The organism is Enterobacter sp. ECC-175 (genome assembly GCF_043968675.1).
Taxonomy (GTDB): Bacteria; Pseudomonadota; Gammaproteobacteria; order Enterobacterales; family Enterobacteriaceae; genus Enterobacter.
On sequence record NZ_CP143776.1, the window covers coordinates 3783387 to 3841057 of the forward strand.

Consider the following 57671-nt stretch of genomic DNA (forward strand, 5'->3'; position numbering starts at 1 on the left):
AGGATGCCTTCTCTGCAGGGGTAACAACCGTCATGCGTAGCTCCGAATAAGCATAAAAAAGGGAGCCCTCAGGCTCCCTTCTACTATACATTCAAAAACTTATGCTTTCAGCTTGCGCATCACCAGCGTGGCGTTAGTGCCGCCGAAGCCGAAGCTGTTGGACATCACGGTGGTCAGCGTCGCTTCCGTTGGTTTAGTCACGATGTTCAGGCCAGCCGCCTGCTCGTCCATCTCGTCGATGTTGATGCTTGGGGCGATAAAGCCGTTTTCCAGCATCAGCAGGGAGTAGATCGCTTCCTGAACGCCAGCCGCGCCCAGAGAGTGGCCGGTCATCGCTTTGGTCGCGGAGATAGCCGGGCTGTTGTCGCCGAACACTTCGCGGATCGCACCCAGCTCTTTCACGTCGCCTACCGGAGTAGAAGTGCCGTGGGAGTTCAGGTAGTCGATTGGCGTGTCAACGCCGTGCATCGCCATCTTCATGCAGCGCACCGCGCCTTCGCCGGATGGTGCAACCATGTCTGCGCCGTCGGAAGTCGCGCCGTAGCCGACGATTTCAGCGTAGATGTGCGCACCGCGCGCCAGAGCATGCTCCAGCTCTTCAACCACAACCATACCGCCGCCGCCTGCGATGATGAAACCATCGCGGTGCGCGTCATAGGTACGGGAGGCTTTTTCAGGCGTTTCGTTGTACTTGGTGGACAACGCGCCCATTGCGTCGAACTCACAGGCCATTTCCCAGCCCAGCTCTTCGCCGCCGCCAGCAAATACGATGTCCTGTTTGCCCAGCTGGATCTGCTCTACCGCATTACCAATGCAGTGTGCGGACGTCGCGCAGGCAGAGCTGATGGAGTAGTTTACGCCGTGAATTTTGAACGGGGTTGCCAGGCAGGCAGACACCGCAGAACCCATCGCTTTGGTCACAACGTAAGGACCAACGGCTTTCAGGCCGCGCGGGCTGCGCATCGCGTCAGCACCGAATACCTGTGCTTTAGACGAACCGCCGGAACCGGCAATCAGGCCAACGCGCGGGTTGTTCTGATACGTCTCTTCGCTCAGGCCGGAATCTTTGATCGCTTCCTGCATTGAAAGATAGGCGTAGATAGAGGCATCGTTCATGAAACGAACCACTTTACGGTCAATCAAACCGGTGGTGTCCAGTTTGACGTTACCCCATACGTGGCTACGCATTCCAGAATCTTTAAACTCTTCAGAGAAAGTGATCCCGGAGCGTCCTTCACGCAGAGATGCCAGGACTTCCTGCTGGTTATTACCGATGCTGGAAACGATGCCCAGGCCAGTAATCACTGCACGTTTCATTCAATACCTCTGTCAGTCGCACTATAGTAAGTTTCGAGTCGCACAATAGCGTACACTTGTACGCCGAACAAGTCCGATCAGCCATTTTCTGCGGAAATTTGCACCAATGCGCCCACATCGTTAAGATCGTGCCACTGCCTGTCGGACGAGTAACTTACGTGAAACAAAACGCTATACAACCCGCCAACCTCGAATTTAACGCTGAGGGTACACCTGTTTCCCGAGATTTTGATGACGTCTATTTTTCTAATGATAACGGACTGGAAGAAACCCGTTATGTTTTCCTTGACGGAAATTATCTCAACGCGCGCTTTCCTGAACATCCCCGCAGCCTGTTTGTAGTAGCGGAAAGCGGGTTTGGTACCGGCCTCAATTTCCTGACCCTCTGGCAGGCGTTTGACCAGTTTCGAGCCCAACACCCTGAAGCTACGCTGCAAAGATTACATTTCGTCAGTTTCGAAAAATTTCCGCTTACGGCGCACGATCTGCGGCTTGCGCATCAGCGCTGGCCCGAGCTGGCACAGTGGGCGGAGCAGCTGCAGGCCCAGTGGCCGCAGGCCATCGGGGGCTGCCATCGCCTTATTCTGGACGGCGGGCGCGTCACGCTGGACCTGTGGCTCGGCGACATTAATGCGCTCACGGACGAGCTTGACGATTCGATGAACCAGAAAGTGGACGCCTGGTTCCTGGACGGCTTTGCGCCCGCCAAAAACCCGGACATGTGGAGCGATCATCTTTTTGCCGCCATGGCGCGCCTGGCTCGCCCCGGCGCCACGCTCGCCACCTTTACCTCGGCGGGATTCGTGCGGCGCGGGCTGCAGGCCGCGGGCTTCACGATGAAGAAGACCAAGGGCTTTGGCCGCAAGCGCGACATGCTGGTTGGCGTCATGGAGCAAACCCTGGCGATCCCCGCGCAGGCGCCGTGGTTTGCCCGTCGCGCCAGCGCGTCCCGCGAGGTGGCGATCGTTGGCGGCGGGATTGCCAGCTCCCTGCTCTCGCTCGCCCTTCTGCACCGCGGCTGGCAGGTTACGCTGTACTGCGCGGACGAGGCTCCGGCAAGCGGCGCGTCGGGCAACCGCCAGGGCGCGCTTTACCCGCTCCTGAGCGCGCACGATCCCGCACTGTTTCAGTTCTTCCCGGCGGCGTTTACCTTCGCCCGTCGCCTGTATGACGCCCTGCCGCTCACGTTTGCTCACGACTGGTGCGGCGTCACGCAGCTCGGCTGGGATGAGAAGAGCCAGCAAAAAATTAACCAGATGCTGTCGCTGGGACTGCCGGATGCCATCGCCCATGCGGTGAGCGCTGAGCAGGTTGCTGAAACCGCCGGGGTTAAGACCGGCTGCGGGGGGATTCAGTATCCGCTCGGCGGCTGGCTATGCCCGGCCGAACTGACCGCCGCTGCGATTGCCCTTGCGCAGTCCCGCGGGCTGACGGTGCACTATTGCCACAGGGTGGAAGCGCTTAACCACTCGGAGCGCTGGGTCCTCGATTTTGCCAATGGGAAACGGGCGCAGCACGCCGCCGTGGTGCTGGCAAACGGGCATCACATCAGCCGGTTCACGCAGACGGAAGCGCTGCCGGTTTATCCGGTCGGCGGCCAGGTCAGCCACATTCCGACCACGCCGGAACTGCGAAAACTGCGCCAGGTGCTGTGCTACGACGGCTACCTGACGCCGCAAAACCCGTCTAACGGCCACCACTGCATCGGTGCCAGCTATCATCGCGGCCAGGCTGACGTGGCCTACAGCGAGGACGATCAGCAGCAAAACCGCCAGCGCCTGATCGACTGCTTCCCGGACGCGGCATGGGCGAAAGAGGTTGACGTGAGTGAGGGAGAAGCGCGCTGCGGCGTGCGCTGCGCCACGCGTGACCATCTGCCGATGGCGGGCAGCGTGCCGGACTATGACGCCACGCTCGAGGTCTACCAGAACCTCGCAGAAACCAGGGATAGCGCGGTCAGCGCGCCGGCTTATCCGGAACTGTATATGCTGGGCGGGCTGGGCTCGCGCGGGCTATGCACCGCACCGCTGCTGGCGGAAGTGCTGGCCGCACAGATGAGCGACGAGCCGATACCGCTGGACAGAACGACGCTTGCGGGACTTAATCCGAACAGGCTGTGGGTGAGGAAGTTGCTGAAGGGGAAGAAGGTTAAGCAGGGTGCGGCCTGATGCCCTCACCCTACCCCTCTCCTGCTGGGAGAGGGAAAAATTATGATGTCAGGCTGGCTTTCTGGAACAAGGTTTCCCACATGCCGAGCACCAGGGACTGATCGCGCGGCGACAGTTCACCGGCCTGAATCGCCTTTTCCAGGCTGCGGGTCACTTCACCATGCACCGCTTCGGCAGAGTGATCGTCTCCTGCTTCCAGCTCGGCGACGGCCAGCGTAAGGTGGCCGCGCAGATAGCCGCTGGCGAACAGCTCGTCATCGCTGGCGTGTTCCACCATGTCATCAATTAGTGCCAGAATGCGTGATTCAAATTCTGCGATCATCTTCTTTCCTCAGTTAAATATCTTCCGGCCAGGGGAAGCATTCCGCCGTGATCTCCGGCGTGTGATAATAGTCTTGTAACGCCTTGATAAAGCGCGACGGACGTTCCGGAATGCCTTTCTCAAGATACTCCATCACCTGCGCGTGCACGCGGCGCTGGAAGACAATACGGTCTGGCTCAAAGTCGCCTTCGAGGTTGTCGCAGCTGACGTTGAACGGGTAACCCGCCGCCACGCAGAAAAGCCAGTCGAACGCCTGGGGCTTCACTTCCACATCTTCGAACTGGCCTTGCGTAGCCGCATCGCGGCCGTCCGGGCAGTACCAGTAGCCGAAGTCCACCAGCTCGCGGCGCGCTTTCCCCGCGATGCACCAGTGCGAAATCTCATGCAATCCGCTGGCGTAAAAGCCGTGCGCGAACACAATCCGGTTATACGGAACCTCTGCATCAGCAGGAAGATAGATCGGTTCATCGTCGCCTTTAATCAGACGGGTATTAAAATCGTCGGCAAAGCAGCCGTTAAAAATCTCAATAAGCTGTTCGTAGTTATGCGTACCGTTCATTAGTTCATCCCCAACCAGTGGAGGATCTCCTGTCCGTGGCTATCATAAAGAAGCTTGGCGCTCATCACCGCCGAGACCACGACGATCATCGGGCGGATCAGCTTCTGTCCCTTGCTTAACACCAGGCGCGAGCCCGCGCGCGCGCCTAAAAATTGTCCTGCCATCATTACGAATCCGGTTGCCCAGATAACCTTGCCGCCGATGATAAACAGCAGCAGGCCGCCAACGTTAGAGGTGGCGTTTAAAACCTTCGCGTGCGCCGTGGATTTCGCGAGGTTAAAACCGGCGAGCGTGACGAAGGCCAGCGCGTAAAACGAGCCCGCCCCCGGCCCGAAAAAGCCATCGTAAAAGCCGACGCAGCCCCCGGCAATCAGCGCAAACGGCAGGCCGTGCAGACGACGCTGTCGATCCTCTTCGCCAAGCTTTGGCATCAGCAGGAAGTACAGGCCAATGCAGATCACCAGAATCGGCAGGATCTGGCGCAGAATGTCTGACTGAACGTGCTGAACCAGCAGCGCACCGGAGGTGGAGCCGATAAAGGTCATCAGAATATTGAGCTTTTGGTCGGCGAGGTTAACCACCTTGCGGCGGATAAAGTAGAGCGACGCCGAGAGCGAACCGCCGCAGGCCTGCAGCTTATTGGTCGCCAGCGCCTGCGCCGGACTCATGCCTACCGCCAGCAGCGCCGGAACGGTCAGCAAACCGCCGCCGCCCGCCAGGGCATCGATAAAACCGGCTAACATCGCAACAAAAAACAGTGCCGCCAGCATCCACGGTGACACCATAAACAGGTCGACGAAATTATCCATTACAGTACGTGCTCATCCAGTAGCGCCTGGCAGGAAGGCGGCAGCGGAGGCGGTGTCTTCTTCTCAGGCTTAGTGGTCCCAGGCTTGGCCGGCTCAAACCAGCTTTGCAGCTCATAACCGCAGCCATCGCCAGGCGGTGGAAGCGGCTGATCTTCACATTCGAGGCTGTTCGCCGGGCAGCGCAGACGCACGTGCATATGCGCGCGATGCTGGAACCACGGGCGCACCTTGCGCAGCCAGTCACGGTCGTTTCCCGCATCCAGGCAAAGCTGCTGCTTGATGGCCGGGTTAACGAAAATCCGCGTCACGTCGTTATCTTTAGCCGCCAGCTTGATCATCGCCGACACATCCTGTGACCAGAGCGAAGGTACAACGCTTTTACCATCGCGCGTGACCAGGTCCAGCGCCTGCGGCTTCAGCAGCTGCGCCGAGCTCCAGCGCGCTTTGGGCAACTGAAGGAAGATATCGACATCGAGACCGGTCTGGTGACTGGCGTGCCCCCCGTTGAAGCGGCCGCCGGCAGGCATCCCCATATCGCCAATCAGCATTGTGCCCAGCCCGAGGTTATGCACCTGATTGCCCAGGCGCTGGATAAACAGCACCAGATCGGGGTGGCCGAAATAGCGGCGCTGATCGGTGCGCATCACTTGATAGGTATCGGACTGCAGCGGAAGTTCCTGCGCTCCAACGATACAACCGTTCGAGAACGCACCAATTGACTGCGCGCTGCCCGCCACCGGATGGGTGATTTTTTGCCACGGCGTGGCGGCCAGGCTGGCTCCGCTGGCCAGCAGCGCCAGCAGGGCAATTGCGGTTTTTTTCATATTTACCAGCGTGGAATGGTGGTCGTCACGTCCGCATTCTGCGCGCGCTGGCGCAGGAAGTGATCCATCAGCACGATCGCCAACATCGCTTCGGCGATCGGCACGGCGCGGATCCCCACGCAGGGATCGTGACGTCCTTTGGTGATCATCTCAACTTCTTCGCCATCGCGGTTAATGGTGTGGCCCGGTACGGTAATGCTGGACGTTGGCTTCAGCGCGATGTTCGCCATAATCTGCTGTCCGCTGCTGATGCCGCCCAGGATGCCGCCCGCGTGGTTGCTCTGGAAGCCCGCTTTCGTGATTTCGTCACGGTTCTGGCTGCCGCGAAGCTTAACCACGTCAAAACCGTCGCCGATTTCCACGCCCTTCACCGCGTTGATGCTCATCAGCGCGTGGGCAATATCCGCGTCGAGGCGGTCGAACACCGGCTCGCCCCAGCCAGCGGGCACACCGTCAGCGACCACGGTCACTTTCGCGCCGATGGAGTCGCCCTCTTTTTTCAGGCCGCGCATCAGTTCGTCCAGCGCGTCAATTTTGTCAGCATCCGCGCAGAAGAACGGATTTTGCTCAACCAGATCCCAGTCCCCGATCGCCAGCGGAATGTCGCCCATCTGGGTCAGACAGCCGCGAATGACGATGCCGAATTTTTGCTGCAGATATTTTTTGGCAATGGCCCCGGCCGCCACGCGCATCGCAGTTTCACGTGCCGAAGAGCGTCCGCCGCCGCGATAGTCGCGAAAACCGTACTTTTGCTCGTAGGTGTAGTCGGCGTGGCCCGGACGGAAGACGTCCTTGATGGCGCCGTAATCCTGGGAGCGCTGGTCGGTGTTTTCGATCAGCAGGCCGATGCTGGTGCCGGTGGTGCGGCCTTCGAACACACCGGAGAGAATTTTAACCTGGTCCGGCTCGCGACGCTGCGTGGTGTAGCGAGAGGTGCCCGGGCGACGACGGTCAAGGTCGTGCTGTAAATCGGCTTCGGTTAGCTCGATGCCCGGCGGCACGCCGTCCACGATGCAACCCAGTGCCAGACCGTGCGACTCACCAAAGGTGGTCACGCGGAATAGTTGTCCAATACTGTTTCCTGCCATCACGGCTCCGATGTCGTTATTTGTGTGTGAGCGTTGTGAAACGGGCCGAAGCCCGCTGGATTAGTCTTTATAAATGCTGAAGTGCTCGCGCGCGTCGAGAAGCTGTGCTTTGGTCAGCATAAAGACGCCGTCACCGCCGTTGTCAAACTCGAGCCAGGTGAACGGCACATCCGGATACTGCTCTATCAGATGTACCATGCTGTTACCCACTTCACAAATCAGAACGCCGTCGTCGGTCAGATAATCCGGCGCGCAGGCCAGAATGCGGCGGGTCAGCTTCAGGCCGTCAGATCCTGACGCCAGGCCCAGCTCCGGCTCGTGGCGATATTCGTTCGGCAGATCGGACATGTCTTCTGCATCGACGTACGGCGGGTTGGTCACGATCAGATCGTACTGCAGGGTCGGCAGGTCGCGGAAAAGATCGGAACGAATCGGCGTAACGTGATGGATCAGGCCGTGCTCTTCAATGTTGTGCTCGGTCACGGCCAGCGCGTCGGTGGAGATATCAACGGCGTCGACTTCGGCATCCGGGAAGGCGTAAGCGCAGGCAATCGCAATACAGCCGCTGCCGGTACACATATCCAGAATGTGCTGCGGCTGATGGTTAATCAGCCCGTCAAAATGGTTGTTAATCAGCTCGCCAATAGGTGAACGCGGAACCAGCACGCGCTCATCAACGTAAAACTCATGGCCGCAGAACCAGGCTTTGTTGGTCAGATAGGCGACCGGGATACGCTCGTTCACGCGGCGGATCACGCGCTCAACGATGCGGTGCTTTTCGCTAGAGGTCAGGCGCGCGGTGCGCATGTCTTCCGGAATATCCAGCGGCAGGTAAAGAGACGGCAGCACCAGCTGAACGGCCTCGTCCCACGGGTTATCGGTACCGTGACCGTACCAGATATTGGCGGCGCTGAAGCGGCTAACCGACCAGCGCAACATGTCCTGTATGGTATGCAGCTCGTTTACTGCTTCATCGACAAATATTTTATCCACTTTTCCCTCCAGGGCATGCTCGCATAATTTTCGGCGGCTAGTTTGCCATGAAGACGGCGATAAATCAGCACTGACGCGTCCCGCTTGAGGTTAAAAAATGCATTTAGTCAGGTACACTATCGGAAATAAGAGATGAGACAGGCCAATGAAAAAGAAAACATCGCTTAACGAGGAGGATCAGGCTCTCTTCCGACAGCTGATGACGGGAACGCGTCAGCTTAAGCAGGACACCATTGTCCATCGCCCGATACGCAAAAAAGTCACCGAAGTGCCGGTCAAACGTCTGCTTCAGGAACAGGCTGATAACAGCCACTATTTTTCGGATGAATTTCAGCCGCTGCTCAACACCCAGGGCGCCGTTAAGTACGTGCGCGAAGACGTCAGCCACTTTGAGCTGAAGAAACTGCGTCGTGGAGATTATTCGCCGGAGCTGTTTCTCGACCTGCACGGATTAACGCAGATGCAGGCGAAGCAGGAGCTGGGGGCGCTCATTGCCGCCTGCCGTCGCGAACACGTTTTCTGCGCGTGCGTCATGCACGGGCACGGAAAACATATTCTTAAGCAGCAGACGCCGCTGTGGCTGGCCCAGCACCCACACGTGATGGCTTTCCATCAGGCACCGAAAGAGTACGGCGGAGATGCCGCATTGCTGGTGTTGATTGAGGTTGAGGAGTGGCAGCCGCCGGAGCTGCCCTGACAGAATGGCGGGAAGCAGCTTTGCACCCCGCCCTGTCACGCGTCACATCAGATAGCCTTCGCCATCTTCAGATTGCACGGGCTCATCTGCCAGTTGAAGACCCCTTTGCCAGATTCGTCGAGCGTGACGTTGGCAATGGCAGACGTCGTGAACATCGGCGGCGTTTCACCCGGGCACAGCTCGGAGACCAGGTAGCCAACCAGCGGCAGGTGGGAGATCACCAGTGCGGAGGCGACTCCTTCATTGCACAGCGCCTGAAGATAGGCGCTGACAAGGCCGACATCACCGCATGGCGTCAGTTCTGGGAGCACATCTACGCTGCCGGGCAGGTTCATACATTCCCCTACCACATCCAGCGTCTGTTCTGCACGCAGGAACGGACTCACCAGAACGCGTTCGATATCCACTTTTTGGCCTTTGAGCCAGGTCGCCATCTGACGGGATTCGTCGCAGCCACAGACTGTCAAAGGACGTACTGAGTCACTGGCGGCATCGAGTGCCGCGTCGCCGTGACGCATGATAAAAACTTGCATATTGCACCGCTTTTGTTAACCAGAATCACCGGCGTTGACTACCCGCGATAACTGCTTCGAGGTAGAAAACCCGATGGCCGGGCATTGTGCCTGATCCATTCGGTGAATGAAACGCTGTTTTTTACCTCAATGGCGTAAGTATAGTCAATCTCTGTTTACAATTTCGCCAGAACAGGTTCATTCACCGAGGATTTACCCTTCTTTGACTTCAGTTTACGACGTCAGTTTCCTTTGCAGGCCAAAATGTCTGGCCCTGCTCCGCTCTCTGCAACAATTCGTCACACGGCGTAAATCGCGGACCATACTGCGCGGCCAGACGTTGCAGAATAGCAACCACTTCACTCGCCCCCAGCGTATCCATATACCGGAACGGGCCGCCAAGAAACGGCGGAAAACCAATACCAAATACGGCACCGATGTCGCCATCGCGCGCGCTTCTGACAACCTGCTCACCAAAGCAGCGCGCCGCCTCGTTCAGCATCATCATCACGCAGCGTTCGGCGCACTGGACCGCGGAAAGTTTCCCCTGCCCGGCAACCGAAATAAGCCCATAAACCGAAGGGTCGACCTGTTTCTTGCTTTTACGCCCTTTTGCCGCGTAAAGATAGAAACCGCGGCCATTTTTTCTGCCTTTGCGATCGTCCTTCAAGATCGCAGAAACAATGTTTGCAGGCGGGCTAAAACGTTCGCCATAGGCTGACTCCAGCACAGGTATAATTTTAGTGCCGGTATCGATTCCCACCTCATCCAAAAGTTGGATGGGTCCTACCGGAAAGCCAAACTTCACCAGCGCGTCATCAACATGCTCGATCTTTTCCCCCTCCGTCAGCAGGCGCATCGCCTCATTGATATACGGCGCAAGAATACGGTTGACGTAAAACCCCGCCTTATCGGCGACGACAATCGGCGTTTTTCCCTGCTTTTTGGCGAGCTTCACGACCGTTGAGACGGTTTGCGAGCTGGTCTCGGCGTGCGGAATGACCTCCACCAGCGGCATTTTCTCGACCGGGCTGAAGAAGTGCAGCCCAATGACATTCTGCGGACGCGCGGCGTTGGCGGCGATATCGCCAATCGGCAACGACGAGGTATTAGAGGCAAAAATAGTGTGCGGCGCGCAGCGTGCCTCCACGTCCGCCACCATCTGCTGCTTGAGCGGCAGATCTTCAAAGACCGCCTCAATCACCAGATCGCGATGCGCAAAGCCGCTGTAGTCCGTCGTACCGGTAATCATCCCCAGCGTTTTATCACGCTCGCTGGCCTTGATATGGCGGCGCTTAACCTTTTGATCAAGGTTCTGCCAGCTGTACTGTAGCGCGTGGTTAATCCCTTTCGGATTGATGTCTTTTATACGTACCGGCAGCTTGCCTTTGCTGGCGGTGACAAATGCAATGCCGCCGCCCATCAGCCCGCCTCCCAGCACGCCGACGGACCGCAGCGGCGCTGGCTCGGCGTCGCTACCCGGATCTTTTTTCACCTCCGTGCTGGCAAAGAAAATATTGCGCAGCGCCTGCGACGCTGGCGTCATCGCCAGTTCGCCAAAGGCTTTTGCTTCCGCCGCATAGCCGCTGCTGCTGCCCTGCGCCAGGCCGGTTTCGATCGTGTCCAAAATTCGCTTCGCTGCGGGATAGTTGCCCTTGGTTTGGCGTTCGGTTTTCTTTCTCACCGCGCTGAAGAGCAGCGCGCGGCCAAGCGGACCGGCAAGAATGCGTTCCCGCACCGGAAGATGACGCTTCGCCTGACGCCCCTGCGATGCCCGTTCGACCGCCGCTTCAAGCAGAATAGAATGCGGCACGACCTCATCAACCAGCCCAACCTTCAGCGCCTGGCGCGCGCGCAGCTGCTTGCCGGTTAACATCATCTCCAGCGCCGTGCTCACGCCCACCAGGCGCGGCAGGCGCTGCGTCCCGCCGGAGCCAGGCAGCAGGCCGAGCTGCACTTCCGGCAGGCCCAGTACGGTTTTCGCATCATCCGTGCAGATTCGACCGTGGCACGCCAGCGCCAGCTCAAGCCCTCCGCCAAGGCACGCGCCGTGGATCGCCGCAATGACCGGAATCGACAGGGCGTTAATTTCAGCCATTACCTGCTGACCCTGCCGGGCAAGATCTTCCGCCTCCTGAGCGCTTTGCGCACGGGCGATCATGTTGATATCCGCCCCGGCAATAAAGTTATCCGGCTTGGCGGAGATAAACACCAGCCCGCGAATCGCTTTATTCTCGCGGATCTGCTTTAGCATCGCGCGAACCTGAACGCCAAATTCGGCCTTCAGGGTATTCATTTTTTCATCCGGAACATCAATGGTAATAACCGCCACGTTATCGAGGCGAACCGTCAAATTAAATGCGGATTGCCGTTCCATTATTCAGCCTCCAGAACCATTGCTGCACCAAGCCCGCCCGCCGCACAGGCGGTGACAAGTCCAAATCCCCCGCCGCGGCGGCGTAATTCATGCAAAGTTTGCGTGATCATCCGCGCGCCCGTCGCGGCAAAAGGATGACCGTAGGCAATAGAGCCGCCGAGCACGTTGAATTTGCTCTGATCGACTTCGCCCGTGGCATGGGCGCGCCCCAGCACGTCTCTGGCAAAACGCTCGCTCGCCAGCAGCTGAAGGTTTGCCAGCGTTTGCGCGGCGAAGGCTTCGTGCATATCGATCAGGGTCAGATCGGCGAGCGTTAGCCCCGCGCGCTCCAGCGCCAGCGGGGTGGACCAGGCGGGACCGAGCAGCATGTCCTGCCAGACGTCGATCGCCGTGAAGGCATAGCTGCGCAGATAGCCCAGCGGCGTGATGCCCAGCTCTTTTGCACGCGATTCCGTCATCAGAATGACCGCCGCCGCGCCGTCCGTCAGCGGTGTGCTGTTGGCCGCCGTGACCGTCCCGTGCTTGCGGTCAAATGCCGGGCGCAGCTTCGCGTAATCTGCCAGCGTCGACGCGCCGCGAATGTTATTGTCTTCGACAAGCGGCTCGCGGTAGGGAGGTATGTAGGCAGTCATCACCTCGTCGGCAAGCCGACCTTCGGACCAGGCCTTTGCGGCAAGCTGGTGTGAACGATGCGCCAGCGCATCCTGCTGCTCGCGGGTAATGCCGTAGGTTTTTGCCATCTGCTCTGCGGTGTCACCCATGCGCAGGCCGGTGGAATACTCGGCCACGGCGGGCGGAACGGGCATCAGGTCGCGCAGGCGTAAGCGGGAGAAAAGCTTAAGCTTTTGACCCGCGGTGCGCGCTTTGTTGGCGTCGACCAGGATCCGCGCCAGCTTTTTGCTTACGCCAATCGGCAGTACGGAAGAGGAGTCCGCCCCGCCCGCGATCCCGGCGCGAATCGTGCCCGCCATCAGGCTTTCCGCGACGTTGGCGACCGCCTGAAAGCTGGTGGCGCAGGCTCGGCTGACGCTGTAGGCGTCGGTGTGGACGTTCATCCCGGTACCCAGCACGATTTCACGCGCGATATTTGGCGCTTCGGGCATCTGAACGACCTGGCCGAAAACCAGCTGTTCAATCGCCTCCGGCGGTATTTCGCTGCGAGCCAGCATCTCCCCCACGACCATTTTGCCCAGATCGACGGCGGGTATGCCGTGATAGGCCGTCGCCTGACGGGCGAACGGCGTACGCAATCCGCTGACAATGGCAATGCGGTCACCCTGCCGGGTGGTAAGCGGTAATGCCTGACTCATAACACTCCCCTGTAAAAAAAATTCGCGTTAGCGCCAAAGTGGTCTGACCTGATAAATAGTCTTAACCATTTTTTTACATTGAGCCAATCGGGGAGACGAAAAAGTGGGAGCTAAGGCACAGAGAAGAAAAAGAAAATGCCCCCAGGTAAAAGCAAAACGGTAACCCGTAGGTTACCGTTTTTAGAGTTTGCACCCTCTCCCTGTGGGAGAGGCCGGGGTGAGGGCACCAGTCAGCAGAAATTAACGCAGGCCCAGCTGGAAAATCAGGGTTTCGGCTTCGCAGGCAAACACGAAGTCGATATCCAGCTTCACGCCGCCTTCCACTTCCGTGAAGGTGGACTTGATTTCGCACGGATCGGATTCCACGTCGCGCGCGCGCTGGGTCAGCGCGGCCAGCGTTTCGTCTGCCTCTGCACGGTTTGGGAAGACACGGCTGTAAGACGCGGTGCAATCGGTGTTGTCCATAATGGTACCAACATCCATACAGCAGCAAACCGGGGTTTCATCAGCACTGCATTTACTCATAGCTCAATTTCCTCTGTATTCGCGCCCTGCGCGAGATAAACACGATGCTGATATTTTACGCCCCGACGATAGCTCTCTCCAGCCGTTAATGGCGCAAAATCGGATAAGTGACCAATATCACACTAAAAAATGATCTAAAACAAAATTCGCCCTTTTGGATGAAGCGGTCTGGTCACAATTTTGCCAACCAGATCTCGTTTCAAGAAACATGTTTGAAAATATTAATAAACAAACTTGCAACATTCACGCTGGTCGGACCTATACTCACGCCACTGGTCTGATTTGTATGTAATACCGCAGACCCTACACTTCGCGCTCCTGTTACGGTATGTAACAATTATTGAATAAAAATAACTCAATGAGGTTATGGTCATGAGCCAGAAAACCCTGTTCAAAAAGACTGCGCTGGCAGTCGCAGTGGCAATCGTCTCAACGTCCGCCTGGTCCGCGGGCTTCCAGTTAAACGAATTTTCTTCCTCTGGCCTTGGCCGTGCGTATTCCGGGGAAGGTGCTATCGCTGATGACGCAGGTAACGCCAGTCGTAACCCTGCGCTGATCATGATGTTCGATCGCCCAACTTTCTCTGCGGGTGCCGTTTATATCGATCCTGATGTCAACATTTCAGGTAACTCGCCGTTCACGGGCGCGAGCCTGAAAGCAGACAACATTGCGCCAACCGCGTGGGTGCCAAACCTGCACTTCGTTGCGCCTATTAATGAACAGTTCGGTTGGGGCGCATCCGTCACCTCTAACTACGGTCTGGCAACCGAGTTTTCGGACAGCTACCCGGCTGGCGAATACGGCGGTAAAACCGATCTGACCACGCTGAACCTGAACCTGAGCGGCGCCTATCGTCTGAACGACAGCTGGAGCTTTGGTCTGGGCTTTGATGCGGTCTATGCCGATGCAAAAATCGAGCGTTATTCCGGCGAGCAAACTGCGGCCCTGCCGAAAAACAGTAACAAAATTGCCAGCCTCAAGGGCGACGAGTGGGGCTACGGCTGGAACGCCGGTATCCTCTATGAGCTGGATAAAAACAACCGCTGGGGTCTGACCTACCGTTCAGAAGTTAAAATCGACTTCGACGGCGATTACAAAAGCGGCATCCTGAGCCCGGTTAACGGCCTGGTTCCGGGTGCGGGCACCACTATCCCTTGGGGTACGTCTAACCAAACCGTTCCTGGCTCACTGTCGCTGCATCTGCCAGAAATGTGGGAAATCTCCGGTTATAACCGCGTTGCGCCACAGTGGGCGATCCACTATAGCCTGGCATACACCAGCTGGAGCCAGTTCCAGGAGTTGAAAGCTACCGGCAGCAACGGCCAGACGCTGTTCTATAAGGACGAGAGTTTCCACGATGCTTACCGCATCGCGCTGGGTACCACCTACTACATGGATAAAAACTGGACGTTCCGTACCGGTATCGCGTTTGACGACAGCCCGGTTCCGGCTGACAAACGCTCCATTTCTATCCCGGATCAGGATCGCTTCTGGTTAAGTGCGGGTACAACCTATGCCTTCAATGACGACGCGTCCATCGACGTAGGCGTGTCTTACATGCACGGTCAGAAAGTAACGTTCCAGGAAGGCCCATACGAGTTCACATCTGAAGGTAAAGCCTGGCTGTTCGGCACCAACTTCAACTACGCGTTCTAATCGCGGCGGGATCAAAAAAGGTGAGCATTGCTCACCTTTTTTATTTATTCCGAGTCGATATCCTTTAATTCGTTCTCGATGGCTTTGGCGTTCGGGTTCTCTTCCGGCTTCAGCTTGCCGCCGTTGGCAATGAAATCGTGGTTCTGGAAGTAGGCTTCACGCACCATGATATAAGGGTCGGACGACTGACGCAGCAGGCCGTCAGAATCAAGCAGCTGCGCGCGGGTTTCAATCCCTTCGACGGTCCATTTACCAATCGACAGCGGCCAGGTCAGCCAGGACAGCACCGGATAGAGCGTATCCACCATATCACCGCCGTCTTCACGCACCGTGAAGCTGCCATAGAACGGCAGCTGAACGTAAGGGCCGTAACCTACGCCATAATGCCCGAGCGTGCTGCCGAAGCGGTGCGGCTGCTCGCGCTGCAGTTTCGGGTTCGCCATGCCGGCCACGTCTATAAAGCCGCCCATCCCTAACAGGGAGTTCAGGAAGAAGCGCGTGAAATGCACCATCCCCTGGTACGGATCGCCCTGAAGGAAATAGTTCACCATCACCGCAGGCTCTTCCAGGTTGCTGGTGAAATTGCTTAACCCGTTACGCGCGGGCTGTGGAACGTAATCACGCCATGCAACCGCAACCGGGCGGACCACATACGGGTCCAGTACATTATAGTTGAAGTTGTACATTGAGCGGTTGAACCCTTCCAGAGGATCGGAACGTCCGGTTTGCTCACCAGAGCTTGCGCAGCCCACAAGCATCGTTGTGCCAAGCGCAAGCGCCGACAGCCGAAGTTTCATAAAAATCTCCCTGTTCAGTATGGCCATCGTCGATTGCCACCCGTAACGGAGCGTTTGCCGCTCCGTCTGAAATATGCAAGTGATTGTAACAGCACGCTTCAGGATGTCTATGAGCACAATGACGCCCAGCAACTAACGCCACCTAATCTCAGCATAGCCTGTCTTTTGAAATTCGTTTCGCGCGTGATTTTACAATGGCTCTCCGCGCGATGTGTCGCCTTTCTTGTCATTGCCGCCAATTTAAGAGCAACCCCACGGGATTTTCGCCGAAAGCCGCTACGCTTAAAAGAAAGTCCCCTTAGTCCGGAGCGGTTATGAAGGAAATCAGTGAAGATAAAATTAACGAACAAAATGAAGATGTACAGGTTGATAGCGAGGAGAACAGCCGCGGCGAAAAAATAGAGATGGATGAAGACCGACTCCCCTCCCGCGCGATGGCGATTCATGAACACATCCGACAGGACGGCGAGAAGGAGATGGAGCGCGACGCAATGGCGCTGCTGTGGTCAGCCATCGCAGCCGGGCTGTCCATGGGCGCATCGCTGCTGGCAAAAGGGATATTTCACGTTCAGCTTGAGGGAATACCCGGCGGCTTTCTGCTGGAAAATCTCGGTTACACCTTCGGCTTTATTATTGTGATTATGGCGCGCCAGCAGCTCTTTACCGAAAACACGGTCACCGCGGTACTGCCCGTGATGCAAAACCCGACCCTCGGAAACTTTGGTTTGCTGATGCGCCTGTGGAGCGTGGTATTGCTGGGTAACCTTATCGGCACGGGGATCACGGCGTGGGCGTTTGAGTATATGCCGATATTTGACGAGCCCACCCGGGATGCGTTTGTGAAAATCGGCATGGACGTCATGAAAAATACGCCGTTAGAGATGTTCTCCAACGCCATTATCTCCGGCTGGATCATCGCAACGATGGTGTGGATGTTTCCGTCAGCCGGCAGCGCAAAAATCGTGGTGATTATTTTGATGACCTGGCTGATAGCCCTGGCAGACACCACGCATATCGTGGTCGGGACCGTGGAAATCCTTTATCTGGTCTTTAACGGTACGCTGCACTGGAGCGACTTCTTCTGGCCCTTTGCCCTGCCCACCCTAGCGGGCAACATCTGCGGCGGCACCTTTATCTTTGCCCTGCTGAGCCACGCGCAGATCCGCAACGACATGTCGAATAAACGCAAGGCTGAACTCAAGGCACAGGCTGAAAAGGAGAAATCCGCTGCTAAATCAGCGTAAATGGTGACTCTTTGAGCAGTCAGGCGGCGATACGCTTAACGCAAAGTGCAAATAGCGCTATACTCGTGCCGCCTCGTCCCCTTAGTTAAATGGATATAACGAGCCCCTCCTAAGGGCTAGTTGCAGGTTCGATTCCTGCAGGGGACGCCATATACAACTCTCCTGACGTCTTCCACAATTCAGCTTCACCAGTATCATCCGAATTACCGTGCATCAGATAGCGATACGCAAGCCGCTCTCTGGGGCCAAATCTGTCCCCATCGGCAGCCATTTTATTGAGCAGGTCAATGCGTTTTGCCGGAAAATCCAGGCGAGGATGAAGCTCAAGCAAATGGACCACGCCTGCGCTGTCACACTCCTGTGCTTCAGAATATTCAGAACCACCAAAAAGGGTCTGGTTAGTTTTATTAGCGATCAGTACGATTTCTTTTTCAAACAGTGCCTGCTGCAACAATGCACTTAAACCCATACCAAAGTTGGCGCTCCCGCCAAGTTTGAAGATCCTTCGCTTTTGTTTTAGTTCAAGCAAGTGACGGCGCGTCTCCAGGTAAGGTTTCCCTGTTGGCTGTGAAACCTTAAAGATCTTCAACGTATCAAACCGGCGGTACAATTCCTGTTGATCGGGAACTGAGAGTTTGTCGATAAAATTCTGCACCAGTTTTTCAAAGTCATCGCTGGCAGAAGCCTGCGCCTGCATCGCCTGTAGCAGGCTGCCAACCGTCTCCCAGTTCAAAGAAGCACTGGCGGGCTCTTTACTGTTATCGAGAAAAGCGGGCACCAGCAGCGTATCCATAGCAGTACGTCCAAGCGCTTCCCACAGGGCTTGCTCCTGACGATCAATGGCAATCCTGTAACGCCAGGTCGGGCGAATAAGCGCCATCAACTCACCGATCGCAGTCTGGTTACGTGAGAGCTCCACCAGCGGCACGTTAAAAAACGTTTTCCTGAGCAATGCAATTAGGTCAGGCACAAAGCTGTCTGATTGAATCGGCAACGTTTTCAGCAGTTGGTTGAGATAGTTCGTGAGCTTTGGTGCCGTAAACACCATTGACGGTATGGCCTGTAGCAACGCCTGAATCTCAGACAACTGCCACTTACTTTTAAATTCGTTGTAGATATTCTGCTGCGTTTCATCGATAAATTTGTGCGTTACACCCAGGCTTTCCAGAGCGGGCAGCACTTCCCAGGGGCGATGCGCTTCACCTGAAGGTGTGGCAGGCAATAGACGAACGGGAGTGTTCGCATCAACTAAACACCACTGACTTCCATCCCGCGTTAGTTCGCATACCCACAGATGGTACAACGTTACCCAATGGAGCCAGGCATTATTGTTGCGCAAAGCTCTACGCACACCATCCGAAATTGCCGCTTTTTCCGCATCTCCGGCGTGAATAAGCGACATAAGAGAGGCAAGCGCTTTCGGTAATAACGGCAACGTTCCCTGAGTAGCAAGACAGCGGTTCCATTCCTGAACCAGTTGTTCCTGAGCAGGAGAATCAGGGGCATTGAATAACGGCGTGGCGCTGGTGAGTGTAGCCAACCCCTGGATACCCACTCGCCCGGCATCAATGAAAAAGTAGCCGTGCAGAATAATTTGATACGAGTATTGACCAGAAAGAGAGAATTTTTGTTTCTGCGCATGCTGCGCGGTGTCCTGCTCACCTAAAGGTAAAAACACCGCCCATTCCACCGTCAGCGTTGCCTCTCCTTCAGGTACTTTCTCCGCCAGCATCACCACAGCGGCATGAGGCAGCGCTTTATCCGCGGTCTTCTTACCTTCTCGTGAATAACTGAATGGCCAGGTGCGTTGTGATTTCAGGGCAGAAAACTCAGGCGTATTCAGCAAAACCTCATGCCCTACGTAGTATTTTTGCTGAGGGTCCGGCAATCCAGCATGCTGAACGCTAATGTTGCCTTGCCATTCCCCAGCACCATTAAGATTGGTAAATTGTGGGCGAGTCGCCTTTTCAGGCAGCGAGATATGTATTTGACGCTGATACCCCTGCCCTGTTTTCACGACCAGCTCAATGTCCTGCAAGGTTTTCATCAGCGGTAAAAGGCTGGCGAGCTTATCCCCTAATCGCCGGTCAGTGATAAAATCAGGCACCTCATAACGATAGTCTTCGCCAACAATAATAAAGTTTTCATCATCTTGCCGGGCCTGATAGATACTCTCTGAACGCAGCGGAACCCAGACAACGAAATAACCATCACACTCATTTTGGGTAATTGCGCGGACTTCATCCTCAAGACGAACTTTATCTTGCACGCTCACCTCGGCCCAGGCAGATCTGTAACTGTCCCAGGGGTTAAAAACGTCTGATTTGGCCGAGGCGGTATACCAGTCAAATGACTGGTAAAAGAATACTTCACCGAGATGGAACAGGCTTTTCATACCGAGCCCAAATTTTCCCACCGCATTTTCGTCACCCGGTTTGGTGCCAATGCCAATGGAGAGGATCCCCTCTACATCTTCGAGTGTCAGCGGCGCATTATTGATAAAGAAAAGCGCAGGATCACCCAGTAATGGATGATCGGATCCAGCAATGCCGGGGCTCCAGCCAAAGATTAAGGATGATGCCTGCGCATCATCCGCGTTTTGCACAATTTCTTTCAAAACAGGGAAGCCGTTTTTATAACGGTCTTTTAAATTCGCAGCGATAATCGCAATATCGTTGAGCGGCGTGGAGTGCGCTTTAGCCATCATTAACCTCTGTGTGCAATTTACGCCCCTTGGTAGGGCGTTAAACACGGTCAGCTCACTCCCTGCGAGCTGGCTGTCACTAGCAGAGCGCTAGCGTAAAAACAGGCGGGCGCGACTCTCCCTTGCGCGTCTCGATAAGAGTCTATCCGGTGAAGAAATGACAAAAGGCCTTTTCAGGCCTCTCGTTAGTCTGGGATTTTACACTTGAATATCCCAGCTTTTAAAATAGAGTTTTAATTTTTCGACGGTGTGACGCCATTTCGGCGTGGTGGGCTTACACACTGTGTTTTGATTGCCGAAGAATCCGACCTCATTCACCGCGTCTTGTTCACTGCGGGTTTCCAGCCACTTCACGGGGACAAAATACTCGGACTTGTCGGGGTCATCTGAATTCCGGTGATAGAGATCACTGTACTTAAGCACATCCATCGCCCGCTTTTCACCGTCGTCAGTGTTGATGGTGAAGCAACTGGCAGGCTCAACGGCACTCTGCACAATCCCGACGCCGACGTAACCCGTTGCCGGAATTTTCACCCAGACGCGGTTGCCAGGCTGAAGCTGTTTTAACGTCTGACTATACCAGCTCCCGCCACCTGCGCTGATAAACCCGTAGCGGCGCGCCTCTCCCCAGACGCGACTGTTTGAATCGCCAAACGAGACATAAAACTCACCGTTCCATGGTTCCTTCGCATTGGCACTTGTAGCAGTGGCCTGTGCGGCATTGGTTTGCGTTTCGCTCGGGTCGATAAGCCAGGCGCGGCTTAAAAACTGTTCGTCTCCGTGCTGGAATACTTTAAAGAACAGAACGTTAATCGAGATGCCATTCTTACTCAGATAATCGACGATACGTTCAGTGGAGGGATCCAGCTCTGCCGCCACGATAATGATTTGATGCGACTGATTGAGCGACTCTTCTTCTAGTTCGGCATTAAAGCGTTGCTTAAATGCCTCCCCCAGATTTCCGCCGCCAGAGAATTTTTCATAAATCTGCGACAGACGCTCGGCACTTAAATCATCCACCCAGGAGGCGTAATCCAGCGCCTGAGCAACCACTTCACGCGGCGTACGGTCGCGTTTAAGCTCAATCAGGATCAGAGAGGCATCCGGCGCAATAGCCAGCAGATCGATACGCCCGCTGTCGAGCGTATTGACCTCCTCACCGATAATCATCCACTGGTCGGACAGTATGGACGAATCTTGAATAATCATCTTCTGCAGCAGTTTTTCAGTGGCGAGTTTGCTGATTGTCAGTGGCTGTGGATTCTCCCCCACCCACCAGATAGCATGATGAACCGGCATCGTCTGTTCCTTAGTTTAATGCTGCATCGGTGATCGCATCCGCCAAGTGGAGCTGGGTTTGCTGGGCGGAATGCAGGCGGGATTTTATTTGGTCACAAATTGATAAACACTCTTTAATTTTCTCAGCGATCCTATACTGTTCCTTCAAAGGAGGTAAAGGTAAATACATCTCCTCTACATCACTTAAGCGAAAGCTATTTTTTATACCTCTTTGCGGCGCATCAAATTGCACTTTTGCCACAGGGGAGCGCATGAACTCAGCAAAGTAATAATTCTGACAAGTTGGAATAAAACGGAGCAAACATGTATGTTGGTTAATATATGCTTCTCCAAACCCATCAGGAATTAACCCTAAATTCCCAACATCACCCGTAATTGAAATAATTAAGTCGAAAGCCTCTAATCTAGTTCGTAATCCCTCACCTTCTGTGGGAGGGGAAACATAGCGAATATTATCCATTCTTAAATCATAAGAACCTCTGGATAAATTTCCCATTGTTACAAACAAGGCTCCTTTTTCCGAATAATATTTTGCCCAATCGCGAGAACCTGAAGTAGTAAACATGGCAACATTCGATACACGGCACCACTCCCATCCCTCCGGCAATTCAAATGGTTTTTCCTCATCACTCACAGGCGGCAACAGTTTTTGTTTTTTAATTTTTCCTTCTTTTACCAGTTGCGCTTTTTCCTGCTCAATACGTTTAAGCAGTTCAGACGCAGGTTCGTCGTTAGGATCTTGCGGCACCAGTTTACCCATCACCGCCAGTTGCAGAATGGTTTGCTTAAGCGCCTCGATACTCGCTTCGGTGTTAAACAGCGTGTCGAAATGCTGGCTGATTCGCGCCCAGTTTTCGGCGAGTTCTTCGGCATTTTGGCTATCGGTCAGCGTTGACAGCAGGGTTTCAGCCAATTGCTGATTCGCGTCCAGACTGGTCAGAGATTGCTGTTCCAGTTGGTCACAGAGAGACATCAGTTTTTTAACATTGGTCACTATCCGAGCCTGTTCTGAAAGCGGTGCTATAGGAACTAACAACGACTCCCATTTCCCTTTATTCAGAATAGCTATAGTTGTACTTGATGAATAATCCCACGCTAGTGATTGAAAATAAGAGGATGAAACATCAAGATAGATAAAATCAGATATATCAGAGAAAGGAGTAATGGAATTTATTTGCTGGTTAAATGAACATGTTCGATTTATAATCTGACATTTCCCAATGGTACCAATACAAACCATTAAAATAGAGCCACTTGGAGCGACACGGCCTAAGGTTTCTGCCCCTTTAATTGAGAGCCCTTCATTATCGTATATGACTCCTTGTGCAGTAATATCCGCGGGTTTTATAAAGGGGATATCATTCCCATAATATTCAGCATTAGATTTTGAAGGTGTGCCTCCGGTTTGGGTATATCCTAAGGTTCCCAATCTGACCCACTCCCAACCCACCGGCAATTCAAACGGCTTCTCATCCTCACTAATCTCAGGAAGCGGCTTCTGTTTTTTAATTTTCCCCTGCTTCACCAGCTCCGCTTTCTCGGCAGCAATACGCTTCAGTAACTCAGATGCCGGTTCATCATTCGGATCCTGAGCTACCAGTTTGCCGCGCACCGCCAGTTCCAGAATCAGCTCGCGCAGTTTCTTAATGCCGTACAGGTCGATTTTGCCATTGCTACCGCGCCCGGCAGTGGAGCGGGTTTGCAGCGCAGAGGACCAGATATCAATATGGTCGGTGATCAGCTTTTCAACGGTCATCAGTTCGCCCCCTTGTTGCCCACCAATGCGGCACCGAGGATATCGCGCAACTGGTTGCGTAGCTCGCTGATTTCCGCCTGCTGCGTCTGGTACTGCGCTAACAACTCATCCGGATCGTGGCTGATGGTTTCCCCCTGATACGGGTTCTTGATATCAAGGTTGAAGTTGCGAGCGATGATGTCGTCGATGCTGACTTTCCACGCCTGATTATTCTCTTCGCGGCTGGCAAAACCATCAGCTTCAAAGCCCCACCAGTCGATTTCCGCCTGGAATTCTTCAAACTTCATCGGCTTGGTTTTGCTGTAGTTCTTCACGCCATCCGGGTACGGGTGCTCGTAGAACCACACTTCTTTGGTTGGCTTGCCTTTCGTGAAGAACAGAATATTAGTCTTGATACCGGTGTACGGGTTAAACACGCCGTTCGGCAACCGCACGATGGTGTGCAGGTTGCACTCTTCGGTGAGCAACTTTTTGATTTTGGTTTTGACACCCTCACCAAACAGCGTGCCGTCTGGTAACACCACCGCCGCGCGGCCTTTGTCTGCCAGCACTTCGACAATCAGTTGCAGGAACAGATCGGCGGTTTCGCGGGTCTGCATCTCTGCCGGGAAGTTTTTCTCAATGCCGTCTTCTTCGGTGCCGCCAAACGGTGGGTTGGTGATAATCACGTCCAACTGCTCGTCCCATGAGGAGAGCGGTTTGTTGAGCGTGTTGTCATGGCGAATTTGCACCGGCACTTCAATGCCGTGCAGCAGCATGTTGGTGGTACACAGCAGGTGCGGCAGCTGTTTTTTCTCTACGCCGTGGATCTGCTGTTGCAGAGTTTTGTGGTCTTCAGTCGTTTTGACGTAATGCTCTTTCACATGGTCAAACGCGCAGGCAAGGAAGCCGCCAGTACCGCACGCCGGATCCATAATCGACTCACACAGTTTCGGATCAATACGGTTGACCATAAAGCGCGTCACGGCACGCGGGGTATAGAATTCGCCCGCATTACCGGCGCTTTGCAGGTCGCGCAGGATCTGTTCGTAAATATCACCAAACAGATGGCGCTCCTGACTGCTGCTGAAGTCGATTTCATTGAGCTTGTTGATCACCTGGCGCAGCAGCGTACCGTTTTTCATGTAGTTGTAGGCATCGCTGAACGCCTGTTTGACCACAAAGCCACGAGGGTTCTTATCGATCGGTGCCGTGAGGTTTTTCAACGTCGGGAACAGATCGTCATTCACAAATTCCAGCAACGCATCACCGGTGATGCCTTCGCTGTTCGCCGCCCAGCTACGCCATAAATAGCGCTGGGGGATCGGGAACTGGTAGTCATCCTGCTCCAGTTCCAGCTCTTCTTCCTGGGTATCAAAAATCTTCAAAAACAGCAGCCATGAAAGCTGCCCCAGACGCTGGGCATCGCCGTCCACACCGGCGTCTTTACGCATAATGTCCTGAAGGGATTTAATGACTGAGCTAATCGACATGTTTTCTTTCCATACTTAAAAAAGGATGCCACCGGTCGCAGACGCGGCCGGTGGCAATATATTTATAGGTTGTCAGGCTGAGCGTGGCGGTAACTGGTAGATTTCGTTTTCCAGTTCATTGACGGCTTGCTCATACGCCTTTTTGTCACCAAAGCGTGTTTTGATGATTTCGATCGGACGTCCCAGCGTATCGAACGGCTTCAGTTTAAGTACCTGAACATCCTCAATTTCCTGCACGCCTTCATCGGCGTATTTATCCAACAACGTGTTAAGCACCTGCTGTGCTGGCTCGGCGTATTTAGTGAAGTAATTGCGCTTACGCACATTGGCCACGCGTTCCTGACGGGTTAACGGCGGCTGACCGTACACCACATGACAGAGCAAATCAAACGGGTCGAGATCTTTACCCACCTCTTCGGCCAGCACGTCCCACAGAATCCCCAGTTGCTCCAGTTCTTCGATGATCACCTGTTTGCGTGGTGCATCCTGCCATTTGCGCACAAAGCTATCCAGTGAGGCGTATTCGCTATCTTTGAGCATCGTTTTACGGGTGTAATCCTGGAAGGATTCGGTCACCAGTTTGCCATCAGAATCGTAATACTGAACGCGCTTAGCCAGCACTTTTACATCCACGCCATTCACATAGAATTTGCGGACTTTGTTTTCATCATCGTCATGGAACTCACCGTTTCCCGAATGCTTGTCACGATTGACCTGATAGTCAGCGGCGTCTTCTCGCGCTTCACTGGCGTCATTATCACCGCCATCAGCGTTATTTTCCGCATCCAGTTGTTCATTGAAGTCTGAATCTTTGTCAGAAATATCACCGGGTTTTACCACCAGCACTTTTTCTGGCAGGCCATCAAAGCGTGGGTCGGCAAACAGCTCGGTCGCTTTTTTGAAATCGAGAATAGTGAACCACAGCTTGCCGTGTTTTTCGTTGATGCGTGTGCCGCGCCCAATAATCTGTTTAAACTTGGTCATCGACTGAATGTTTTGATCCAGTACCACCAGCTTACAGGTCTGCGCATCAACGCCGGTGGTCATCAACTCTGACGTTGTCGCAATAACAGGGTAAGCTTTTTTAGGATTGATAAAGTTATCCAGTTGCGCCTTGCCGATATCATCGTCGCCGGTGATCTTCATCACGTACTTTTCGTTCTTCAACACCTGCTCGGGGTTGAGCACCACCAGCGCATGGCGCATTCGATCGGCGTGATCGATGTCGTTGCAGAAAACGATGGTTTTATCCATCGGGTTGGTACGTTTTAGGTAATCGGTGATGGTCTGCGCCACCAGCATGGTGCGCTCATCAATCACCAGCGTGCGATCAAAATCCTTCAGATTGTAGATACGGTCTTCAATTTCTTTGCCGTATTTATCCAGTTGACCTTTGACAGGTCGCCAGCCCTGGACATCAACGTCTATATCAACGCGCACGACTTTGTAAGGGGCGAGGAAACCGTCTTCAATACCCTCTTTCAGCGAATAGGTGTAAACCGGCTCACCGAAGTAATCGATATTGGAGACGTCTTCCGTTTCTTTTGGCGTTGCCGTCAGACCGACCTGAGTGGCGCTGCCGAAATACTCCAGTATTTCTCGCCAGGCGGAATCTTCGGAGGCGCTGCCACGGTGGCATTCGTCAATGACAATCAGGTCGAAGAAATCAGGCGCCACCTGTTTATAGGCTTTCTGGTGTTCTTCCGGTCCGGTAATGGCCTGGTACAGCGCAAGATGCACCTCATAGGCGGGATCGATAGTGCGTCCGGAGACTTTGGTCATTGCCGCGCCGAAAGGCTGGAAATCATTGTTTTTAGTTTGATCGACAAGAATATTGCGGTCCGCGAGGAAGAGGATGCGTTTTTTGTTTTTGGCCTTCCACAGCCGCCAGATAATCTGGAATGCGGTATACGTTTTACCCGTACCGGTTGCCATGACCAGCAGAATGCGATTCTTTCCAGCTGATACGGCATCTACCGTTCGGTTGATCGCCTGCATCTGATAATAACGGGGTGATTTTCCGCTGCCGTCGTCGAAATAGTCTTGGCTGATAACCGGCAACTGCTCCTGAGTGAACCCTTTCCAGACACAGTATTTTTGCCAGAGCTGCTCAGGCGTTGGGAAGTCAGTGAGGGCAATTTCGGATTCGAGCTGCTGCGGATTGGTTTTATCGTGGAAGATGAACCCGTCACCGTTGGAGGCAAATACAAAGGGCACATCAAGCAGACTGGCGTAGTCCAGCCCCTGCTGCATCCCTTTGCTGATGGCGTGCTTATTGGCTTTGGCTTCGATAACTGCCAATGGTAAGTTAGGCTTGTGATACAGCACGATATCGGCAGACTTAACTTTGATACGTGAGGCCAATTTGCCACGGACGACAATCTTGCCATCTCGCAGTTTCACTTCCTGACGAATCTGCGCCAAATCGTCCCAGCCGGCCTCCTTAACCGCAGGAAGGATAAATTTGCTTATGATATCCGTTTCAGTCAGGTGCGTTTTGTTCACGCCAGCCATAGCAAAGCACTCCACGATATTGGGTTAACTCTGATTTTACACAGATCTGTGCGTTACGTAATGACCTGAAATGAGGTTTTGGGTAGCTACCGGTAAGATAAGTTGTTGGCAGAACAATTTCTGTTGCTTCCCTACCATGGATTTTTTCATCTTTTGTAATTCCTGAAATTCGCTTCAGAAACGAAATAAATGTTTCCCCGAGCCCGGGAGCAAGCTACATAAAGTTTATTGCGCGACGAAGGTGGAAGTGTTTGTAGATTCGAGCTATTTAGAAGACGCCAGTGCGTAGCACCCATCACAATGCATACGTCCTGAAAATGATCCAGTCCTTTACTGGCTCCCCAATTTAGAGAGTAACAACCATAACGATGGTGTTCACTATAGAAAAGCTTAATGACAGAATCGTCTGCATGTAAGGCGGCTACTTGTTCAGTCTCGGTTACTATATCAATTGATGTTTCACGTAAGCCATGTGCATCAATGCGTATATTAAGCCTCTCAGTAATGAATTCACATACTGTGCTTGAGCAACGCCACGTTCTACTGAGCGTCTCACGATCCACCACCAATCCAGCAGCAGTGAAGCGAGCTTCATATCGGTTAATATCGTCATGAAGAGTGGAATTAACATTGCCATCCCTGCTCGTATCATAGGTATGCTGATAGAAATCACCGGCAAAAAGGACCGACATTTCTGCCTCGCAAAGCGCTAATAAAAAATTAAAATCATTTCCAGCAAAATCCTGTACTTCATCGACTAATAGTTCGTCGTAGTATCGCTCAAGACGATTGCATATATCCGGCAGCATACCTCTAGCCATTAATAATTGAGCTAGCCGCCGATGATATATGCGGCCGCTATTATCCTGATAATGCAGTCGATTAGTGCGTGGGATCCTCTGTGGCGGCTGGGAAAAACTCAGGCCTCGAGAAGCCAAATGTTCCTGGAGAAAGGGGCGAAAACAGAAACCGTGAAGAAATTCAAACCAAGTCATTACACGGATTCCTTCAGGCATAAACCCAAACAAACTTATGATCTTGGATCGCAGATGTATCTCGTTATTGATGGTATGCGTCAGAATTAGTGTACGACTGTTTACCATGAGTCTGTCTATCAGTAGTGTGGTTTTACCTGAGCCAGCAACGGCAAAAATCACCCTCTTAGCCATGCCAGAGCCTCCTGAATGTAGTCAGGAACGCAGAGCTCTTCTCCATCATGTTGTAACAGCTTAAATGCAGCTTCTGCCTTATTGGCCAGCATATAGTCTTGCACTGTCAATGTTCGTCGGCCTCCCCCAAACAGCAGCTCACATAACGCCATATTGTCCTGATACAGACAGATTTCAAACGTTGATCGCTCATCGTTGTGATCGGCGAAAACATTGATGTGATCGCAGATAATATCAGCATAACGTTCGGAGCAATTCTGTTGGTAGTTGCCATCGTTGTCTCGTAAAGCAGCTACTCGATTCCTCAGTAAAAGTGCCAGTTCAAGATAACGGCGGAAACTAGTACCGCCAATAGCGATAATATGAACACCATCATCTTCAGGGGCGGCATTGAAGAGCTGACGGTAAAAAGACTCGATTAGGATATATTCGGCATCACCTTCTACCAGTAATACTCGTCTTGCCAGAGCAAATTCAAGAACATTATTATCTGGTGCCTTCATAAAGAAAGCTGCCGTTTCATCTGAAAGCTCATTTAATAAAACGGGTCGGGATTCCCCAAAGAGGATTGCTTTACGCAGATCAAGACGGGATGAAATATGGCTGCTATGTGTTGCGATGAAAAGTTGTTTCTGTTGCTCAGCGGCAAGCTGATTAACCAGCTTTTTCATACTCACGTGACTAAGATGGTTTTCCGGCTCCTCAAGCAATAATGAATGAAGCTCACCCTGTTGCTGATGCCTTCGTAGGGCAAACTCCGTTTTGATAAAGCATTGCCGACCTTTACCCCTATTACGGATAGAGATCCCACCTTCAGTAATATCCAGGTTAGCTTCGAGTCCCGATTTAGCTCCTGAACGGATACCAAACTGATAATCTTCCAACGTGCTGTTAACAGCGGACAATTGCTGGTTACAGAAGAGGTTCTTCTGTTGACGATAACTGTTTTCAAGGCGGTATCGTTCCGCGACAGATACATTCACACCATAAACTGTGCGAGTATAGTCCAGTGCAGCATGATCACTATCGATACGTGCGTTTTCAAGAAGCAGATGCCGCAGGTAGCGCCTGAAGCTCGCAAAATGGCTTCCAGAAAAAGTTGTGAATTTAACCGCGTAGTATTCGAAGGGGAAATTTGTCGGATCCTGCTGCAAAACTTGTCGAATGTCCTCGCCATATTCGTCAAGCATCGGTGCAATTCGCATTCTGAGGCCATCGGCATCTATGCCAGCCAGATTCTGTCGGCCATTGAGATCAGGATTGTTACCTTGATGAAGAAAGACGTCAGCGATAAGTACTGGTAGCAGATCGGCCCGACGTTCACCCGCCAGAAAATTCTCCACCGCAGATTGTGAAATAAGGGATTCAACGCCCAGAGTTTCAACACGATGTCTACTGTCGCTCAAAACCAAATCAAGAGCCAGTAAGATGCTACTTTTACCCGATTCATTATCACCGATGAATATGTTTCGATCAGCATTGAAAAACAGGTCCAGGCGCGGAAACTTTTTAAAATTTTGCAGTATCAACCGAGTAATTACAGGCATGCTAAAGTCCCTATTTATGAGCGATCTAACATTATCTCCAACGAAGTGAAATTTTGTAAACTTCAATTATCAAGATAAAAACCTCACCGAAACATGATCTTACCAGTGATTTTCTTGTTTTTTTGAGAGCTGTATCCAAAATACATGGTCAGTTCAGGTTTAGAGGATGTTCTAGTGCTCCAGGCTTCGATGGTTAGTTGTTACTACGAACAGAAATTGACCATAGACTAAAACCCTGTAAGCAGGGTAAGCCGTCCTTTAAGACCAAGCAGACGGCATAGAGTGAATGGATTACTGGGTATACATCATTGTGATTGCCGCACAATGTGATGCGGCCTGAACAACGATCAGATTAAGGTACTGTTACTCCGGGGGCGTCCTGTCAATGGACGCTCGGGTACTTCGTTGCATCCGTACATTAGTAGCGCGTTTTTCTGTTCAATCTTGGTCATGTATTCCAGTACGTCGCGCATGTTAGAAATGCTTCCCGAATCGCTGTAACGGACCGGTATATTGATATGGCAGCCGCCACATTCTGTGTCACCGGTCAGCTCACTGGTGTTCTACCGTCTCGTCAGTGCCATTACCGCCTGCCAGCGGGTACTGCTGCTGGCCGAGGGAGAGCGCTGTGACGGGCTGGCCCCATACCGCCTGATATCACTCGACGGCTGCTGGTACCTCACTGGTGAACTTAACGGGTATATCACCGTGCATCCTCTGGCGACCATCCATGCGGTGACAGTTCTGAACACCACTTTTACCCCGCGAAAACGTCTCAGCCAGTTAACCACACAGGCGGGCTTTATCCAGGCCCTTCCGCACTTCAGCTGTATCCATGACGACACAAACTCAATGCGAATTGATGTCCGCTAATGAACCTCAATTTGACCTCACTGCAACACCAGTACCTGACGAACAGCGCCTCGATTTCTGGCCGCTGTATTTTGGCGCTATCCCGCAATGGATAACGCTGGAACCCCGTATTTTCGCCTGGATGGAGCGCTTTTGTGATGAGTACAACGGTGGTATCTGGTCCTTTTATACGCTCAGCAATGGCGGCGCGTTTATAGCCCCTGATGCGGACTGTGGTGATAAATGGCATCTGTTCAACAGCATGAACGGTAATGGTGTGGAAATGAGTGTGGAAGCGGCAGGTATCGCGGTCTGCCTGATTGAATACAGCCATCACGCCTGTCGTACAGAATGTGACGCAATGACCGCACACTATTATCGCTTGCGGGGCTATGCCCTGCAGCATCCTGAAGCTCACGCCATTCTGCGTATCATCGACTGAACTGAGGAACAACGGATGAAACAGCTCTCCTTTTTACCCGGCGAGATGACGCCACAGGACCGGCGTCTCATTCAGCGGGCGCTCAGGGCTCTGGAGCGGCACCTGCATGAGCCAGGGGTAGCCTTCACCTCCACTCACGCCGTTCGGGAGTGGTTACGACTGCATATGGCCGCACTTGAGCGGGAAGAGTTCCGGGTGCTGTATCTGGATAATCAGAACCAGCTTATCGCCCATGAGACGCTCTTTAGTGGCACGATTAACCGCACCGAGGTCCATCCCAGGGAAGTGGTCAAACGTGCACTGCACTTCAATGCGGCAGCGGTGATACTGGCGCATAACCATCCTTCCGGCGAGACGACGCCCAGCCAGGCTGACAAAGCCCTCACGCAGCGACTGACTCAAGTACTTCAACTGGTGGATATCCGTGTCCCTGACCATCTGATTGTTGGTGGCAGGCAAATCTATTCGTTCGCAGAACACGGTCTGCTGTGAGGTATTACATGAAAATTATCAGTAAACGCCGGGCAATGACGATATACCACCAGCATCCTGAGTCCCGAATCTTTCGCTACTGCGCCGGAAAATATCAGTGGCACGGTAGCGTCTGTCATTACACCGGCAGGGATGTTCCGGATATCACAGGAGTCCTGGCTGTGTACGCCGAACGCCGCCAGGACAGTAACGGACCTTATACCTGCCTGATGAGTATCACGCTGAACTGACAATAGTGAAGAACTGTAATGAGCAACATCACTTGGGGCCTGCAGCGCGATATCACGCCGCGCCTGGGAGCACGTCTGGTGCAGGAGGGCAACCAACTGCATTATCTGGCTGACCGAGCCAGTATCACCGGTAAATTCAGTGACACCGAATGCCGGAAACTGGATGAAACATTCCCGCACTTTGTCCGCCAGATGGAATCGATGCTGACCACCGGTGAGCTCAGTCCCCAACACGCCCACTGCGTCACCCTGTACCACAACGGTTTCACCTGTGAAGCCGACACCCTTGGCAGTTGCGGCTACGTATACATCGCCATTTACCCCACTCAGCGTTAATTACCTTCACGAGAGCAAACATGAAAACTTTACCTGCAACAACTCAGCGGGCGGCGAAGCCCTGCCTGTCACCCGTGGCTGTCTGGCAAATGTTACTGACACGTCTGCTGGAACAGCACTATGGTCTCCCCCTCAACGACACACCATTCAGTGAGGAACGTGTTATACAGGAACATATCGATGCCGGTATCACGCTGGCTGATGCCGTGAATTTTCTGGTGGAAAAATACGAACTGGTGCGTATCGACAGGAAGGGATTTAGCTGGCAAGAACAATCCCCTTATATTCGGGCTGTTGATATTTTGCGAACTCGGCAGACACTAGGTCTTTTACGAGGATCTCATTGAGATACGATAAAATGAAGTTTTCGAGTACGATATATCTGCAACGAAATCGAACCAAAGACGATTAGTTGTTAGTCAATGAATTCTGTCAAAATAGCTTTTGGGGGCCTTATTGGGGGCCCCTTGATTTCCCTAACAACGAATAAACCTTAATTATCAATATATAATACATGCACATTCGAAGTCTGCAGGGGACCATTTATCCGCATGATATTAACTGTCTGTTTTTACGCCAAATCTTCCAAAATTCCGATTTTCTATCCCTTCACGGCTAACATCTTCAGGTAAATCAAGCCCCTCCACACCTGCCGCTTTTTTAATCAAAAACATCTGTTAGGACATAGCGTATAAGGGTGCTACATTACGCCGCCCACCCAACGTCAGAAGTGGCCAGGCAACGCCGTAAAGTTCGGTAAAGCCTGCAACCATGACCTTGTCTTACGGTCTAAATGGCACGTTGTATCGCGAAAGTTGCGCTACTTTTACCGGCTTCATAAAGGTTTCCTTAATTTGTCTCAATCCACATTTAAGCGCGCTTTTCTGCATCCGCGCTACTGGTTTACATGGTTCGGCCTTGGCGTCCTTTGGCTGTTAGTGCAACTACCTTATCCGGTGCTTCGTTTTCTGGGGTCTAAGCTGGGCAGTACATCCCGCCACTTCCTTAAACGCCGCGAATCGATTGCCCGCAAGAATATTGAGCTTTGCTTCCCACACTATAATGAAGCACAGCGTGAAAAACTGATTTCTGAAAACTTCAAATCCATCGGTATGGCGCTGCTTGAGACCGGTATGGCCTGGTTTTGGCCTGACGAGCGCGTTCGCAAATGGTTTGACGTGGAAGGGCTAGACAACCTTAAGCGCGCGCAAATGCAAAATCGCGGCGTAATGGTAGTGGGCGTTCACTTTATGTCGCTCGAACTGGGCGGTCGCGTAATGGGCCTGTGTCAGCCGATGATGGCAACCTACCGGCCCCACAACAGCCCGGTGATGGAGTGGGTACAAACGCGTGGCCGCATGCGCTCCAACAAAGCCATGATCAGCCGCAACAACCTGCGCGGCATGGTGGGAGCCCTTAAGAAAGGTGAAGCCGTCTGGTTTGCGCCCGATCAGGACTACGGACGGAAAGGCAGCAGCTTCGCGCCGTTCTTCGCGGTTAAGGACGTAGCGACGACAAACGGCACCTTTGTCATCTCACGCCTGTCCAGCGCGACGATGTTAACCGTAACCATGGTCAGAAAGGCGGACAAGTCCGGCTACCGTCTGCATATTTCTCCGGAGATGGCAAACTACCCCGAAAATGAGTGCGAAGCCGCCGCCTTTATCAACCGGGTTATCGAGCAAGAGATCATGCGCGCGCCGGAGCAGTATCTGTGGATGCACCGCCGCTTCAAAACGCGCCCCGCGGGCGAAGCCTCTCTCTATATTTGATTTCGTTTTGAAGGTTAGTTTCTTCAGGAAACTAACCTTTTCAATCACCTGTATTCACGCAGAGTAATGATTTTCTCTAACGTCGCTCAGTCGAAATTTATTGCACATTGAAATCAAACTGTCGCCGTTCCACGACACTCGTAAGTTACGGAAATTATTAAATAAAAACACTCTTGCCTACCCGTTTTTTTAAGCGTACATTAGCGCCGTCTGGCAACAGGAAAGTACAGAATTCTGGGCTGAGGTTAGCAATATGGCGGGCGTGCTTTATTCCCGACCTGGCGTAATTTCAACCCTCTCTACTCAGGTGGACTTAGTCAGTTAATGCGTACCGTAAGCTACGCGGAGTGATGAAACGTGAAATATTTCTTTATGGGCATTTCGGTCATCGTATTGGTTTGGGCCGGCACCTTTGCCCTGATGATCTAGCCGAGCAAATCGATAAAACAACAGGAGCCAATGGCTCCTGTTTGTTTGTCGGCTATGCCTCAGGCTGTTGCTCGGCAGCGCTTCGGGAGGCAAGCAGCCCGTCCGCTCTGAACATGCTCTTAATCCCCCTTACCGCCTGGCGAATGCGATCGCTGTTTTCAATCAGCGCAAAGCGCACGTGCGTGTCGCCGTAATCGCCAAAGCCAATACCCGGAGAGACGCAAACCTTCGCGTCCTGCAGCAGCTTTTTGGCAAACTCCAGCGACCCCATTGCGGCATACGGTTCAGGGATCTTGGCCCAAACGTACATTGAGGCTTTCGGCATCTCTACCATCCAGCCCGCCTCATGAAGCCCTTTCACCAGCACGTCGCGACGGCGCTTATACTGTGCGGCAATGTCATGAACGCACTGCTGATCGCCTTCCAGCGCGGCGATAGCGGCCACCTGGAGCGGCGTAAAAGTGCCGTAATCGTGGTAGCTTTTGATACGCGCCAGCGCATTGACCAGGGTTTTATTTCCCACCATAAAACCAATGCGCCATCCGGCCATGTTGTAGCTTTTCGACAGCGTGAAAAACTCAACCGCGACGTCGCGCGCGCCGGGCACCTGCATGATGGACGGGGCTTTCCAGCCGTCATACACAATGTCCGCGTACGCCAAATCATGCACCACCAGCACATCGTAGCGCTTAGCCAGGGCTACCACTTTCTCGAAGAAATCGAGCTCAACGCACTGGGCCGTCGGGTTTGACGGGAAGCCGAGGATCATCATTTTCGGTTTCGGGTAGCTTTCGCGGATGGCACGCTCCAGCTCGTTGAAGAAGTCCACCCCTTCCACCAGCGGCACGGAGCGCACCTGCGCGCCCGCAATCACCGCGCCGTAGATATGAATGGGGTAGCTTGGGTTGGGCACCAGAACCGTGTCGCCGTGATCGAGGGTCGCCAGCATCAGGTGCGCCAGCCCCTCTTTCGAGCCTATGGTCACGATGGCTTCGCTTTCTGGATCGATATCGACCTGGTAACGGTCCTGATACCAGCGGGAGATAGCACGGCGCAAACGGGGAATGCCGCGAGACGTTGAGTAGCCATGCGTATCCGGACGCTGGGCAATCGTACAGAGTTTTTCAACGATGTGCGGCGGCGTGGGGCCGTCAGGGTTACCCATGCTGAAATCAATAATGTCTTCGCCGCGCCGGCGCGCAGCCATTTTCAGCTCAGCAGTGATATTAAAAACATAAGGGGGAAGACGATCGATACGCGTAAAACGGCGTTCAGGACTGAACTCAGCCATAGATTCCTCAGATTAACGTTAGCGCCCGGACCGTCCGAGCGACGCTGCCACCTATGCGGCATGTTTAGAAAGTAACCTGAATAAAAACCTGCTGTCGAGTGGTCCCGTTAAAAAAATTTATCGCATCAAAAAGAGGAAGTCACCTGACGTTAAAAAGGGTACGCTGTTCACGCATGCGCACTATGATATCACATTTATTAACACACTGATATCTTTATACTTACCTACAATCACTCAACAGATAAAACCTGGGGAAAAATCAGCATCACGCCTTCAATCCCCTTTGTAAATTATGGTTTTTCCTCATTTGATAAACCTGCTCGATAGCTGGTCATCCTGCGCCAGGTTTTTTATTATAGATTTTTCCCGCTTTGCCAGGTTCACTCGTGCACGAAATTTTCAATATGCTTCTCGCCGTGTTTGACCGCGCGGCGCTCATGCTGATCTGCCTTTTCTTCCTTATCCGCATCCGCCTGTTTCGCGAGCTTCTGCATAAATCGGCCCATTCACCGAAGGAGCTGCTGGCCGTTACGGCGATCTTCTCGATGTTTGCCCTGTTCAGCACCTGGTCCGGCGTGCCGGTTGAGGGTTCGCTGGTGAATGTGCGAATTATTGCCGTGATGTCCGGCGGGATTTTATTTGGTCCGTGGGTTGGCATTATCACGGGGGTTATTGCCGGTACGCACCGCTATCTGATTGATATCGGCGGCGTGACCGCGGTTCCGTGCTTTATCACCAGCATTATTGCCGGGGTATTGTCCGGCTGGATTAGCCGCAAAATACCGAAAAAGCAGCACTGGCGGGCGGGGATTGCGGCGGGCATGCTTTGCGAAACGTTGACCATGATCCTGGTGGTGATCTGGGCCCCGACCACCGCGCTGGGCCTCGATATTGTGTCTAAAATCGGCATACCGATGATCCTGGGCAGCGTCTGCATCGGCTTTATCGTGCTGCTGGTGCAAAGCGTTGAGGGTGAAAAAGAGGCCAGCGCGGCGCGGCAGGCAAAGCTGGCGCTCGACATTGCCAATAAAACGCTGCCGCTGTTCCGCCACGTGAATGCCGAATCGCTGCGCCAGGTGTGCGATATCATTCGCCGCGACATTCACGCCGATGCCGTTGCCATTACCAACATTGACCACGTGCTGGCCTACGTTGGCGTTGGGGAACATAACTATCGCGACAACGATGACACCATCAGCCCGACGACTCGCCAGGCGATTAACTACGGAAAAATCATCATTAAAAACAATGATGAAGCGCACAGAACGCCAGAGATCCACTCCATGCTGGTGATCCCGCTATGGGAGAAAGGCGTGGTGACGGGCACGCTGAAGATTTACTACTGCCACGCCCACCAGATCACCTCCTCGCTGCAGGAGATGGCTATCGGGCTTTCGCAGATTATCTCCACCCAGCTTGAGGTGTCGCGCGCGGAGCAGCTGCGCGAGATGGCAAATAAGGCAGAGATGCGCGCGCTGCAAAGCAAAATAAATCCCCATTTCCTGTTCAACGCGCTGAACGCCATTTCCTCGTCCATTCGCCTGAATCCGGACACCGCCCGCCAGCTGATTTTCAATCTCTCACGCTACCTGCGCTACAACATTGAGCTGAAGGACGACGAGCAGATCGACATCAAAAAAGAGCTCTACCAGATTAAGGATTACATCGCGATTGAGCAGGCCCGCTTTGGCGACAAGCTCACCGTTATTTACGATATCGATGAAGAGGTTAACTGCGTGATCCCGAGCCTTCTCATCCAGCCGCTGGTCGAAAACGCGATTGTCCACGGCATTCAGCCGTGCAAAGGCAAAGGCGTGGTCACCATTAGCGTCACCGAAAGCGGCAACCGCGTGCGCATCTCCGTGCGCGACACGGGGCACGGTATCGATCCAAAAGTGGTTGAACGGGTAGAATCAAACGAAATGCCGGGCAACAAAATTGGCCTGCTCAACGTGCATCACCGCGTTAAGCTGTTGTACGGCGACGGGCTGCATATTCGCCGCCTTGAGCCCGGCACCGAGATCGCCTTTTACGTTCCGAACGAACGCGCATCCGCGCTTGCGCCAACATCCCTGCTGCCTTAGGCCGGAGTAATCTATGAAAGTCATCATCGTGGAAGATGAAATTCTGGCTCAACAAGAGCTGAGCTGGCTTATCAAAACGCACAGCCAGATGGAGATTGTGGGCACGTTTGACGACGGGCTGGACGTGCTGAAGTTTCTCCAGCACAACCGGGTCGACGCCATTTTTCTGGATATTAACATCCCGTCCCTGGACGGCGTCCTGCTGGCGCAAAACATTAATCAGTTCGCCCATAAGCCGTTCATCGTTTTCGTCACCGCCTGGAAAGAGCATGCGGTTAAAGCGTTCGAGCTGGAGGCCTTTGACTACATTCTGAAGCCCTACCAGGAGTCGCGCATCATCAGCATGCTGAAAAAGCTGGAGGCGGCCTGGCAGCAGCAGACGACGCCGGTGAGCGCCAGCCCGACGGCGCGGGAGAACGACACCATTAATCTGGTCAAAGACGAGCGGATCATCGTCACGCCCATTGACGACATTTACTACGCCGAAGCACACGAGAAAATGACGTTTGTCTATACGCGACGCGAATCGTACGTGATGGCGATGAACATTACCGAATTTTGCAGCAAGCTTCCCGCCGCGCACTTCTTCCGCTGCCACCGTTCGTTTTGCGTGAATTTGAACAAAATCCGCGAAATCGAACCCTGGTTTAACAACACCTACATTTTGCGCCTGAAGGATCTGGATTTTCAGGTGCCGGTAAGCCGCAGCAGGGTGAAAGAGTTCCGCCAGCTCATGCACCTGTAAGCAGCGCCCCTCCCCGACCGGAGAGGGGATATAACCTTAGAGTATTTGCCCCAGCACCTGGCGCAGATGCGCGCCAGCGCCGAGCAGCCCCGGGTTATCGTGCACGATCAGGTAAACGGGAATGTCCTGCACGTAGCTTCTGAAGCGCCCTTTATCTTCAAACCCGCCGCGGAACCCGGACGCTTTAAAGAACTCGAGGAAGCGCGGCACGATTCCGCCCGCAATATACACGCCGCCGAAGGTGCCCAGGTTCAGCGCCAGGTTGCCACCGAAGCGCCCCATGATGACGCAGAATAGCGACAGCGCGCGACGGCAGTCGGTGCAGCTGTCCGCCAGCGCGCGCTCGGTCACGTCTTTTGGCTTGAGGTTTTCCGGCAGACGACCGTCTGATTTCACAATCGCGCGGTAGAGGTTCACCAGCCCTGGACCAGACAGCACGCGCTCGGCGGAAACGTGGCCAATTTCGGCGCGCAGCTCCTCAAGGATAATGCCTTCTTCCTCGCTGTTTGGCGCGAAATCAACGTGACCGCCCTCGCCCGGCAGGCTGACCCAGCGCTTATCGACATGCACCAGATGCGCAACGCCAAGGCCCGTTCCCGCGCCGTAAACGGCAATCGGCTTGCCTTCAACCGGCGCGGTGCCGCCAAACTGCGTCAGATGCTCAGATTTGAGCATCGGGATCGCCATCGATACCGCGGTGAAGTCGTTGATAATTTCCAGATGGGAAAAGCCGAGGTTTTTCTTCATTTCAGCAATGGAGAATGCCCAGGTATGGTTGGTCATTGCCACCCAGTCGCCGGTAATCGGGCAAGCAATGGCGATACACCCGTCTTCAACGTCCAGCTTGTGCTCATCAAGATAGACGCGTACGACGGCCTCAAGGCTTGGGTAATCCAGCCCGGAATAGGTTTTCGCCTGGGAAATTTCGCCGGTCTCCACATCGCACAGGGCAAGACGCGCGTTTGTGCCGCCGACATCACCTACTAAAGCATACTTTGTCATTCTTCTACTGCTCCGCTAAAGTCAGAATAATTCTTTGGGACACTGTAAGTTCAAGGCGTGATAACAACAACGACCGGAAGGTGAATGCCCCAGGATTATCGATCTTCGTCACAGAATAACTTTACCGTTTCAGCACCTTTTGCACCATTTCCCTTAGGCTGAATATGCAAAGTACCGTCACGCGATTTTGTACAAGGAAATCATCATGCTCCATCCGCGAGCCAGAAACATGCTGCTGCTGGCCCCGCCCGCGCTGATTATCGGCGTGGCCTCCAGCCTGATTTTAATTATCGTGATGAAAGTGGCCGCCGTTCTGCAGTCGGTGCTGTGGAATACCCTTCCCATGCAGCTGGGCGTCTCGTTAGATTCTCCGGCGTGGACCATTCTGATGCTGACGCTGACCGGTCTCGCGGTTGGGCTCGTCATTCGATTCAGCCCAGGACACGCCGGTCCAGACCCGGCCCAGGAGCCGCTTATCGGCGAGGCCGTTGCGCCGTCCGCGCTGCCGGGCCTGCTGATTGCATTAATCGTTGGCCTGGCCGGCGGCGTCAGCCTGGGGCCGGAACACCCGATCATGGCCGTTAATATCGCGCTGGCGGTCTATCTGGGCGGGCGGGCGTTTCCGCGCGTGGGGGCGCTGGACTGGACGATTCTGGCCTCTGCGGGCACCATTGGCGCGCTGTTCGGCACGCCGGTTGCAGCAGCGCTGATCTTCTCGCAAACCCTCGGCAGCAATAACGATATTCCACTGTGGGATCGCCTGTTTGCCCCGCTGATGGCCGCGGCCGCGGGGGCATTAACCACCAGCCTTTTCTTTCATCCTCACTTTTCGCTGCCCATCTCGCATTACGGACAAATGCAGATTGCGGATATTTTTAGCGGGGCAATCGTGGCGGCAATCGCTATCGCGCTGGGCATGGTTGCCGTGTGGTGCCTGCCGCGCCTGCATCGCCTGATGCATAAGCTCAAGCATCCGGTGCTCATGCTGGGCGTGGGCGGGTTCATGTTAGGCATTCTTGGCGCCATCGGCGGGCATATCACCCTGTTTAAGGGGCTCGATGAAATGCAGCAGATGGCCTTCAGCCAGGTCTTCACGGTTTCCGACTATATGCTGTTTGCGCTGATTAAGCTGGCCGCCGTGGTGGTCGCCGCGGCCTGCGGCTTTCGGGGCGGACGTATCTTCCCGGCAGTGTTTATCGGCGTGGCGCTGGGGCTGATGCTGCACGAGCACGTGGAGGCCGTCCCTGCGGCAATTACCGTTTCCTGCTCTATTCTGGGGCTGGTTCTGGTGGTGACGCGCGACGCGTGGCTGAGCCTGTTTATGGCTGCGGCAGTGGTGCCTGATACCACGCTGATCCCGCTGCTTTGCATCGTGATGTTGCCCGCCTGGCTCCTGCTGGCGGGCAAACCGATGATGATGGTTTCAGGGAAGGATAAGTAATCAGGCGTTATTGCGCGCTTCCAGCGCTTTGGTTATCGCCCCGAGCAGCGGCGGAATATCGGCTTTTGGCAGCATCACCTCGATCAGCGACAGCCGCTCGTGGTGCGCCACCTTTTCCAGCACCTCCGCCAGCTGCTCTGCCTCACTGACGCGCCAGCACTCGGCCTGCGGATCCAGGCTGAGCGCCTGCGGGATCTGCGTCCAGTTCCACAGCGCTATATCGTTATAACGCTGCTCCGCTCCGTGTATCGCGCGCTCAACCGTATACCCTTCGTTATTCAGCACCAGAATGATCGGGCGCTGTTTATCGCGCAGCATCGAGCCGAGCTCCTGAATAGTGAGCTGCGCCGCGCCGTCGCCCGTAAGCACGATCGTGCGGCGCTCCGGGCACGCCGTTTGCGCACCATAGGCCGCCGCCAGCGTGTAGCCAATCGATCCCCATAGCGGCTGCACGATAAAGTTCACGTCCGCTGGCAGGCGAAGATCGATAGCCCCAAAAGCCGAGGTACCCTGATCCGCAAGGATGATGTCGCCGGGACGAATAAACGTCTGCAGCGTGCTCCAGAAGCTTTCCTGGGTCAGCGCACCGTCCTGCGGCGTCCAGGAAATGCCGTCGCGCGATGAGGGCATAAAGGCGTCGTGAACATGTTGCTTGCACAGCTCCGCCAGCGTCTCAATGGCCTGGTACATCGGAATACCGGTAAACCAGACCTCCCCTACCCGTGCGGCATGGGGCTGCACTTCGATAGTTTGAGAAAGGCTCAGCTGATGGGTAAACCCGGCGGTTAGGGTATCGGTAAAGCGCGTTCCGATGCAGAGCACCGTATCAGCGCCTTCGATGGCCTCCCTGGCGGCGTCAACGCTGGCTGAACCGCTGTAGGTGCCGTAAAAACCCGGCTGGCGTTCGTTAAAAATGCCCTTGCCCATCAGCATGGTGGCGTGCGCCATCGGCGTCTCTTTCACCCACTTTTGCAGCGCGTGCTTAAGGCCGTGGCGAAGCACGAGGAAATCGGCCAGCAGCGCCGTGCGCGTGCCCGCAGCAAGCCGGGCCTGCGCGGCGTCGCGAAATGCCTGCAGGCACGCATTGTCAGCATGAGGGGGTTTGGCGGAGAGCGACGCGACGGGCGGCGTCGCGGGCTTTTTGGCAACGTCCGCGGGCAGCATCAGATAGCCGGGGCGTCGCTCACGCAGCATCGTCGTGAGCACCCGATCGATTTCAAAGCAGGCGTTTTGCTCGGTCAGCACCGCCTGCGCCGCGGTAATGGGTTCACTCATATGGTAGAAATGGCGAAACTCCCCGTCGCCCAAGGTGTGGTGCAGTAACTCACCCCGCTGCTGCGCCGCCATGCCCGGCGCGCCAACGATGTGTAACACCGGCACATGCTCGGCGTAGCTTCCGGCAATACCGTTCATGGCGCTGAGCTCCCCCACGCCGAAGGTGGTGAGCAGGGCTGCAAAGCCTTTGCATCGGGCATAGCCATCGGCGGCGTAGGAGGCGTTAAGCTCGTTTGCACAGCCAACCCAGCAGATATCTGGGCTGTCGATAACGTGGTCGAGAAACTGCAGGTTGTAGTCGCCCGGCACGCCAAACAGATGATCGGCACCACAATCTCTGAGACGGTCCAGCAGGTAATCGGCGACGCAATAGGGGGTACGCATAACAGGTGTCCTTCTGACGTTGACCTCACCTTGAGTATTAGAGAAGCCCGAAAGGTGTCCAGAAAGAGTCAGCAGATGAGCATGGAAAGAATCATTTACAAAAAATTCACCATTTCATTACATGAGTGTAAGCGTATACACTTACTTTTCTTATCAGCGCCTGGGGGTATGAGAATGGGCTATCAGCCGGAAAAAAATCGTTATCAGACAATGCAGTATCGCCGCTGCGGGCAGAGCGGACTGAAGTTACCCGCCCTCTCTCTCGGTCTTTGGCACAATTTCGGCGATACCACGCTGGTCGAAAACAGCCGCCAGCTTTTACACCGCGCCTTCGATCTGGGCATCACACACTTTGATCTGGCTAACAATTATGGGCCTCCTCCGGGCTCGGCAGAACGTCATTTTGGCCGGATTTTGCAGGAAGATTTTTTGCCCTGGCGCGACGAGCTGATTATTTCGACCAAAGCGGGCTACACCATGTGGGAGGGTCCTTACGGAGACTGGGGCTCGCGCAAGTATCTGATCGCAAGCCTCGACCAGAGCCTGAAGCGCATGGGCCTGGAATATGTTGATATCTTCTACCATCACCGTCCGGACCCGGAAACGCCGCTGCAGGAAACGATGAAGGCGCTGGACCACGTCGTGCGCCAGGGCAAAGCGCTTTATGTCGGCTTGTCCAACTATCCCGCTGAACGGGCCAGGCAGGCTATCGATATTCTTAACGACCTCGGCACGCCATGCGTTATCCACCAGCCCAAATACTCTATGTTCGAACGCGCTCCGGAAAATGGGCTGCTGGATCTCCTGCACGAAAAAGGAGTGGGCTGTATACCCTTCTCGCCGCTGGCGGGCGGCCAGTTGACCAACCGCTACCTTAACGGTATTCCCGCCGACTCGCGCGCGGCGAGCGGCAGCAAGTTCCTGAATCCCGACCAGCTGACCGACGAAAAGCTTGAGAAAGTTCGCCGTCTAAACGCCTTGGCCGAACGCCGCGGGCAGAAGCTCTCGCAGATGGCGCTGGCGTGGATCTTACGCCATGATTCGGTGACGTCCGTGCTGATCGGTGCCAGTAAGGTTTCGCAAATCGACGATGCGGTAGGCATGCTTGAAAATCGCCACTTCACGCCCGACGAGCTGGCCTCCATCGACCACATTCTGCATAGCACAAATTAGCGCCATCTTTAGCAAAAAGTGCTCTCCACCATGAATTCGGAGTTAAGGCGATGAAACGTGGCTTTACCACCTCGTAATATTGCGTTAACAGGCCGGACAACGGCCCCGATCGTGAAGGAGAAGAGTATGTTCAGGTCACTGATTCTTGCAGCGGTATTACTGGCTGCGGCCCCGCTGGTCGCCAATGCGGGCGAAATCACCCTGTTGCCCTCGGTTAAACTTAGCATCGGCGATCGCGACGACTATGGCAGATACTGGGACGGCGGCTACTGGCGCGACCGCGACTACTGGCATCGCCATTATCAGTGGCGCGGCGATCGCTGGTGGAAACATGATAATGGCCGTCACCGCGGGTGGGATAACCGCAAAGCGTACGAGCGCGGCTATCGCGAAGGCTGGAACGACCGCGACGACCGCCGCGGCGGCTGGGGACGCGGAAAAGGTCATGGCCACGGCCATCACCACTAATAGCGAAAAGGAGCCTTCCGGCTCCTTTTTTCAATTACAGCCCCAGCGCGGTACCGACCAGGAGCCACAGATTCAGCGCCACCACGATAAGGACGATGACCCATCCGGTACGCTTCACCAGCGTGGAATTGACCAGCTCGCCCATCAGCGATTTGTCGCTGGTGAAAATCAGCAGCGGCACCAGCGCAAGCGCAATACCAAAACTCAGCAGCACCTGGCTCATCACCAGAATGCGCGTGGGATCGAGCCCCATCAAAATCACGATGAAGGACGGCAGCATCGTCACGGCCCGGCGCACCCACAGCGGAATGTGGAAGCGCACAAACCCCTGCATCACCACCTGCCCTGCCAGCGTCCCGACAACCGTCGCAGAGAGGCCAGCAGCCACCAGGCTCAGGCCAAAAATCGTCGCGGCGGCATGGCTCAGCAACGGTTCCAGAGTCAGATAGGCCTGATCGAGATCGGCAACCCCGGTATGCCCATTAAAGTGGAAAGCGGCCGCCGCGGTGGCCATCATCGCCAGGTTAACAAAGCCGGCGATGGTCATGGCGATCGCCACATCCCATTTCGTTGCTGAATAGCGCTCTTTTCGCGTCCCGCCGTGAAGATCCTGCGTTAAGGAAGAGTGCAGGTAGATAACGTGCGGCATGATGGTTGCTCCCAGCACGCCCGCGGCGAGAAACACCGCTTCGGACGTTGGCAGGCTCGGAATGACCATCCCTTTACCCAGTTGAACCATATTCGGCTGGGAGAAAACCAGCTCAACAATATAGGCAGCAGCGACAAACAGCAGCAGCCCGCCGATGACTTTTTCCAGCGGTTTTTGCCCGCGGCGCTGAAGCATCAGGATCAGGAACGTGGCAATCCCGGTAAGGACCGCCCCCTGCAGCAAGGAGACGCCGAGGATCAGCTTGAAGCCGATTGCCGCACCGATAAATTCCGCCAGGTCGGTCGCCATGGCAATAATTTCGGCCTGCACCCAGTACAGCCACACCGCCGGACGCGGATAATGATCGCGGATCTGCTCCGCCAGGTTTTTACCGGTCGCGATACCGAGCTTGGCAGACAGCATTTGGATCAGCATTGCCATCAGGTTAGCCCAGACCACCACCCACAGCAGCTGATAGCCGAAGCTGGCCCCGGCCTGAATGTTGGTCGCAAAATTACCCGGATCGATATAGCCAATCGCGGCAATGAAAGCGGGACCCATTAATGCGAACCGCAGCTTCCGGGCGGCTCTGCCGCTGCTACCCTCTACGCGACTGTTTGTCATGTCTGCCTCTGGAAATATAGCCTTTGCTATGTTTCATGCTATCAAAATGAGAATGATTATCAAGTTCATTTAAGCGGTTAAAAATGATTTCTCTGATAGCCAGGAACAATAGAAGGGCAGGTGGAGCAACATCACAGAATGTGAAAATGCGCAGTTATTTGTGAAGGGTAGCACACAAACTTAACTTTTCACTCATTTACCTAACATAACAAAAATGTATTGTTGATCACTATTTTTGAGACTCGTCACAGGACGTAACTATAGTGTGGTCTTGATCTCGTTTTCTTTGCGCTTGTTACATAGAATGTGCACGGAAATTAAACCTGCCTCATATTTGGAGCAAATATGGACCGCGTCCTTCACTTTGTCCTGGCACTTGTTGTCGTTACTGCGCTTGCGCTGCTGGTCAGTCATGACCGGAAAAAAATCCGCATTCGCTATGTTATTCAGCTTCTGGTTATCGAAGTTTTACTCGCGTGGTTCTTCCTGAACTCCAACGTGGGCCTCGGCTTCGTTAAAGGCTTCTCCGAAATGTTCGAAAAACTGCTCGGATTTGCCAACGAAGGAACCAATTTCGTCTTCGGTAATATGAACGATCAGGGTCTGGCGTTCTTCTTCCTGAAGGTTCTGTGCCCTATCGTCTTTATCTCTGCGCTGATCGGTATTCTCCAGCACATCCGTATTTTGCCGATTGTTATTCGCGCCATTGGTACCGTACTTTCCAAAGTAAACGGCATGGGCAAGCTGGAATCTTTTAACGCCGTCAGCTCCCTGATTCTGGGCCAGTCTGAAAACTTCATCGCGTATAAAGATATCCTCGGCAAAATGTCCCGCAACCGCATGTACACCATGGCGGCCACGGCAATGTCTACCGTATCGATGTCTATCGTGGGCGCGTACATGACCATGCTGGACCCAAAATACGTGGTTGCCGCGCTGGTACTGAACATGTTCAGCACCTTTATCGTTCTGTCTATTATCAACCCGTACCGCGTAGATGAAGGCGAAGAGAACCTGCAGATGGCGAATCTGCATGAAGGTCAAAGCTTCTTCGAAATGCTGGGTGAATATATTCTGGCAGGCTTTAAGGTGGCGATTATCGTTGCCGCCATGCTGATCGGGTTTATCGCACTGATTTCCGCTCTGAACGCCCTGTTCGCCGCGGTGCTGGGTATCTCCTTCCAGGGTATCCTGGGCTACATCTTCTACCCAGTTGCATGGGTGATGGGTGTCCCGGCCAGCGAAGCGCTGCAGGTGGGCAGTATCATGGCGACCAAACTGGTCTCTAACGAATTTGTTGCGATGATGGATCTGCAGAAGATTGCCAGCACGCTCTCCCCGCGCGCGGAAGGCATCCTGTCCGTGTTCCTGGTCTCCTTCGCGAACTTCTCCTCCATCGGCATTATTGCCGGTGCGATCAAAGGGCTGAACGAAGAACAGGGTAACGTTGTTTCTCGCTTCGGCCTGAAGCTGGTTTACGGTTCAACGCTGGTTAGCGTGCTGTCTGCTTCTATCGCAGCGCTGGTTCTGTAATTCGGATCGCATAATTGAAAACCGGGAGCAGTGGCTCCCGGTTTTTTTATGCATGCAGTTCAGCAAGCGGTGAGGGTTTACCTATCAGATAGCCCTGAAGATAGTCCACGCCAAAACGCAGCAGCATCTCGCGCTGCTCCTCCGTTTCCACGTACTCCGCAACCACGCACAGCGACTTTGTTTTTGCCAGATTACAAATGGACTGCACAATCATTGCATCCATGCTGTCGGTGCAAATATCCTTCACGAAACAGCCGTCAATCTTGATGATGTCAGCATGCAGGCGCTTAAGCCGCTCATAGTTGGCATAACCGGTGCCAAAATCATCAATGGCGATGCGGAATCCGTAGTCCCGGAGCTGCTGAATGTTGTTGATGCTCGTTCCAGAGTTAGAAAATGCCTGCTCTTCGGTGATCTCAATGACCACTGTGCCCGGTGCTACGCCATATCGCTCAAAGAGCTGAATAATTTCGGTTGCCGTGTCTTTCAGCATCAGCGTAAACGGCATCAGGTTGACGGAAAAACGGGTGTCAGCATGGGGCTGCGGATGATCGCGAAGCCATTCCAGCAGCTTTTCGACCACGCTTAAATCGAACCGATGGCTGAGGTTAAACTGGGCGATCAGAGGAATAAAGCGGTCGGGCGTGATAATTTCTCCATCGCTTTCAAGGCGGGCCAAAATTTCATAATAGCCCTTCCCTTCCGCGTTACGGATAGGCTGCGCGTAAAGCCGTAATCCCCCCTCATCCAGCGACCGCTTTACGCGGCTCAGCATCAGAACCCGATCGGTGGTTTGGCCTGACACCGTCTCGAGACTGTTTGTTAACCCCAGCGCGTTATGGGTAGTACAGGCTTGTTCAGACAGCCAGCTCAGCTGTCCCAGCGTGTGGTGAAGGTTTTCACCGTTTTCAACCTCTCCCCACGCTGCGCCAAACTCAATATCCAGCGGCGCTTTGTTCCATACGATCTTACGACTGTTTAAATAGTCAACCATATGCTGTAACCGCTCTGCGGTCTCAGGGCCCAACAGCACCACGACGAGCTCGCTACCGGGAAGCTGAAAAAGCTTTTCATCTTTTTGCAGGAAAGGCTGCAGCGAGGTGGTGATCATTCGCTTGCAGTGAACGCGCATGAGAATGCCGTAATGGCGGCTCAGAAACTCCAGGTTATCCATGCGCAAACAGCACACTTTGGCCGTGGGATGCTCCAGCAGGAAATCCTCCAGCGCGCGAATGTTGGGAAGCCCCGTCAGCGGGTCGGTAAGCGCCCTTTCCTGCCATCCTTGCTTCATCCACTCACTGCGGCGATAGATCTTCGACATATAAAGCAGACAGATAGCGAAGGAGATAAGCACTGACAGGATGAATGCGAGGGTATAACCCGACTCCACGCCGCTGAGGAAATTGTTGTTATAGGTTAACAGTAAAAACGCCGATGCTGCCCACAGAAGGGAGATGAGCGCATAGCTCATACGACTGATCCCAAGCGTGAACAGGATGAAGATGAGCGGCATTAAATAACCGGCAATAATCGTTGACCTGAAGGGAACGCATAAAATCGCCACCAGGATGACCAGAAGCATGAGCCATCCTAATATAAAAAAGGGTTTCTTGTTGAAAATGAAAGGCTTCAGGCTCCGCAGCCAAAAGGTTCTGGCATAGCGGGGATTCACAATCATTCTTAGTGGGTAATAGAATATCATCGTGAAAATCAGTGCAGCACAGATTAGACTTTGAATATCTACTACATTATATATAGCCGTACCTTCACCAAAGAATGTCGAAAGCGAAACAGGGAAATCGAATAAATAGCCGGCAAGATACATTGAAAGCTTGATGCCGAACGGCACCATGAAACCCAGCCAGAAAATACGGATGCCAATGTAATTATTAGGCACGCTGTGCCGCCAGCGCCTGCCAATCAGCACGCGGGCAACGCCACACATCGCGAAGACCGCGAAAGTCTGGCACATGAGCATGACGACATGCTGTAAAAGAGTTAACTGGAAATAATAAACATTAGTAATAATGAAACTTAGCAAAACAGGAATAATTGCCCGGCGGCCAAACAATAACATCATGGCCAGCATCACGCTCAAGGGCAACCATGCAAGATAGACCTCATTACCATTTACGATTGCGCGCGGTGAAATATAACGTGAAAAAGGAACCGCAAACATGCATAACAGCAGGGCAATTATAAATACTTTTACATTATTACCATATTTTCTTTTCATTAAGATTAATAATCTATTAACTCATTTAAATCATTGAAGTCACGGATAATAAGTTCATTATTTGCGCGAAGCAAGTTGAAGTCCAGAAAGAGATCGTTTTATTGATTTGAGTTTATGAAGAGTATAGAAAAAAAACGGTTCAATAACAAAAAGTGTTGAAGGATGTAACAGCGACATAAAAAAACCCCCGTCTTTCGACGAGGGTTTAAATTTTGGTGGAGCTAAGCGGGATCGAACCGCTGACCTCCTGCATGCCATGCAGGCGCTCTCCCAGCTGAGCTATAGCCCCACATGTTACTTTACACACCGCACTCTGTTGGGTTCAGAGTTTGGTGGAGCTAAGCGGGATCGAACCGCTGACCTCCTGCATGCCATGCAGGCGCTCTCCCAGCTGAGCTATAGCCCCGTCGTAAAGCTGTCATGTTGACGGGCGGCATAATATGAATTCCGCCGCTGAGTGTCAACGGCAAAATCAACGCCAGCCGCTCAACCGCCGAAAATTCATGCAAATGAATCACTTTGCGAGGGTGCTCGCAGTCAGGAGTTAAGCCTGTCACGTTTTCATGTAAAACGGTGCTATAAAATGAACCACTAATTAACCACACGAAGACTCAGGAAATGGCATGATCAAGGAACGAATGACACCAGAAGAGTTAGCCCTGCTCACTGGCTATAGCCGCCAAACCATCAATAAATGGGTCCGAAAAGAGGGTTGGATCACGTCGCCCAAGCCAGGCGTTCAGGGGGGTAAAGCGCGCCTGGTGCATGTGAATGCAAAGGTAAGAGAATTTATCTGCAGCGCACGCAGGGCGACAGAATCTCCAGATATGCCTGAAGGTGCTTATCAAGACGGCACGCTTCATACTTTGCTTCTGACGCTGGCCAATGAAATGACGCCGGATGAGCAAAAGCAAATGACATCTCTGCTGCTGCGGGAAGGGATAACCGGATTGTTACAACGCTTAGACATACGCGACCAGAACTGATATGAACAGATTACGCAGCAAAATGACCACAGAAGAGCTGGCGGAAAGTTTAGGTGTAACTAAGCAAACCGTTAACCGCTGGATACGCCAGCAGAAATGGAAAACCGAAAAGATTAATGGCGTAAAAGGCGGGCGCGCACGTTGGATTCATCTTGATGCGCGGGTAAAGAAACACATCATGAGCCTTCCCGCCGTACGTAATCGCCAGGCGGTTTACCAGCTGGCAGAAACGCCGTCTTTATACGGAGAGCAGGCGTCCCCTTCCCTGCTTACGCAAATTATTGATGCGCTGGAAATCATGACGCCTGCAGAACAGGAGCGCCTCCATGTCCTGCTGGCCCGCGAGGGCATTCGGGGCTTTCTTTCGCGTCTCGGCATCGCTGAATTAGACGCATAAAAAAACGGCAGGTTTTTCCCCTGCCGTTTTGCCATCTCAAGCTTGATTACTGCTGGCTTTCACGCTGGGCAATAAAATCCAGTGCCTTATTGATACGCGCCACGCTGCGGGATTTACCGATTGCATGAACGGTAACATCCAGCGCTGGAGACTGACCTGCACCGGTAACGGCAACGCGCAGCGGCATGCCCACTTTACCCATGCCAACCTCCAGATCATCTGCGGTAGCCTGAATAGCGTGATGCACATTTTCTGCGGTCCACTCCGTCAGAGCAGCCAGCTTGTCGCGAACCACTTCCAGCGGCTGACGCGCTACCGGACGCAGATGTTTTTTCGCCGCATCGGCATCGAACTCTTCAAACTCCTCATAGAAGTAGCGGCAGCTATCGGCAATCTCTTTCAACGTTTTGCAACGCTCGCCGAGCAGTTTCACCAGATCCGCCAGTTCAGGACCGGTGCGCGTATCAATGTTTGCCTGCTCAATGTGCCACTGCAGATAGGTTGCCACGTATTCTGGCGGCATGGTGTTGATGTAATGGTGGTTCAGCCACTGCAGTTTTTCGGTGTTAAACGCACTGGCTGATTTGCTTACAGAGCTCAGAGAGAACAGCGCGATCATCTCTTCCCGGCTGAAGATTTCCTGATCTCCATGAGCCCAGCCCAGACGTACCAGGTAGTTCAGCAGCGCTTCAGGCAGATAGCCATCGTCGCGGTACTGCATCACGCTCACCGCGCCGTGGCGCTTAGACAGCTTTTTGCCGTCATCGCCGTTGATCATGGAAACGTGCGCGTAAACAGGCACTGGCGCATTCAGCGCTTTCAGGATGTTAATTTGACGCGGCGTGTTATTGATATGGTCTTCGCCACGCACAACGTGGGTGATTTCCATATCCCAGTCATCCACGACAACGCAGAAGTTATAGGTCGGGGAACCGTCGGTACGGCGGATGATCAGGTCATCCAGCTCCTGGTTGCTGAATTCGATCGGGCCGCGGATCTGGTCATCAAAGATAACGGAGCCGTCCTGCGGGTTAGCAAAACGCACAACGCAAGGCTCGTCCGCCGCGTGTTCGCTGTGATCGTGTCGGCAGCGGCCGTCATAGCGCGGCTTTTCACCGTTTGCCATCTGCTCTTCACGCAGCGCATCCAGACGCTCTTTCGAGCAGTAGCATTTATAGGCCGTACCCGCTACCAGCATATCGTCGATGACGGCGTTGTAGCGGTCAAAACGTTTGGTCTGGAAGTACGGGCCTTCATCCCACTCCAGATTCAGCCAGTTCATACCATCCATGATGGCTTCGATTGCTTCCGGCGTGGAGCGCTCAAGATCGGTATCTTCGATGCGCAGCACGAACTCACCTTTGTTATGACGAGCAAAAAGCCAGGAATAGAGAGCAGTACGTGCTCCACCAACGTGCAGATAGCCTGTCGGGCTGGGCGCGAAGCGAGTTTTGATTTTCATGAAATGGCCTTACGTTATACAGATGCCGCTCACCGGCAAATCCGGGGGAAAAAACAATGGGCAATATTCTATCACCGTGCGGCGATTCCTCAATGTTGTTCCCTTTATCAGGAAAGAGTTTACTAAATTTGTTTAGAAATCATGCGCGACAGCCCATTCCGCGATCGTTTTGTTTAATTTTACGACGAACGAATAAAAACTTTAGAAAATGCGTTGACTCATTTTCAACTCTCCCTATAATGCGACTCCACACAGCGGGGGTGATTAGCTCAGTTGGTAGAGCATCTCCTTTACACGGAGGGGGTCGGCGGTTCGAGCCCGTCATCACCCACCATCTACTTCGGTAGGCTCGCAGTGTAGATAAGAATTGAGATTGGGCGATTAGCTCAGTTGGTAGAGCATCTCCTTTACACGGAGGGGGTCGGCGGTTCGAGCCCGTCATCGCCCACCATTCTCACCTTATCAAAAGCAGTTCCGAAATGGGCGATTAGCTCAGTTGGTAGAGCATCTCCTTTACACGGAGGGGGTCGGCAGTTCGAGCCCGTCATCGCCCACCATTTCGGGTCGTTAGCTCAGTTGGTAGAGCAGTTGACTTTTAATCAATTGGTCGCAGGTTCGAATCCTGCACGACCCACCAATGTAAAAAAGCGCCCTAAAGGCGCTTTTTTGCTATCTGCAATAATATTAGTGATTCGAACTTCTCCCCCACACTCCTTTTCATTACTCAAGCTAATTCCCGATCTGCCGATACCTCTGTTTTACGGCAAAAGGAAATCGCATGACTACCATTCAGGCTTCAACCACCCAAATTCAAACCGGCGGCAGTGGCGCCAGCAGCGGCAACGATATCCCGTCGCAGATTAGCCGCATCATGGCGAAAATCACAAAGCTCACGCAGCAGCTAAAAGAGCTGGTGAATAGCCCCATCAGCGTTGATGAAAAGAAAAAACAGCAGGAGTTAATCCAGACGCAGCTCAAAGTGCTGCAGGCACAGCTGGCGCAGCTTCAGCGCCAGCAGGCCGAGGAAGCGCAGAAAAAGCAGGATCAGAAGCAGGGTAAAATTGAGGGCGTGAATATGCCCTCTGACGATCGTCAGGTTGACGTCTATATCTAACGATCAAACGCATTAAACAACGGGTCGCGTATGCGGGCTTCGGTAAGCCTCTGAGCCTGGATACGCACCACGTCCCAGATTGCCTGCGCCGCGCCCGATAGCGAACGGTTTTTACGTCGCACCAGCATCAGCTTTCTCTCAATAGCGGGAGTAAAACGCTTCACCGTCAGGTGACTTCCCTGCGGCAGCGGTAACGCCAGCGCCGGCAATACGCTGATACCAATACCCGCCTCCACCATCGGAAAGAGGGTCGCCGGATGGCCAATCTCCTGCACAATCTGGGCGCTGATATTCTGCGCGGCAAGCGCGGCGTCAATCAGCGGACGGCTGCCCGACGCATAGTCCTGCAGCACAAGATTCATTCCCTGCAGCGCCTGCCACGGTACCTCCGCAAGCGCCGCCAGCGGGTCGTCCTCACGACATAGCAGCAAAAACGGCTCTGAAAGCACGATCTCGCTCGCCAGATCGCTGACCGGTCCCGGATCGATAACAATACCGAAATCCACATCGCCCTGGCGAATACTCTCCAGCACCCACTGCTGTGGGCGATCGTGCAGAACGAAATCGATTTCCGGGTAGCAGCGATTGCTTTCAGCGATGCACTGCGGAATGAGATGCGCAGAAATCGTCTGGCTGGCCGCCACGCGCACGGTGCCAGCAAGCTGTTGCCCCAGGCGCCCCACGTCCCGCAGGGTGATATGTAGTTCATCAAGCAGTCTTTCAAGCCGCGCAGCCAGCTGCTGGCCCGCCTCGGTGAGCACCACTTCGCGCGTGGTGCGGTCAAGGAGCCTCACGCCCGTCTGGTTTTCCAGCTCTTTAACGCTGTGGCTGACGGCCGACTGGCTCAGACCGATCATCTCCCCTGCCCGGCTAAAGCTGCGGGCATGGGCGACGGTGACAAAAATTCGAAGCTGGCGTAGCGAGTAATTCATCTGTTTAATTCATGAATGAATGCAATAAATCAATTTTATTTCTCAAACGTAAGAAAGCACAATAGCGATATCTGATTTCAGGAGTCATTATGAAACTCTTTCGCATCCTTGATCCTTTTACGCTCACGCTCATCGTCACCGTTCTGCTGGCCTCTTTTTTCCCTGCCCAGGGCGGTTTTGTACCGTTTTTCGAGGGGCTAACCACGGCGGCTATCGCGCTGCTGTTCTTTATGCATGGCGCAAAGCTCTCTAGAGAGGCCATCATTGCGGGCGGTAGCCACTGGAGATTGCACCTGTGGGTGATGTGCAGCACGTTCATTCTGTTCCCGATCCTCGGCGTGCTGTTTGCCTGGTGGGCCCCGGTCAACGTCGATCCCACGCTGTATGATGGCTTCCTGTATCTGTGCATCTTGCCCGCGACCGTGCAGTCTGCGATTGCATTCACGTCGCTTGCGGGAGGAAACGTTGCGGCGGCCGTCTGCTCTGCCTCGGCCTCCAGCCTGCTCGGGATATTCGTCTCACCGCTGCTGGTCGGGATGCTGATGAATATGCACGGCGCGGAAGGCAGCCTGGAACAGGTGGGGAAAATCTGTCTGCAGCTGCTGCTGCCGTTTGTGCTGGGGCATCTCTCGCGTCCGTGGATCGGCGCGTTTGTGGCTAAGCACAAGAAATGGATTTCGAAAACCGACCAGACGTCGATTCTGCTGGTCGTTTATTCCGCATTCAGCGAGGCGGTGGTCAACGGCATATGGCATAAAGTAGGCGCAGGCTCGCTGCTGTTCATCGTGGTGGTCAGCATTGTCCTGCTGGCGATCGTGATTGCCGTTAACGTGTTTGTGGCGCGCAAATGCGGCTTTAACAAAGCCGACGAAATTACGATTGTGTTCTGCGGGTCGAAGAAAAGCCTGGCGAACGGCATCCCGATGGCCAACATTCTGTTCCCGACGTCGGTGATAGGCATGATGGTGCTGCCGCTGATGATTTTCCATCAGATCCAGCTAATGGTGTGCGCCGTGCTGGCGCGTCGCTACAAAGCGCAGACGGAAAAGCGGGCGCAGGAAGAGACCCGCGCCGCAAAAGTCTAAGGGCGTTTCAGGGGCTGAACCAGCTGGGTCAGCCCTTCTGTTTTGATCGATAGCGTAATTGCCATCAGCTCGCCAAGCCGCCCGGCGGGAAATTCATCCTTTCGGGCGAACCACAGCAGATACTCCTCCGGCAGATCGATCAGCCTGCGGCCTTTGTACTTACCGAAGGGCATTTCCGTGTTGGCAATTGCAACAAGCTGTTCTTTTTCCACGTTAATCCCCTAGCAGGCGCAGCATTTCCGCTTCGTCAATAACCTCAATGCCCAGCTCCTGCGCTTTAGCCAGCTTGGAGCCTGCCGCTTCACCGGCAATCACCAGGTCAGTTTTCTTCGACACGCTTCCCGCCACCTTAGCGCCTAGCGCCACCAGACGCGCCTTCGCATCATCTCGTGAAAGCTGGCTCAGGCTGCCAGTCAGCACCACCGTTTTACCCGCAAACGGGCTGTCGATCTCTTCGGCGTTCACCACAACCGGCGCAGGCCATTTTACACCTTCAGCCAGGAGCTGGCCGATGACCTCGCGGTTGCTCTCTTCCGCAAAGAAGTTAAAAACGTGCGTAGCGACCACAATGCCCACGTCCGGGACTTTCTGCAGCTCGTCGATGCTCGCTTTCTCAAGCGCCTCCAGCGAGCCAAAGTAAGCAGCTAAACCTGCCGCCGTCGCTTCCCCGACTTCACGAATGCCCAGCGCATAGAGGAAACGGGCAAAGGTGGTTTCTTTGGCCACCTCCAGCGCGTTCACCACGTTTTGCGCCGACTTCGGCCCCATGCGGTCAAGGCCCGTGAGCTTACCTGCCGTCAGCCTGAACAAATCCGCTGGCGTGTGTACGTACTCTTTCTCAACCAGCTGATCGATAATTTTGTCCCCCATGCCGTCAACGTCCATGGCGCGGCGGGAAACGAAGTGCTTAAGCGACTCTTTACGCTGCGCACCGCAGATTAAGCCGCCCGTACAGCGGGTCACCGCTTCACCTTCAACACGCTCAACGTCAGAGCCGCACACCGGACAGTGGGCCGGGAAGACGATTTCGCGCGTCTCTTCAGGGCGTTCGGATTCCACCACGTTCACCACCTGCGGGATCACGTCACCCGCGCGGCGAATCACGACCTTATCGCCGATGCGCAGGCCCAGACGCGCGATTTCATCAGCGTTGTGCAGCGTGGCATTACTCACCAGCACGCCAGCGACCTGCACAGGCTCAAGGCGCGCAACGGGCGTTATGGCCCCCGTGCGGCCTACCTGAAACTCCACGTCGCGTACGAAGGTCATCTGCTCCTGCGCCGGGAACTTAAACGCCACCGCCCAGCGCGGCGCGCGCGCGACGAAGCCAAGCTGCTCCTGCAGCGCAAGGGAATTGACCTTTATCACCACGCCGTCGATATCAAAACCGAGCGTCGGGCGGTCCTCCTCGACCTTACGATAGAACGCCAGCACGGCCTCCGGTGAGTCGCAAAGCTGGACGCGGTTACTTACCGGTAATCCCCACGCCTTAAACTGCAGCAGGCGGCCCAGGTGCGTATCCGGCAGCTCGCCGCCCTCCAGAATACCCACGCCGTAGCAGAAGAAAGTAAGCGGTCGCTTCGCGGTAATGCGCGGATCGAGCTGGCGCAGGGAGCCCGCCGCCGCGTTTCGCGGGTTAGCGAATACTTTTCCGCCGGTGCGGCGCGCTTCCTCGTTGATTTTCTCAAAGCCCGCCTGCGGCAGGAACACCTCACCGCGCACTTCCAGACGCGCTGGAATATTGTCTCCGCTCAGCTTCAGCGGGATAGCGCGAATGGTACGCACGTTGGTGGTTATATCCTCTCCCGTGGTGCCATCGCCGCGCGTTGCGGCGCGCACCAGCACGCCGTTTTCGTAAAGAATACTGACCGCAAGACCGTCCAGCTTCAGCTCGCAGCACCAGCTCAGCGACTCGCTGCTTTTCAGGCGATCCTGCACGCGCTTGTTGAACGCCAGGAAGCTCTCTTCGTCAAAAACGTTGTCCAGCGAGAGCATCGGCACTTCATGGCGCACCTGGCTGAACGCGCCCAGCGGCTCAGCGCCAACGCGCTGGGTCGGTGAATCAGGGGTAATGAGCTCAGGATGCTGCGCCTCCAGCTCGCGCAGCTCGCGCATCAGACGGTCGTACTCCGCATCCGGCACTTCCGGCGCGTCCATAACATGATACAGATATTCATGATGGCGAAGCGTGGTTCGCAGTTCAGTGAGTTGTTGTTCGATTGAGTCCATATCACACCATCAATGAGAAAAAACCCCCGACAGGCGGGGGTTGAGGAGGAGTTGAAAGTCACGCGACGATTACGCGTTAGCTTCCTTAACTTCGCGGATGCGGTCCTGATACTCACGCAGCTTTTGCGGCGTCATCATTCGACGCTGATCGTCGAGCACCACGCCGCCCACTTCGTCAGCAATGTGCTGAGCAGACTGCAGCATCAGCTTGAAGTTCTGCAGCTCATCACCGTAGGACGGCACCTGCATAAAGATTGTCACGCCCGGCGTCACGAAATCACCGGTCATTTCAGGGTCGAACGTGCCAGGGTTAACCATGTTCGCCAGGCTGAACAGCGCCGGACCACTT

The 57671-nt window shown here is 54.1% G+C and carries 51 protein-coding genes, 7 tRNA genes and 1 pseudogene (2 of these 59 cut by a window edge); 27 read left to right on the forward strand and 32 right to left on the reverse strand.

The window, feature by feature from the left end; all coding sequences use genetic code 11:
• Both V1599_RS17980 and fabB read right to left on the reverse strand, forming a co-directional pair.
• Positions 1-34, reverse strand: the start of a protein-coding gene (locus V1599_RS17980) for an MFS transporter (protein ID WP_112010328.1). Its footprint begins 1145 nt before the window's first position; the window shows 34 of its 1179 coding nt (coding positions 1-34); its start codon is at positions 32-34; its stop codon lies beyond the left edge, outside the window.
• A gap of 65 nt (positions 35-99) precedes the next feature.
• Positions 100-1317, reverse strand: a complete 1218-nt coding sequence (fabB, locus tag V1599_RS17985; RefSeq protein ID WP_112010327.1) for a beta-ketoacyl-ACP synthase I — start codon at positions 1315-1317, stop codon at positions 100-102.
• 158 nt (positions 1318-1475) lie between these two features.
• On the opposite strand from fabB, the gene mnmC reads away from it, so the two are divergent.
• Entirely contained in the window at positions 1476-3485 is a 2010-nt protein-coding gene (gene mnmC, locus V1599_RS17990) for a bifunctional tRNA (5-methylaminomethyl-2-thiouridine)(34)-methyltransferase MnmD/FAD-dependent 5-carboxymethylaminomethyl-2-thiouridine(34) oxidoreductase MnmC (protein WP_395300569.1), read from the forward strand.
• A 40-nt stretch (positions 3486-3525) separates the two neighbouring features.
• Here the strand turns inward: mnmC and V1599_RS17995 are convergent, their stop codons facing one another.
• From V1599_RS17995 to prmB, 6 genes are read right to left on the reverse strand one after another with little or no spacing between them, the layout of a single operon-like run.
• Positions 3526-3807, reverse strand: coding sequence for a YfcL family protein (locus V1599_RS17995; protein ID WP_112010325.1), 282 nt, complete (start codon positions 3805-3807; stop codon positions 3526-3528).
• A 13-nt stretch (positions 3808-3820) separates the two neighbouring features.
• Entirely contained in the window at positions 3821-4366 is a 546-nt protein-coding gene (locus V1599_RS18000; protein WP_297122245.1) for an elongation factor P hydroxylase, read from the reverse strand.
• Positions 4366-5175 carry a sulfite exporter TauE/SafE family protein gene (locus V1599_RS18005; RefSeq protein WP_297122247.1) on the reverse strand — a complete coding sequence of 270 codons (810 nt, stop codon included), beginning with the start codon at positions 5173-5175 and terminating at the stop codon, positions 4366-4368. Before V1599_RS18005 ends, V1599_RS18000 begins: the two co-directional genes overlap by 1 nt.
• Positions 5175-5999 (reverse strand): penicillin-insensitive murein endopeptidase, encoded by an 825-nt coding sequence (gene mepA / locus V1599_RS18010; RefSeq protein ID WP_395300570.1) that lies wholly within the window; start codon positions 5997-5999, stop codon positions 5175-5177. The genes V1599_RS18005 and mepA overlap by 1 nt, the downstream gene beginning before the upstream one ends.
• A gap of 2 nt (positions 6000-6001) precedes the next feature.
• Positions 6002-7087 carry a chorismate synthase gene (gene aroC / locus V1599_RS18015; RefSeq protein WP_112010321.1) on the reverse strand — a complete coding sequence of 362 codons (1086 nt, stop codon included), beginning with the start codon at positions 7085-7087 and terminating at the stop codon, positions 6002-6004.
• A gap of 60 nt (positions 7088-7147) precedes the next feature.
• Positions 7148-8080, reverse strand: a complete 933-nt coding sequence (gene prmB / locus V1599_RS18020; RefSeq protein ID WP_112010320.1) for a 50S ribosomal protein L3 N(5)-glutamine methyltransferase — start codon at positions 8078-8080, stop codon at positions 7148-7150.
• A gap of 145 nt (positions 8081-8225) precedes the next feature.
• On the opposite strand from prmB, the gene smrB reads away from it, so the two are divergent.
• Complete coding sequence (gene smrB / locus V1599_RS18025; RefSeq protein ID WP_112010319.1) at positions 8226-8777, forward strand: endonuclease SmrB; 552 nt, start codon at positions 8226-8228, stop codon at positions 8775-8777.
• Positions 8778-8824: 47 nt separating this feature from the next.
• Here smrB and sixA read toward each other — a convergent pair whose 3' ends face one another.
• The 4 genes from sixA to V1599_RS18045 all read right to left on the reverse strand — a co-directional run bounded on the left by sixA (position 8825) and on the right by V1599_RS18045 (position 13501).
• A complete protein-coding gene (gene sixA, locus V1599_RS18030) occupies positions 8825-9310 on the reverse strand; it encodes a phosphohistidine phosphatase SixA (protein WP_112010318.1) in 486 nt (161 codons plus the stop codon).
• A gap of 208 nt (positions 9311-9518) precedes the next feature.
• Positions 9519-11666 (reverse strand): fatty acid oxidation complex subunit alpha FadJ, encoded by a 2148-nt coding sequence (gene fadJ, locus V1599_RS18035; RefSeq protein WP_297122255.1) that lies wholly within the window; start codon positions 11664-11666, stop codon positions 9519-9521.
• Positions 11666-12976, reverse strand: coding sequence for an acetyl-CoA C-acyltransferase FadI (fadI, locus tag V1599_RS18040; RefSeq protein WP_297122257.1), 1311 nt, complete (start codon positions 12974-12976; stop codon positions 11666-11668). Before fadI ends, fadJ begins: the two co-directional genes overlap by 1 nt.
• Before the next feature lie 240 nt (positions 12977-13216).
• Entirely contained in the window at positions 13217-13501 is a 285-nt protein-coding gene (locus V1599_RS18045) for a YfcZ/YiiS family protein (RefSeq protein ID WP_112010315.1), read from the reverse strand.
• A gap of 372 nt (positions 13502-13873) precedes the next feature.
• Between V1599_RS18045 and fadL the strand changes: the two genes are divergently transcribed.
• Positions 13874-15157, forward strand: a complete 1284-nt coding sequence (gene fadL, locus V1599_RS18050) for a long-chain fatty acid transporter FadL (RefSeq protein ID WP_112010314.1) — start codon at positions 13874-13876, stop codon at positions 15155-15157.
• Between the two features lie 44 nt (positions 15158-15201).
• Here the strand turns inward: fadL and mlaA are convergent, their stop codons facing one another.
• Positions 15202-15954, reverse strand: coding sequence for a phospholipid-binding lipoprotein MlaA (gene mlaA / locus V1599_RS18055; protein ID WP_112010313.1), 753 nt, complete (start codon positions 15952-15954; stop codon positions 15202-15204).
• 314 nt (positions 15955-16268) lie between these two features.
• Between mlaA and V1599_RS18060 the strand changes: the two genes are divergently transcribed.
• Both V1599_RS18060 and V1599_RS18065 read left to right on the forward strand, forming a co-directional pair.
• Complete coding sequence (locus V1599_RS18060) at positions 16269-17198, forward strand: formate/nitrite transporter family protein (RefSeq protein WP_395300571.1); 930 nt, start codon at positions 16269-16271, stop codon at positions 17196-17198.
• 75 nt (positions 17199-17273) lie between these two features.
• A tRNA-Arg gene (locus V1599_RS18065) sits at positions 17274-17348 on the forward strand.
• Here V1599_RS18065 and V1599_RS18070 read toward each other — a convergent pair.
• The 7 genes from V1599_RS18070 to V1599_RS18100 form a co-directional block, all read right to left on the reverse strand.
• Entirely contained in the window at positions 17308-19905 is a 2598-nt protein-coding gene (locus tag V1599_RS18070; RefSeq protein WP_395301591.1) for a sacsin N-terminal ATP-binding-like domain-containing protein, read from the reverse strand. The genes V1599_RS18065 and V1599_RS18070 overlap by 41 nt on opposite strands.
• 195 nt (positions 19906-20100) lie before the next feature.
• A complete protein-coding gene (locus tag V1599_RS18075; protein ID WP_395300572.1) occupies positions 20101-21201 on the reverse strand; it encodes a nuclease in 1101 nt (366 codons plus the stop codon).
• Between the two features lie 10 nt (positions 21202-21211).
• Positions 21212-22957, reverse strand: a complete 1746-nt coding sequence (locus V1599_RS18080) for a restriction endonuclease subunit S (RefSeq protein ID WP_395300573.1) — start codon at positions 22955-22957, stop codon at positions 21212-21214.
• Entirely contained in the window at positions 22957-24429 is a 1473-nt protein-coding gene (locus V1599_RS18085; RefSeq protein ID WP_262762342.1) for a type I restriction-modification system subunit M, read from the reverse strand. The genes V1599_RS18080 and V1599_RS18085 overlap by 1 nt, the downstream gene beginning before the upstream one ends.
• A 72-nt stretch (positions 24430-24501) precedes the next feature.
• Positions 24502-26943 carry an EcoAI/FtnUII family type I restriction enzme subunit R gene (hsdR, locus tag V1599_RS18090; RefSeq protein ID WP_395300574.1) on the reverse strand — a complete coding sequence of 814 codons (2442 nt, stop codon included), beginning with the start codon at positions 26941-26943 and terminating at the stop codon, positions 24502-24504.
• Between the two features lie 146 nt (positions 26944-27089).
• Positions 27090-28112 carry a DNA helicase UvrD gene (locus V1599_RS18095; RefSeq protein ID WP_095441549.1) on the reverse strand — a complete coding sequence of 341 codons (1023 nt, stop codon included), beginning with the start codon at positions 28110-28112 and terminating at the stop codon, positions 27090-27092.
• Positions 28097-29659, reverse strand: a complete 1563-nt coding sequence (locus V1599_RS18100; RefSeq protein WP_262762344.1) for an ATP-dependent endonuclease — start codon at positions 29657-29659, stop codon at positions 28097-28099. The genes V1599_RS18095 and V1599_RS18100 overlap by 16 nt, the downstream gene beginning before the upstream one ends.
• 513 nt (positions 29660-30172) lie before the next feature.
• Here V1599_RS18100 and V1599_RS18105 point away from each other — a divergent pair.
• The 8 genes and pseudogenes from V1599_RS18105 to ypdK form a co-directional block, all read left to right on the forward strand.
• Positions 30173-30532 (forward strand): annotated as a pseudogene (locus tag V1599_RS18105) (transcriptional regulator); the annotation flags it as partial.
• On the forward strand, positions 30495-30953 hold the full coding sequence (locus V1599_RS18110) for an antirestriction protein (RefSeq protein WP_395300575.1): 459 nt from the start codon (positions 30495-30497) through the stop codon (positions 30951-30953). The pseudogene V1599_RS18105 and the gene V1599_RS18110, both read left to right, overlap by 38 nt.
• A 15-nt stretch (positions 30954-30968) precedes the next feature.
• Positions 30969-31445, forward strand: coding sequence for a RadC family protein (locus V1599_RS18115; protein ID WP_087760069.1), 477 nt, complete (start codon positions 30969-30971; stop codon positions 31443-31445).
• An 8-nt stretch (positions 31446-31453) separates the two neighbouring features.
• Entirely contained in the window at positions 31454-31675 is a 222-nt protein-coding gene (locus V1599_RS18120) for a DUF987 domain-containing protein (protein ID WP_185922757.1), read from the forward strand.
• Positions 31676-31693: 18 nt separating this feature from the next.
• A complete protein-coding gene (locus V1599_RS18125) occupies positions 31694-32011 on the forward strand; it encodes a type IV toxin-antitoxin system YeeU family antitoxin (protein ID WP_395300576.1) in 318 nt (105 codons plus the stop codon).
• A 20-nt stretch (positions 32012-32031) separates the two neighbouring features.
• Positions 32032-32358, forward strand: coding sequence for a TA system toxin CbtA family protein (locus tag V1599_RS18130; RefSeq protein ID WP_395300577.1), 327 nt, complete (start codon positions 32032-32034; stop codon positions 32356-32358).
• Between the two features lie 507 nt (positions 32359-32865).
• Positions 32866-33783, forward strand: a complete 918-nt coding sequence (lpxP, locus tag V1599_RS18135) for a kdo(2)-lipid IV(A) palmitoleoyltransferase (RefSeq protein WP_112010311.1) — start codon at positions 32866-32868, stop codon at positions 33781-33783.
• Positions 33784-34140: 357 nt separating this feature from the next.
• Positions 34141-34212: a membrane protein YpdK gene (ypdK, locus tag V1599_RS18140; RefSeq protein ID WP_099458937.1), complete on the forward strand. Its 72-nt coding sequence runs from the start codon at positions 34141-34143 to the stop codon at positions 34210-34212.
• Between the two features lie 52 nt (positions 34213-34264).
• Here ypdK and alaC read toward each other — a convergent pair whose 3' ends face one another.
• Complete coding sequence (gene alaC, locus V1599_RS18145) at positions 34265-35503, reverse strand: alanine transaminase (RefSeq protein WP_395300578.1); 1239 nt, start codon at positions 35501-35503, stop codon at positions 34265-34267.
• 386 nt (positions 35504-35889) lie between these two features.
• Here alaC and V1599_RS18150 point away from each other — a divergent pair, with 386 nt between their 5' ends.
• Together V1599_RS18150 and V1599_RS18155 are read left to right on the forward strand one after the other, a co-directional pair.
• Positions 35890-37587, forward strand: a complete 1698-nt coding sequence (locus V1599_RS18150) for a LytS/YhcK type 5TM receptor domain-containing protein (RefSeq protein ID WP_395300579.1) — start codon at positions 35890-35892, stop codon at positions 37585-37587.
• A gap of 13 nt (positions 37588-37600) precedes the next feature.
• The gene (locus tag V1599_RS18155; protein ID WP_395300580.1) at positions 37601-38332 is read left to right on the forward strand and encodes a LytR/AlgR family response regulator transcription factor; all 732 of its coding nucleotides are present in this window, start codon (positions 37601-37603) and stop codon (positions 38330-38332) included.
• A gap of 36 nt (positions 38333-38368) precedes the next feature.
• Here V1599_RS18155 and glk read toward each other — a convergent pair whose 3' ends face one another.
• Positions 38369-39334, reverse strand: a complete 966-nt coding sequence (glk, locus tag V1599_RS18160; protein WP_395300581.1) for a glucokinase — start codon at positions 39332-39334, stop codon at positions 38369-38371.
• A gap of 205 nt (positions 39335-39539) precedes the next feature.
• On the opposite strand from glk, the gene V1599_RS18165 reads away from it, so the two are divergent.
• A complete protein-coding gene (locus V1599_RS18165; protein ID WP_395300582.1) occupies positions 39540-40775 on the forward strand; it encodes an ion channel protein in 1236 nt (411 codons plus the stop codon).
• Here V1599_RS18165 and ipdC read toward each other — a convergent pair whose 3' ends face one another.
• Complete coding sequence (ipdC, locus tag V1599_RS18170; RefSeq protein WP_395300583.1) at positions 40776-42434, reverse strand: indolepyruvate decarboxylase; 1659 nt, start codon at positions 42432-42434, stop codon at positions 40776-40778. It abuts the gene before it with no gap.
• Between the two features lie 174 nt (positions 42435-42608).
• Here ipdC and mgrA point away from each other — a divergent pair, with 174 nt between their 5' ends.
• The gene (gene mgrA / locus V1599_RS18175) at positions 42609-43607 is read left to right on the forward strand and encodes an L-glyceraldehyde 3-phosphate reductase (protein WP_395300584.1); all 999 of its coding nucleotides are present in this window, start codon (positions 42609-42611) and stop codon (positions 43605-43607) included.
• Positions 43608-43733: 126 nt separating this feature from the next.
• A complete protein-coding gene (locus tag V1599_RS18180) occupies positions 43734-44075 on the forward strand; it encodes a DUF2502 domain-containing protein (RefSeq protein WP_112010303.1) in 342 nt (113 codons plus the stop codon).
• Between the two features lie 34 nt (positions 44076-44109).
• Here the strand turns inward: V1599_RS18180 and V1599_RS18185 are convergent, their stop codons facing one another.
• Positions 44110-45348 carry an Nramp family divalent metal transporter gene (locus tag V1599_RS18185; protein ID WP_395300585.1) on the reverse strand — a complete coding sequence of 413 codons (1239 nt, stop codon included), beginning with the start codon at positions 45346-45348 and terminating at the stop codon, positions 44110-44112.
• 345 nt (positions 45349-45693) lie between these two features.
• On the opposite strand from V1599_RS18185, the gene V1599_RS18190 reads away from it, so the two are divergent.
• Complete coding sequence (locus V1599_RS18190) at positions 45694-46881, forward strand: NupC/NupG family nucleoside CNT transporter (protein WP_112010301.1); 1188 nt, start codon at positions 45694-45696, stop codon at positions 46879-46881.
• Between the two features lie 46 nt (positions 46882-46927).
• Here V1599_RS18190 and V1599_RS18195 read toward each other — a convergent pair whose 3' ends face one another.
• The 3 genes from V1599_RS18195 to V1599_RS18205 all read right to left on the reverse strand — a co-directional run bounded on the left by V1599_RS18195 (position 46928) and on the right by V1599_RS18205 (position 49523).
• Positions 46928-49117: an EAL domain-containing protein gene (locus tag V1599_RS18195; RefSeq protein ID WP_395300586.1), complete on the reverse strand. Its 2190-nt coding sequence runs from the start codon at positions 49115-49117 to the stop codon at positions 46928-46930.
• 213 nt (positions 49118-49330) lie between these two features.
• A tRNA-Ala gene (locus tag V1599_RS18200) sits at positions 49331-49406 on the reverse strand.
• A 41-nt stretch (positions 49407-49447) separates the two neighbouring features.
• Positions 49448-49523 (reverse strand) — tRNA-Ala (locus V1599_RS18205).
• A gap of 217 nt (positions 49524-49740) precedes the next feature.
• Here V1599_RS18205 and V1599_RS18210 point away from each other — a divergent pair.
• Entirely contained in the window at positions 49741-50103 is a 363-nt protein-coding gene (locus V1599_RS18210; protein WP_112010299.1) for a YfeC-like transcriptional regulator, read from the forward strand.
• A 1-nt stretch (position 50104) separates the two neighbouring features.
• Positions 50105-50500, forward strand: a complete 396-nt coding sequence (locus V1599_RS18215) for a YfeC-like transcriptional regulator (RefSeq protein ID WP_395300587.1) — start codon at positions 50105-50107, stop codon at positions 50498-50500.
• A gap of 46 nt (positions 50501-50546) precedes the next feature.
• Here V1599_RS18215 and gltX read toward each other — a convergent pair whose 3' ends face one another.
• Positions 50547-51962: a glutamate--tRNA ligase gene (gene gltX, locus V1599_RS18220; RefSeq protein ID WP_395300588.1), complete on the reverse strand. Its 1416-nt coding sequence runs from the start codon at positions 51960-51962 to the stop codon at positions 50547-50549.
• Between the two features lie 258 nt (positions 51963-52220).
• Between gltX and V1599_RS18225 the strand changes: the two genes are divergently transcribed.
• The 5 genes from V1599_RS18225 (at position 52221) to V1599_RS18245 (ending at position 53076) form a co-directional block, all read left to right on the forward strand.
• A tRNA-Val gene (locus V1599_RS18225) sits at positions 52221-52296 on the forward strand.
• Between the two features lie 41 nt (positions 52297-52337).
• A tRNA-Val gene (locus tag V1599_RS18230) sits at positions 52338-52413 on the forward strand.
• Between the two features lie 30 nt (positions 52414-52443).
• Positions 52444-52519: transfer RNA gene (locus V1599_RS18235), tRNA-Val, on the forward strand.
• Between the two features lie 4 nt (positions 52520-52523).
• A tRNA-Lys gene (locus tag V1599_RS18240) sits at positions 52524-52599 on the forward strand.
• 141 nt (positions 52600-52740) lie between these two features.
• Positions 52741-53076 carry a FlxA-like family protein gene (locus V1599_RS18245; RefSeq protein WP_112010296.1) on the forward strand — a complete coding sequence of 112 codons (336 nt, stop codon included), beginning with the start codon at positions 52741-52743 and terminating at the stop codon, positions 53074-53076.
• Here V1599_RS18245 and V1599_RS18250 read toward each other — a convergent pair.
• Positions 53073-54008 (reverse strand): LysR family transcriptional regulator, encoded by a 936-nt coding sequence (locus V1599_RS18250; protein WP_297122284.1) that lies wholly within the window; start codon positions 54006-54008, stop codon positions 53073-53075. The two genes, V1599_RS18245 and V1599_RS18250, sit on opposite strands and share 4 nt — an antisense overlap.
• An 89-nt stretch (positions 54009-54097) precedes the next feature.
• Between V1599_RS18250 and V1599_RS18255 the strand changes: the two genes are divergently transcribed.
• Positions 54098-55093, forward strand: coding sequence for a bile acid:sodium symporter family protein (locus V1599_RS18255; RefSeq protein ID WP_395300589.1), 996 nt, complete (start codon positions 54098-54100; stop codon positions 55091-55093).
• Here V1599_RS18255 and V1599_RS18260 read toward each other — a convergent pair.
• The 3 genes from V1599_RS18260 to zipA all read right to left on the reverse strand — a co-directional run.
• Positions 55090-55305 (reverse strand): DUF3820 family protein, encoded by a 216-nt coding sequence (locus V1599_RS18260; protein WP_395300590.1) that lies wholly within the window; start codon positions 55303-55305, stop codon positions 55090-55092. The two genes, V1599_RS18255 and V1599_RS18260, sit on opposite strands and share 4 nt — an antisense overlap.
• Position 55306: 1 nt before the next feature.
• Positions 55307-57322, reverse strand: a complete 2016-nt coding sequence (gene ligA / locus V1599_RS18265; RefSeq protein WP_112010293.1) for an NAD-dependent DNA ligase LigA — start codon at positions 57320-57322, stop codon at positions 55307-55309.
• Between the two features lie 69 nt (positions 57323-57391).
• Positions 57392-57671 carry the end of a cell division protein ZipA gene (gene zipA / locus V1599_RS18270; protein WP_395300591.1) on the reverse strand. The gene runs 713 nt beyond the window's last position, so only the last 280 of its 993 coding nucleotides appear in the window; the start codon falls outside the window, past its right edge; the stop codon is at positions 57392-57394.

Bases quoted from the DNA above. Each gene is read 5' to 3' on its own strand.
- V1599_RS18100 (WP_262762344.1), bottom strand. From the start codon at position 29,659: ATGCCTGTAATTACTCGGTTGATACTGCAAAATTTTAAAAAGTTTCCG.
- V1599_RS18250 (WP_297122284.1), bottom strand. From the start codon at position 54,008: ATGAATTACTCGCTACGCCAGCTTCGAATTTTTGTCACCGTCGCCCAT.
- fadJ (WP_297122255.1), bottom strand. From the start codon at position 11,666: ATGGAACGGCAATCCGCATTTAATTTGACGGTTCGCCTCGATAACGTG.
- V1599_RS18045 (WP_112010315.1), bottom strand. From the start codon at position 13,501: ATGAGTAAATGCAGTGCTGATGAAACCCCGGTTTGCTGCTGTATGGAT.
- V1599_RS18215 (WP_395300587.1), top strand. From the start codon at position 50,105: ATGAACAGATTACGCAGCAAAATGACCACAGAAGAGCTGGCGGAAAGT.
- sixA (WP_112010318.1), bottom strand. From the start codon at position 9,310: ATGCAAGTTTTTATCATGCGTCACGGCGACGCGGCACTCGATGCCGCC.
- V1599_RS18210 (WP_112010299.1), top strand. From the start codon at position 49,741: ATGATCAAGGAACGAATGACACCAGAAGAGTTAGCCCTGCTCACTGGC.
- V1599_RS18125 (WP_395300576.1), top strand. From the start codon at position 31,694: ATGAGCAACATCACTTGGGGCCTGCAGCGCGATATCACGCCGCGCCTG.
- V1599_RS18115 (WP_087760069.1), top strand. From the start codon at position 30,969: ATGAAACAGCTCTCCTTTTTACCCGGCGAGATGACGCCACAGGACCGG.
- V1599_RS18155 (WP_395300580.1), top strand. From the start codon at position 37,601: ATGAAAGTCATCATCGTGGAAGATGAAATTCTGGCTCAACAAGAGCTG.
- ligA (WP_112010293.1), bottom strand. From the start codon at position 57,322: ATGGACTCAATCGAACAACAACTCACTGAACTGCGAACCACGCTTCGC.
- V1599_RS18080 (WP_395300573.1), bottom strand. From the start codon at position 22,957: ATGACCGTTGAAAAGCTGATCACCGACCATATTGATATCTGGTCCTCT.
- V1599_RS18075 (WP_395300572.1), bottom strand. From the start codon at position 21,201: ATGCCGGTTCATCATGCTATCTGGTGGGTGGGGGAGAATCCACAGCCA.
- smrB (WP_112010319.1), top strand. From the start codon at position 8,226: ATGAAAAAGAAAACATCGCTTAACGAGGAGGATCAGGCTCTCTTCCGA.
- V1599_RS18120 (WP_185922757.1), top strand. From the start codon at position 31,454: ATGAAAATTATCAGTAAACGCCGGGCAATGACGATATACCACCAGCAT.
- mlaA (WP_112010313.1), bottom strand. From the start codon at position 15,954: ATGAAACTTCGGCTGTCGGCGCTTGCGCTTGGCACAACGATGCTTGTG.
- V1599_RS17995 (WP_112010325.1), bottom strand. From the start codon at position 3,807: ATGATCGCAGAATTTGAATCACGCATTCTGGCACTAATTGATGACATG.
- V1599_RS18195 (WP_395300586.1), bottom strand. From the start codon at position 49,117: ATGAAAAGAAAATATGGTAATAATGTAAAAGTATTTATAATTGCCCTG.
- glk (WP_395300581.1), bottom strand. From the start codon at position 39,334: ATGACAAAGTATGCTTTAGTAGGTGATGTCGGCGGCACAAACGCGCGT.
- aroC (WP_112010321.1), bottom strand. From the start codon at position 7,087: ATGGCAGGAAACAGTATTGGACAACTATTCCGCGTGACCACCTTTGGT.
- V1599_RS18130 (WP_395300577.1), top strand. From the start codon at position 32,032: ATGAAAACTTTACCTGCAACAACTCAGCGGGCGGCGAAGCCCTGCCTG.
- gltX (WP_395300588.1), bottom strand. From the start codon at position 51,962: ATGAAAATCAAAACTCGCTTCGCGCCCAGCCCGACAGGCTATCTGCAC.
- V1599_RS18165 (WP_395300582.1), top strand. From the start codon at position 39,540: ATGCTCCATCCGCGAGCCAGAAACATGCTGCTGCTGGCCCCGCCCGCG.
- V1599_RS18255 (WP_395300589.1), top strand. From the start codon at position 54,098: ATGAAACTCTTTCGCATCCTTGATCCTTTTACGCTCACGCTCATCGTC.
- mgrA (WP_395300584.1), top strand. From the start codon at position 42,609: ATGGGCTATCAGCCGGAAAAAAATCGTTATCAGACAATGCAGTATCGC.
- V1599_RS18245 (WP_112010296.1), top strand. From the start codon at position 52,741: ATGACTACCATTCAGGCTTCAACCACCCAAATTCAAACCGGCGGCAGT.
- mepA (WP_395300570.1), bottom strand. From the start codon at position 5,999: ATGAAAAAAACCGCAATTGCCCTGCTGGCGCTGCTGGCCAGCGGAGCC.
- V1599_RS18085 (WP_262762342.1), bottom strand. From the start codon at position 24,429: ATGTCGATTAGCTCAGTCATTAAATCCCTTCAGGACATTATGCGTAAA.
- alaC (WP_395300578.1), bottom strand. From the start codon at position 35,503: ATGGCTGAGTTCAGTCCTGAACGCCGTTTTACGCGTATCGATCGTCTT.
- fadL (WP_112010314.1), top strand. From the start codon at position 13,874: ATGAGCCAGAAAACCCTGTTCAAAAAGACTGCGCTGGCAGTCGCAGTG.
- V1599_RS18070 (WP_395301591.1), bottom strand. From the start codon at position 19,905: ATGATGGCTAAAGCGCACTCCACGCCGCTCAACGATATTGCGATTATC.
- V1599_RS18060 (WP_395300571.1), top strand. From the start codon at position 16,269: ATGAAGGAAATCAGTGAAGATAAAATTAACGAACAAAATGAAGATGTA.
- V1599_RS18110 (WP_395300575.1), top strand. From the start codon at position 30,495: ATGACGACACAAACTCAATGCGAATTGATGTCCGCTAATGAACCTCAA.
- V1599_RS18000 (WP_297122245.1), bottom strand. From the start codon at position 4,366: ATGAACGGTACGCATAACTACGAACAGCTTATTGAGATTTTTAACGGC.
- hsdR (WP_395300574.1), bottom strand. From the start codon at position 26,943: ATGGCTGGCGTGAACAAAACGCACCTGACTGAAACGGATATCATAAGC.
- V1599_RS18180 (WP_112010303.1), top strand. From the start codon at position 43,734: ATGTTCAGGTCACTGATTCTTGCAGCGGTATTACTGGCTGCGGCCCCG.
- ipdC (WP_395300583.1), bottom strand. From the start codon at position 42,434: ATGCGTACCCCCTATTGCGTCGCCGATTACCTGCTGGACCGTCTCAGA.
- V1599_RS18095 (WP_095441549.1), bottom strand. From the start codon at position 28,112: ATGGCTAAGAGGGTGATTTTTGCCGTTGCTGGCTCAGGTAAAACCACA.
- V1599_RS18005 (WP_297122247.1), bottom strand. From the start codon at position 5,175: ATGGATAATTTCGTCGACCTGTTTATGGTGTCACCGTGGATGCTGGCG.
- V1599_RS18190 (WP_112010301.1), top strand. From the start codon at position 45,694: ATGGACCGCGTCCTTCACTTTGTCCTGGCACTTGTTGTCGTTACTGCG.
- fadI (WP_297122257.1), bottom strand. From the start codon at position 12,976: ATGAGTCAGGCATTACCGCTTACCACCCGGCAGGGTGACCGCATTGCC.
- fabB (WP_112010327.1), bottom strand. From the start codon at position 1,317: ATGAAACGTGCAGTGATTACTGGCCTGGGCATCGTTTCCAGCATCGGT.
- V1599_RS18185 (WP_395300585.1), bottom strand. From the start codon at position 45,348: ATGACAAACAGTCGCGTAGAGGGTAGCAGCGGCAGAGCCGCCCGGAAG.